The sequence below is a fragment of the Paraburkholderia sp. RL17-373-BIF-A genome, assembly GCF_046030175.1.
Taxonomy (GTDB): Bacteria; Pseudomonadota; Gammaproteobacteria; order Burkholderiales; family Burkholderiaceae; genus Paraburkholderia.
Genome location: NZ_JARESO010000038.1, coordinates 1 through 57104 on the forward strand (window position 1 = coordinate 1; position 57104 = coordinate 57104).

Below are 57104 nucleotides of genomic sequence, written 5' to 3' on the forward strand. Positions count from 1 at the left end.
AGACGGCAACGGTTGGCTCTTGCAGGAGATTACCGTGCGCTTGTCCGCAGACATCGAAGTGGCCGACATCCGCTTCACCGATGAGGTCGTCAAGGCGATTCATGCTACGACAGTGGGATAGCGATCGCGGCGTTAGAATGGAGGATGCAAGAACGGTTCGACTATGCGCCGACGCTGCGTATCGAGGTCCAATACGCTCGCAAGGGATCATCGTGCGCATCTTCACATCACCTCAGGAGCGTACCTTATGGCGACTTATATCGTCTTCACGAAAGAAAGCACGCAGGATCAGAGTGAGCTCGACATCTATCAAAGCAAGGTGGGCGAGACCTTCAAGGGTCATCCCGTCAAGCTTCTCGCCGCATACGGACCTCAGCAGGTTCTTGAGGGCGACGCGCCAGAGGGCGTCGTAATCGCTGAATTTCCGTCGACGGCGGCCGCGCGTGCGTGGTACGACAGCCCGGCCTATCAGGAGGTCGTGCAGCACCGGTTCAAGGGCGCGCGTTACCGCGCCGTCCTCGTCGAAGGCGTGTGACGGAAGGCGGCAACGATCGGGCGCGCGGAGTGTTTCCTTATTTTTTGCCTTGATTGGATTCAATTTGCTGGCGCAGGCGCTCTTCGTTTTCCTGAAGCTCGGGCGTGAACGCCTCGCCAAAGTCCGCGGCCTCGAAGAACGGGCGAATTTCGATTTCCGACTCGCTTGGCATCGGGTTCGGGCAGCGACGTACCCATTCGATCGCTTCGTCCATTGATTGCACCTGCCAGATCCAGTAGCCCGCGATCAGCTCCTTGGTTTCGGCAAACGGGCCGTCGACGACGGTCCGGTCCTTGCCGGAAAATCTCACGCGCACGCCCTTCGAACTCGGTTTGAGTCCGTCGCCGCCGAGCATGATCCCGGCCTTGACCAGTTCTTCGTTATATCGGCCCATCGCCGCGATGAGTTCCGTGCTGGGCATTTGACCTGCTTCGGATTCGGCGGTCGCTTTGACCATGACCATGACGCGCATTTCGTTTCTCCTGTCCAAACGATGAGTCCCGGTTTATGTCGGAAGGCATTCGGCGCCTTCAACACTACGACGAACGAGTGCGCGCAAAATCGACAGATGGCGTCGAAAGTTTTCCGTTTCAGCGGAGATCGGGCTGTATGACTCCTCAGCGCTCAACCACCTTGAACACCCGATTCTTGTCGAGCGTGGCTGGATCGAGCGTCTTCTCGCCGCCTTCCGCGGGCAGAGCGGGGCTGGCGTCTTCCAGTGCGCGCCCGGTATAGCGGCCGCGTGGCCGTATGACTTTGCCCACCCGGAGCTGCTCGATGCAATGCGCGAGCAAACCCACGCTTCGGGCCGTTGCGAACAGCGCGAACGACGCATCGCGTGGCAATTTCAGCTGCGCCGCCAAGGCGGCCAGCGCAATGTCGATATTCGGCTTGAGGCCGGTCAGCTCGACCACCTTGTTGATGAACGACGTGAGTTCTTGCGGCGGATTCAACACCTCGAGCAACGCGGCGGCCCGCGCATCACCGTCCGGATAGAGATGATGCCCGAACCCCGGAATGGGAGTGGCCGACTGCAAATGATGGACGACGACGTGCTCCGCACCCAGTCTTCCTACGTCGTCGAACACGGCCCTCACGCGTCCTGACGCATCGCCATGCAGCGGACCGGAGAGAGTCGCGAGCCCCGTGAGCAGGCATCCCGGCAGGGATGCGCCGGTGGAGGCGGTAATTCTGGCGGCAAACGCCGAACTCGTCGTCTCGTGGTCGGCCACGAGGACCATGGCGCGACGGATGAGTTCGGCGCCGTCGCGGTCCTGGCCCCAACCGAGGGCGAGCCGTTCATGCGTCGTTGGTGCATTCGCATCACAGCGCGCACCGAACGCTTGCGCGATGAGCGCCACGAGCCGGCCGGCCTCGACATGCAATGCGCTGTCGGTGCGTCCGAGAGTCGAGTGCCCGCAGGCCGCGAGTGCCGCCAGCGAAGTGAACGCGCATTGCCGGCCGCGCTCGCCGCCCTGCAGCGGCAGGCCGCCGGTTTCGAAGGAGACGGGCGCGCGCGCATTCCAGAGAATGGCCGCCACGTCTTCGAGCGTCGCCGTGTCCGAAAGCCGGATGCTATCCCGCCCCCGGTAATACGCTCGACCTTTTGAGAAGGTGGTGATGCCGCTGTAAATGCAAGGCTCGGCGCCGAATATGGTCCCGGCGGCGAGCGCCTCGCGTTTGCGTCCAACCTGTTTTTTGCGGCACAGGCCGGCCACGTCTTCCGCACGATAGAGGCTCTTGCGCGGGTCATGCGGGTCCGGCATGACCGCGATGTTGCCTCGACTGACGTACGCATAGATAGTCTGCGCTTGCACTCCGAGTTGTCGAGCCGCTTCAGTCAGAGTGATCCAGTTTCGCATGGGATGGCAGGCAAGGTGAGGCGGTGGAACGGGCAGCAGAGCCCTTGCGATGCGGATCGCGCCGTGCAGGCGAGCGCAACCGGTCGAGCGTCAATATTGACGTTTTTTCAGGTAAAAGTCATCTCGGCGGGGCGTCGCTCCAGGATCTCGACGAGAATGTCTCCCGGCGATCGCACGAAGCAGGCTCTGACGCCGGGGCGGACCTGCTTGATCGGCTCGACGATTTCCGCGTCGCAGCGCAACAGATGCTCGAACGCGGCATCGAGATCGTCCACGATCACGCCGAAATGATCGATGCCCTGTTTCCGCTCGCTGTGAGGGCGAGCGATCTGGGCGCTAGCCAGTGATGTGATGAAGAGGTTGATGCTGCCGATGCGCAAATCCACTCGCCCCGGGCGGCGCACGATTTCAGCGTTCAGGCAGCGCGCAAACCACGCGGCGGTGGCTTCGGCGTCGGCCGAGCACAGTTGCAGATGATCCCACTTGAATTCAATCATACGATTTCACCGGATAGTCAAAAGCGTCACAGTTCGATGCGGGAAAGCTTCCCCAGCAACACCGAGTAGGAGAGCGTGCCGAGCAGGCATATCGCGCCCATCAGGTTGAGGGCCCAATAGAAGTGGCCGGTGTGCTGGGTGATGTAGCCGATCATGAGCGGCGTGGTGACGGCCGCGATGTTGGCCGCCAGGCTGGTGATGCTGCTGGTCAGTCCCACGTACTGGCGAGGCGCGATTTCGGAAACGGCAGCCCACGACATCGAGCCGACACCCTGCGCGAAGAACGCGATAGTCAGGATGGCGATCACCAATTCGTTCGACTCGACGAAATTGACGAACACAATCGACGCGCCCAACAAGGTGCCGATGATGAGCGGCGCCTTGCGCGCAGTGGACAGCGACACTCCGCGGCGGATGAAGAAGTCCGAGAGGAAGCCGGCCACGAGAATGCCGAGCGTCGCGCCGATAAAAGGAAGCGCCTGGAAGATCCCGACTTTGATCATCGACATGTGACGCGCTTCGATCAGATAGGTCATGAACCACGTGGTGAAGAAGACCAGCAGGGTGTTGTTGCAGAACTTCCCGAGGCAAATGGCGAGAACTTGCCGATAGCTGAGCAGTTTGAGCGCCATGCGCCAATCGAACTTCTCGCGGGGCTTGCGCGCCGCCGTGGCGCCTTCATTGATGTATTTCAGTTCGGCCGCATTCACGCGCGAGTGTTGAAGCGGGTCGCGATAAACCCGGTACCAGAGAAGACTGAACAGAATGCCGAAGCCGCCCGTGACGTAAAAGACCGTACGCCAACCGTACGCGGCGGAGATCCACAGCAACAAGCCGGTAAACAAGGGCGTCCCAATGTATTGCCCCATGACATAGACGCTGGTTGCGAAGCCACGCTCCCCGGCGGGAAACCACAACGTCACGGCGCGCGCGTTCGAAGGGAAAGCCGGCGCCTCCAGCGCGCCGATTGCGAGCCGCGATCCGAGCAGCATGTGATAGCCGGTCGCGAGACCTTGCGTCAGCGTGGCGAATGACCAGCCGACGAGAGACAGGGCATAGGCAAGGCGCGAGCCGAGAATGTCGGTCAGCACGCCGCCGGGCACGAGCGCAATGGAATAGGCCAGGCCGAATGCCGCAAACAGCTCTCCCATCTGCATCTTGTTGAGCGCCAGGCCCTTCGAGAGGCCCGGTGCAACGATGCCCAGCGCCGACCGGTCCACGTAATTGAGGATGGTCGCCACGAGCAACATCGAGAGCACGACGTACCGGACCCTGGAGCGTTTGGCGGTATCCGCATAAGCCGCATTTCGCGCCGGCAATGTTTGTTCCTCTACGACTTTCATCGGTGTCTCCCTAGCATTGGCCGGTTGTTCTTTTTATGTTTGGCGTAAGGCCGATCTATCCGCGGCCGACGAACGGCATGGCGGTCGCCATGATGGTCATGTTAAGAACATTGGCTTCGAGCGGAAGACTGGCCATATGCACGACCGCATTCGCGACGTGCGTCACATCCATTCTTGCTTCGGGCGCCATGCGTCCGTCCGCTTGCAGTACGCCGCGGTTCATGCGTTCCGTGAGCGGTGTGGCTGCGTTGCCGATATCGATCTGGCCGCAGGCGATGTTGAATGCACGTCCGTCCAGCGCGATCGATTTGGTGATGCCGGTCACGGCATGTTTTGTTGCCGTATAGGCGATGGTATTCGGCCTCGGCGAGTGAGCGGAGATCGATCCGTTGTTGATGATTCGTCCGCCTTGAGGAGACTGCGCTTTCATCAAGCGATAAGCGGCACGAGCGCACAGAAAGACGCCGGTCAGATTGGTGGCCACGACATCGTTCCAGAAATCGGTCTCGTAGTCTTCCAACGGGACGGCACCCGCGTTGCGGCCTGCGTTGTTGAAGAGCACGTCGAGCCGGCCGAATGCCTCGGCAATGTGCGAAAACGCCTGCTCGACCGATGCTGCGTCGGCAACGTCGGCTTGGAATACCTGCGCTTCTCCGCCGGCAATGCCGATTGTCTCCTTCGTTTCCAGCAGCGGCTCGGCTCTGCGTCCGATCAGCGCGACGGCGAATCCCGCGTTGGCAAGCGCCACGGCGGCGGCGCGGCCGATGCCGGAGCCGGCGCCGGTCACGGCGGCAAATTTCTTCGATGCAGGCATTTCACTTCCTCTCGACAGTTCAGTTGAACACGGGAAGGAGATTTGCATTCGCGCCATGCGTCGAGCAATCTTGATTCACTGAATCAACATCTGGGCGCCTTGCCGATGGGGCGCGCACCAGGGTTTTCCTGATGCGCGCGTTGCCCGCAGCGCGACGGATCAGGCATGGAAGAAAGCGAATCGCAACGCGCGAGATGCGCCGGGACGAATAAAGGGGGCGATCGTTGCCGATGCGGTTGCCGATGAGTTGATTCATCCAATCAACATTGACGGTCCGGTCCGCGGTTTCGTAGTCTCTCGACGTCTGTCTACTCCAAGGAAAAACCATGCCGGAAAATAACCGCACCAGGCTGTTGATTGCGCGAAAGGTTCCCGCAGCCGTGGCGAATCGTGCGGAGGCCGAATTCCATGCCTTCGTGACCGATTCCGATATGGATGCGTGGTCTGTCGTCGACTTTTGCAAGAAACACGAAACGCCGGCTGTGCTGATCGGAAAGAAGTCCGGTTTGCAAGCAGAGCACATTGCCGCGCTGCCTTCGACAGTCAAGATCATTGCGAACGCCAGCGCGGGCTTCGATCACATGGACGTGGCTGCCGCGCGCGAGAGGGGCATCATCGTCACGAACGCACCCGACGCGTTGACCGAATGCACGGCCGATTTTTCCATGCTGCTCGTGCTGGCGGCCTGCCGCCGCGCGTCGGAATACGAACGAATCATGCGCAACGGATGGGGCAAATCATTCGGGATGACCGAGATGCTGGGTGCGCGTGTGAATGGCAAGACGCTCGGCATCGTCGGCTTCGGGCGTATCGGACGCGCGGTCGCGAAGCGTGCGCAGGGTTTCGGCATGCGCGTGATCTATACGGACATCAACCGTGCGGCTGCGTCGCTGGAAAACGGCGCGACGTTTTACACCAGCCTCGAGGAAATGTTGCCGCACTGCCAGGTGCTGACGCTGCACGTGCCGGGTGGCGGCGTCCCGTTGATGACGAAAAAAGAGTTTGGGCTTCTGCCCACCGGCGCGGTTTTTGTCAACGCGGCCCGTGGCGGACTGGTGGACGAAGACGCGCTCTACGAAGCGCTGACTTCGGGGCATCTGTTCGGTGCAGGGTTGGACGTGTACCGGAACGAGCCCAATATCGACAGGCGGTTCGCGGGACTCGACAACGTGTTCCTGACGCCCCATATGGCCAGCGCCACGATCGAGACCCGTGACCAGATGGGTTTCACGGCACTCGACAATGTCGCCGCTGTGCTGGATGAGCGGCCTGCGTTGAATCCGGTCTGACGTCGATGCTTATTCGATGCGCTTACGCGCACCGCAGTGAGACGCGGTGGCGTAAGCGCCAGCTAGAGCGACAGATTAGCCGTCTGCCTGGCACGGCTTACCCGTTGGTGTTGTTCAGTGCTCGCTCGGTCTGATGGCAGGATCGTTTTCCACCACTTCATGGGTCGCGGCCCAGTACGGCTGGCGATTGTAGTAGCTGTACGTCGACTCTCCCCACTTCGCGTCTGCCATCGACGGCCAGTGGTCCTTGTCGAAACCCGGCTCGTCCTTCAGGCGCTGTGCGGAGATGTCGACGACGAAGCACTTCTCGTCCGTATCGAGAGTCAATGCACTCCACGGGATGGCATGTAGGTTAGAGCCCATTCCGAGGAAGCCGCCCTCGGAAAGTACTGCGTAGGCAATGCGTCCGTTCCTGACGTCGAGCATGATGTCTGAAATTTTTCCAACGTGTTCGCCATCAGAGGACATGACCTTGTTCCCGTCGAGCGTCGCTGCGGCCATGATGTCCGGCCCCGGACCCTCGCCCATACCACTGCCGACGATGTCGGCGCCGCGCCGGGTGTCACCTTGCGGGTTGATTGAGCCCATGATTCACCTCCTTCAAAAAAAGGTACTCCAGATGCGCGCAAGCGGTGTTCCCGAGCCGTCGGCCGCAGAATGACCCCAACCTGTCCCTCAAGGCGCGAGCGCAATGGTCGCGCGGCTCGGTTATCAATATTGGCGACGAGCTTCAGGACCGGAGTTTTGGATGCGAAGAGGAGGACGATGCCATCGCGGGCATCCGAAGTGCTACGTGGGGCAGCCGAGCTTCGTAGCCAGGTCGTTCATATCCGCTGCTACGAAGTCCCAGGTCTGTTCGGCATGCAGGTCGCTCCGTTGGCCGGGACCGTGTTCGACTGGCCGCACGACGAAGGCCGTCTTCAAGCCACACTGACGTGCCGCCGCCAGGTCGCCGTTATGAGCTGCAACCATGCAAACTTCCGCAGGCTTCAAACCAAGGATTTCGACGGTGTCGACGTAGACCTGTGGCGACGGCTTGTACGCCCGAACGACTTCAGCTCCGAGAATGGCGTCCCACGGAAGCGCGGCCCGTTTCGCCATATCCATCATCAGCCTGATGTTTCCGTTCGAGAGCGGGGCGATCATGAAGCGGCGCTTGAGTCTCAGCAACCCTTCGACGGAATCAGGCCACGGGTCGAGGCGATGCCAGGCGTGATTCAGTTCATCGAGTTCTTCGGTGGAAATTGAACGGACGTCGACGCCATAGTCGGTCATGACTTTGACCAGGTTTTCCCTGTGCAATACGTCAAGCCGGACGAACTGACGCCGCCCGCTCCGTATCTCCTCCATTGCGGGCGCGTATTGGCGTCGCCACGCGTCCGCAAACTCAAATGCGTCAATCGGCACGGCATGGCGGCTGAGAAACTGACCGGCATCGCGAGCGACACCACTTCTCCAATCGACAACCGTCCCGAAGACGTCGAACAGAAGAGCCTTGATTTCCGAGCTATTCGGCATGTCGTGGACCTTTCGAGCGTTGAGGTGAAACAAGTCTAACCGGATAGACGCGCTCATGAATCGAGGAGCGAACATCGTTCGCCCAGCGTGGGTCCCGTCCGCCGCGACTACTGGTGAATCGCCGACCCTTCGCGACGGGGCCCACCGCCCCGGATCCGATGCGTGGTCTCCTTGAACCCTGAGGCGCAGAGGCATCCCGTATTCTGGAGTAAGCTGACTGTATTAAAGGCGTGACGCAGCGTGCTGCGTCGCGTCAGACCTTGGAGCACGTCATGAAAACGCTGGATGCAACGTCGCGCGCGGGCGGCGCCGTTGCGTTGGCGGTCCTGTCCGCAGCCTTGTCCGGTTGCTACTATTACGTGCCCTATGGCTACGTTCCGTACGGCACTGTGCCGGCGCCGGCCGACCAGCAGCAATATCCGTTCTCGGTGGCCGACGCAGCGGCAACTGGCGCGGTTACGTCGGATGCGATTGCATCGACGAATACCTATGCCGCACCAGCCGTGCCCGTCTTCGTCGCGCCTGCGTATTACCCGGTCGCGTACCCGTATCCGTATCCGTATCCGTACTACGGCTCGCCCGCGTGGTGGGGACCATCGGTGTCACTGAGCTTCGGCTATTGGGGCGGTTGCTGTTATGGAGGCGGCCGATATGGCTACTGGGGCCACCACGGCTACTGGGGGCACGGATATCGAGGCGGTTGGGGCGGTCATGGCAGCTGGGGTGGCCACGGATACCACGGGCAAGGTATGGGCGGCGGCCGCTACTGGGGCGGTGGCGGAGGCCACGGACATTCGCATTGAACGCCAGGAGCGACGCATCCGTGTTCGACACGTCTGCGACAGCTTGAACCGGTGGCTGAACTGGACGCACGTCGCCGGCGCCCGACGGCAGCCGACTAAAGGGAGAACTGCCCAACTGAACGATCGTCTGCTTTGTCGAAGCGGCATGAGTTAATACGCTTGGTAAGCTGACTCGGCCGCGACAGCCCTTTGACTACGAGGTCACGTGGTCGAACAGCGCGCGTGGCACAGCAACTAGATATCAGCTTACGACGGCCGAACTGTGGCCAGCCTCGTGCCGGCGAACGGGTCCCGACTCCAGTCAATGGCAGGACGTAAACGGCTAGCCGAAGTCGACGTTTTTTCAACGGCAAAGTGCGCCAATGACTGCCCAGCACTCGTGGCTTGCTTCAACCACTGCGGCATCTCGCCTTTGCCATCCCAGGTGTCGCCGAAAGCGCTACGGTATCGTGCCGACTTTTGCCGCGCCCTGTCTTCGGCAATTGCCGCCGCGAGGTCACCCACCTTGATACCAACCTTCGTCATCTTGCGACGCAGGTATGCAATCATGCTTTGGCGTTTTTGCTCATCCATGTCGGTTTCCCCTTCGATGTTCCAGCCTCGCATCGGTCTCGTGTCGTCTTGCCTCGCCGACGCGCCCCGCTACCAGACAATTCGGATGTGGCAAGTATCCCGTCGAGGAAATGTGGCGTCGATGTGCGATTTCTGAAAACACTGTTGCAGGCAGAGTGGCAAAACTTTCACGACCCTTGATGACAGGCACCGGTCTTATTTTGCGCAACCACAGTGCTGACATGTCGCGTGCGTCTGGCATCCTAACGACTGCAAGCAGGGATTGCCGCTGAAGCGCTTGCCGCTCTCCAACGAAGCGGTCTCCTTTCTTAATCCGCCACGAAAAGCCGTTTCCGCGTTGTGCGCGGGCATCGGTTTAAACATTCGCTTTCGTTTCGACTTTCTGCGCCCTATAACTTATTTGCAGGGGCGACTATTAGGTGTCGATGGGTCCATGAAATCCATTGACGTTGCCTGTTCGCACGCCTTCTTGCGCCCACAGACCTTCGCTCGGCGCACTGCGCTTCGTATCCTTTTCCCGATTACCCGAAACTTTTGCATCGGGCGATTGGCCCGCGGATTCGAAGATAGCTTCGCATCCGCACATCCTGGATGGATTTAAACCGCGGGACACGCGAATAACGAATCAATGGATGGAAAACTTAAACTGGATTAAGGAGCCAACATGAAATTACGATTGATGGTTGCTTCTGCTTTCGGGTTGCTTGCCATGGTCGGTTTTGCGCATGCGCAAAACACACCCGATGCGGCACAACCTGCACCACAGCAGAACGTCGCGACTCAGACTGATTCTTCGCCCGGTGCGGGGATGGAGGCCTATGGCGGCACGCCTGATACCAGAGTCCAAAGCGGTGCGAAACATGCCAGGCCGTGCAGGGTGGACCCCCAATGCAACGTCTTTTTCGGGGGCAGCTAAAAACTAACTGACGGCGCGCGAGTCACCACCTGACGGTACTGTTTGCTCGCGTCGGGAAAGGGACCGGCGGCCTTGGTCGGGCTGGCCGGGTCCCCTTCATCCTTCAAGGAACGGGCGTGTCCTGGTAGGCGAGATCTTTCTTTGGATGGACGATGCGTCGGCAGGCTTCAGGAGCGAGCCGAATGGACTTTGCAACCCGAGTTTGTATGCTCGGGAATCTTGATCTGAAAGTATTGGCCACGAACTGGCCGCGTCACGACGTCGATCTCGGTTCGGGCCAGGGCCAACCTCTCTTCTCGTTGGGCACCTCTGCTTCCGCGGCCGGCACGGCCATAACCGGAGCCTCGACCGAACCCACCGCATTGGCGGCATCGTGCGACGGTTCAGCCAGAGCATCTTTATTACTATTCGAAAGTCCGGTGCCGAACCACTTTACTTTCTTCTGGACGTAGCCGATATACGCGTTCCAGCCGTCGGGGTTGCCGTCAAAAAGGTTCTGCTGAACGGTTGACGCCAATGCGTCACGGTTCAGTTCTGCCTCGAGCAATTCCGTTGGCCACGGGAAAAACGAGCGGGCGGCGCGTGTGCTGAATTCGGCCACCGTCATTTTCGGCGCCAAGGCCGTAAGGAACGCGAAGTCCCGCAATGAAGCATGTTTCTGCACAAGATGCGCCACCGACGCGTCCGGTTCATTCGTGCCGGACAAACAGTTCAAAGCGGCGAGAATGTCGCCCAGGTGAAGCAGCAGTTCTCGTCGATCAAATCGGTCGTCCATTGCAGTGTGTCGGTTCATTTCGTCCTTGCTTGAAGTGCTTTGTCTCGGCGCGACGTCTTGGTTCGACGCTTCTCAATACATCCGGTTCCAGAAGAAGAAATGCGAACCGAAGTTCGCATTTGTAGACGCAAAAAGTCTCAGAGAGACGAGCAGTCTTACTGAACGGCAGACACCGTCGACACGAACTGCTTGGCTGCCTTGTTGGCCGATTCATAGGTCGCGTTCGCTGCCGAGAGAACCGAGTTCCACGCGGCAACGGCGGATTCGCTTCCTGCCGGCGCGTTCTTCTGGAGGCTCTCGACGAAACCTTGTGCGTCTCGTTGGACCTGTTGGCCATGCGCTGTCGCGGCGGCGGAGATTTCGCTCTGAACGCCGGACACGATTTCATGAACCTGGCGGCCGTATGCGACCACCTTTTCCGCCACCGGCTGCGAGAGGCTTGCTTGCAGTGCGAACAGCGCACCCGGATTGCCGGCCGAGAGGGCTTTGGCGACGATTTCCTGATTTTCGGCGAGCGTCGCTTTGCCAACTTGCAAATTCAACGCGACCAGCTTTTCGAAGCCTTCAAATGCCTTGTTCGTCAGGCCAAAAAGGGTTTCCAGGCTGGACTGCTGGGCGGCAACCAATTGTTGGGGAATAAGAGTGCTCATCACTGCTCCGTAAGGGTAAGGCGGCAAGAGTGCGAGGGGCTCTGAGTGAAAACAAAACCGCGCGCCGAAAGTGTCAAGGCAAATTGCTGCGCTGCAACAAAACCCATTGTACGGGGGAATGCCGGGAAGTCAATCAGTTTCGTCGCGCGATTCTGCGACGTGACTCTTTTGCCTATCCACCCTGCCGCACGCCGGTTCTGCTATCGGGCAGAAAACGTTTCGACAGATGAATGCGGATTGTCGCGGGGCGCCTCTTGCCGGGGTTCGCCGCGACCGCGTAGCGTGCGTGAAAGGCGGTTGTGGATTGCTTGTAGCTGTCTGGCCGCGCTCCCGTGTCAACGTTGCAGAGACAGGAAGCGCTATCGCCCGGAATCCTGTTCACTCAGCGCTCTCACGTTCGTGACCAGAGTCATTCTGAAAATCTCGACGAGCGGGCGCAAATTTATCCTGTGCCATGCCGCCCATAACGGAGTGCGATAGGTGAACCAGGGCACTTCTCGTAACACGACGCCCGCGGGGGCCTGATGACGAAGGCTCCGTTGAATCATCGCGGCCCCGAGACCGGCCGCCACCAGCCCTAATGCCGTCAAAGGCTCCGTTGCCTCCATCGAGATAGCCGGCGTAAATCCGGCGCGCGCGCAGGCCGCGACAAAGGTGTCGTGGTTGAGCACGTTCTCCTTATGCAGCACGGCAATCCAGTCGAGCTTCCCAAGTGCGGCAGGAGTGAGCTTCGGCGTTGTGGCCAGCGGATGCGAATCGGGTACCGCAAGCAGCATCGGGTCGCTCAGGAGTTGCGCGCAGTCGAGTTCCGGGTCGTCCTTGAGCGGCGGCTCGCAGACCAGCGCGACATCGAGACTGCGTTGGCGCAGCCCCTCCAACTGCTCGGATGACGGCAGGTTGTAGAGCGCGATATGCACTGCAGGCCGGTCTTTTCGCAAGGTGCGAAGGGCGTCGGACAACACACCCGAATGCATCGCGTTTTCCAGATAGCCGATGCACAGCCCTCCCTCATCACCGCGGCCCAATCGACGCGCAAGCGACTCCAGGCGGTTCGCATGCGTCAGCAGCGCACGTGTCTCCTGAAGAAACGTGCGGCCGTCGGATGTGAGCCGAATGCGCTGCTGGCTACGCTCGAAGAGCGTCAGGCCAAGGCGTTCCTCCAACTGAGCGATTTGACGGCTAAGCGGCGACTGCGAGATGTGCAGCCGCTCGGCCGCTCGGCCGACGTGTTCCTCCTCGGCGACCGCGACGAAATATTGAAGTTGACGGATATCCAGCACTTAAGACCTCATAGGACGCAAGATTGTCCAATTATGTCTTGGACGGACTCGCCGCCGCAACCTAAACTGGCTTCACTTTCATGAACAAGAGGTCCGAGATGAGCATCAGAGAGAAGCTGCAAGGCGTGCTGGGCTTCGGCACAGCTCCGTTAGGCAACATGTATCGCAACATCCCCGAGGCGCAAGCACAGGCGACCGTCGACGCGGCATGGGAACAGGGCGTGCGCTACTTCGACACGGCGCCGTTTTATGGCGCGGGGCTCGCCGAAATCCGTCTGGGCGCAGCTCTGCAGAAGCACAATCGTGACGACTATGTGCTGAGCACGAAGGTGGGGCGGCTTGTTCTCGATGAAATCGAAGAGCCCGCTGCGCGCGACCTCGGCGAGAAAGGAGGGCTTTTCGAGTTCGGCCGTCCGAACAAACTCGTCAACGACTATACGGCGGACGCTACGCTCCGTTCGATAGAAGATAGCCTCAAGCGCCTGAACACCGACCGTCTCGACATTGTCTGGATACACGATATTGCCCAGGATTTTTACGGCGACGAATGGCTCGCGCAGTTTGAAACCGCACGCAAGGGTGCGTTCCGCGTACTGAGCCGTCTGCGCGAAGAAGGTGTCATCAAGGCGTGGGGGCTGGGTGTGAACCGCGTGGAGCCGTGTGAACTGACGCTCGACCTCACTGAAGCGCAGCCCGACGGCTTCCTGCTCGCCGGCCGGTACACGCTGCTTGACCATGAACGCGCGCTGCAGCGCCTGATGCCGGCAGCCGCTCAAAAGAATGTGGATATTGTCGTCGGCGGCCCGTACAGCTCTGGGGTGCTCGCCGGCGGCACGCACTTCGAATACCAGAAGGCATCGCCGGAAATTCTCGCGAAGGTCGAGCGCATCAGGACCCTCGCGCAATGCCATCAAGTGAGCATCAAGGCTGCGGCACTGCAGTTTTCGCTGGCCAATCCTGCCGTCGCCGCGGTCATTCCTGGCGCCAGCAAGCCTGAGCGCATCGCCGAGGACTTTGCTGCCTTGTCGGAGAAAATCCCTGCCGCTTTCTGGCAGGAGATGCGCGAGCAGCAGCTCGTCGCCGCCGACGCTCCGTTGCCATCCACACGTACAGGAGCTTGAAATGGCACATACGTCGGCATCGCTCGAAGTACCGGCAACCGCCGCCCGCGTTTGGCAACTGATTGGCGGCTTCAACTCCCTGCCTGACTGGCTGCCGTTCATCCCTGGCAGCGAGTTGAGTGAAGGCGGGCGGGTTCGGCACCTGAAGACCGCTGACGGGCAGGTGATCATTGAACGCCTCGAAGCGTTCGACGAGAAGGCGCGCTCGTACAGCTATTCGATTGTGGAAGCACCGTTTCCGGCAAGCGACTACCTGGCCACTATCAGCGTGAAGGAAGTCGCGGGTAGCGCTTCATCACTGGTGACATGGTCCGGAAGTTTTTCGCCGGTTGGCGTCAGTGATGAAGAGGTCGCCCAGCTTTTTCACGGCATCTACGAGGACGGGCTGATGGCGCTGAAGGAATCGCTTGAGTCAGGCGACAAAGAACGCCTACGGTAACCACGACATCTTTTAGATGGCCTCTGCTCGCACGCCGTTTGAGTCGCATTGATGGTTGTGTGGGCTTGCGCGCAAGCCCACACAGATTCCCCACGGGCCAATAGGCGCGGTCAGATCAATTCTTGTCCGAAGAGTCACCAGCGTCGTTCAACACATCCAGGGCTGCGCGACAAGCGCCGTCAAGCTGTTCGCGCATCAGGTCCTGCACGTTCGGCAGTTGATTCACGATCGCGTCGCGAATTCTGACTGTCTGACTGTAAGACGCCTGCATACGGCCGCCGCGCGCCATGGCGATGCGCCGCAATCGGCGCACCGGACCGATCAGTCCTGCGTGGCTTTCCTGCAAGGTGCGGTTGTCGGCGATCGTCATGACAATCGCGTAGAAGCGGTCTAGCGCATCGACATAACCGGCGGGATCGTCGGCATCGACGCTCATACGCATCGCTTCGATCACGTCGTCAAGTTGCGCGGAGCCAAGCGCGGTGATGCGCTCCGACGCGAGTTGCACCGCGAGACATTCGAGCGCTGCGCGCACGGTGTAAATCTCCTCGACATCGCGCAGCGTGACCGCGCGCACATACGCGCCAACGCGCGGCAGCACCGTCACCAATCCCTCACGTTCGAGCTGCGCGAATGCCTCACGCATTGGCGTGCGGCTAACGTTCAACTGTTTCGCGACCTGCACTTCGGAGAGGCGGCTGCCCGGTGCCAGCACGCCCTCGACAATCGCCTCGCGCAACGCCGGCACGACTACGCCTTCGCTCAACGAATCGCTCGACGCATCGACCGTGCGCATCCGCGAGTGGTACTTGCTCGCAATTTTGTCGAGCGAATGCGCGCTTTTTGCAGGCTTTGAAACGGCGGCCGCAGCGGTCGTCTTGACCGCGGTTTTGCTGGAAGGCATTGACACCTCGTGATTCAGTGAATACGCTGTATACAGATTATACAACAGGAGATGCCATGGATCGCGGTCCACTATTGCAGCCCGTTTTGATCGAGCGCGCCGGCGACGTATTGAGCTTCACGCTGAATCGTCCGGACGCGGGTAACGAGATATCCGGTCCGATGTTCGACGCGATGACGGCCGCGTTGCGCAGCGAAGTCGCCGCTCCGAGCGCCCGCGTGCTGCGCATAAGCGCGAATGGTGACAGCTTTTGCACGGGGCGCGAGCGCGCAGGTCGCGACGCCGTATCGATCCGCGCGGAAGTCGCGCGGCTGATCGAGTTGAAGCGCCTCGTGCGTGCCACGTCGATGATCTCGATTGCGCAGGTACAGGGCGACGCGCTCGGCTTCGGCTTCGGTCTTGCGATCCTGTGCGATTTCACGCTGGTTTCGTCGCGCGCTTCGCTGGCGTTTCCCGAGATGCGCAAGGGGCTGCCGCCGGCCGCGATCATGGCCTATGTGGGCCGCTACGCATTGCCGAAGGCGCTGTTTCCGATGGTGCTGTTCGGCGATCCGTTGACGCCCGCCATCGCTTTGGAGGCCGGCTTGATCACGCGTGTCTGCGAACCCGATGCATTGCGCGCCGACGCCGACGCGTTGGCCGAACGCATTCTTGCACTCGACGACGCCGGCGCGCGTCAATGCAAGATGTTCTTTCAGGCAGCCGAGGAAAGTCCGATCGAACAGAACTTCCGCGGCGCGACCGACATGCTGACCGTCACCAGCCTGCGTCTGATGCAGGACCGCTGAGGGCAGCCTAGTAGTCACACGTCGGCGCGCGCGAAGTCATCGCGGTACGGCTCGCGATCCAGGGCTCGCCGGCAGTAAGCATCTTGCATGAAACCCGAGTAAGGCATGGAAACCGGAGTAAGCGCCAAAGCGCAACGCCGGTCGACACGCCAACTCGGGTCGACAGGAGGCAGACATGAATGTCAACGCAGGGCCGAGGCTGGATCGTTTGCCGATGTCAGCATTCCATCGGCGCATCATGTGGCTGATCGGCATCGGCATGTTCTTCGATGGCTTCGACATCTACGTCGCGTCGACCGTCCTCGGCGCGACGCTGAAGACCGGCTTCTCGACACTCGGCCAGAACGCGCTATTCGTGTCGATGACCTTTCTCGGCATGATGCTGGGTTCGCTCGGCACCGGTTTTCTCGGCGACCGCTTCGGCCGCCGCTTCACGTATCAGGCCAATCTCGCGGTGTTCGGACTCGCCTCGCTCGGTGCGGCGCTTGCGCCGAGCATGAGCATGCTGATCGCGTGCCGCTTCGTGATGGGTCTCGGGCTCGGCGCGGAAAACGTGGTCGGCTACTCGACGCTGGCCGAATTCGTGCCGCCGCAAAAGCGCGGCAAGCTGCAAGGGCTGATGGCCGTCTTCGTCGTGTCAGGGCTGCCTGTCGCGGGCTTGATTGGCTTGCTGCTGATTCCGGCGTTCGGATGGCGGGCGATGTTTGTGCTCGGTGGCTTCGGCGCGCTGGGTGTGTGGTACATGCGCAAGTCGCTGCCGGAATCGCCGCGCTGGCTCGATTCGGTTGGCCGGCATGAGGAAGCTGACGCGATCCTGAAACGCATCGAAGCCGAAGTTGTCGCGACGCGTGCAGGCGAGCCATTGCCGCCCGCCGTCATCGCCAAGCCATCGGCAGCGCCGGCCGTGGCGCTTTCATTCGGCTCACTGTTCAGCGGCACCATGCTGCAACGGATGATAGTCGGCTGCGTGACGCTCGTTGTCGTCAACACGCTGCTGTACGGCTTCGTGACCTGGCTGCCGACGTTCTTCGTGCGTCAGGGCTTCAGCATCGCGAGGTCGTTCAGCTTTGCGCTCGTGATGTCGCTTGGCGCGCCGATCGGCTCGGCCATCGGTGCGCTCACAGCGGACGCGTGGGGCCGCAAGCCGACCATCATCGGTGCGTCGCTCGTCGCAATCGTGTTCGGCGTGATCTATCCGTTCGTCAGTCATCCGCTACTGTTGCCCGTCGTCGGCCTCCTGCTGACGATTCCAATCTACGTGCTGGTCGCGCTGCTGTTCGCCATCTATGTGCCGGAGCTCTTTCCGACGGAAGTGCGTCTGCGCGCGTCGGGTATCTGCAACACGCTCGGGCGCGGTGCGACGATCGTTACACCGTTTATCGTCGTCGCATTGTTCGCGCAGCACGGCATTGTTGGTGTGCTGGCGCTGATGGTCGGGCTGCTCGCGATCCAGATCGTGGTAGTCGCGTGGCTTGGGGTCGAGCCAACCGGCCGGCGTCTCGAAGACCTTCAACCAACCGACACCCCTGGTAGCGAAGCGATGCGTACCGACCCGCACGCTTCGCCGCTCAAGTAATCACGGAGAATCCCTCTATGGATACAGTCAACTCACAATATCTGGACGCACAGCTTTTCATCGACGGTGAATGGACGGACGCCGAGCACGGCCACACGCTCGACATCGTCGACCCGGCGACGGGCGAAGTGATCGGCGCGCTGGCGGCGGCATCCGAACAGGATGTGGATCGCGCGGTGCGCGCGGGTCATCGCGCGTTCGAAGGCGGGGCATGGCGAGACCTGTCGATCCAGCAGCGCGCTCGAGTGCTGAACCGCTTCGCCGATCTTTTCGAAGCGGACCTTGAACAGTTCTACAAGCTCGAAACGCTGAACAACGGTCGACCGATCTCGGAAACGCGGGCACAGATTTCACGTTTGCCACAGTTTTACCGCTATTTCGCAGCGCTCGCGCTGACCCGGCGCAGTGATGTGATTCCAGTAGAAGGTCCTTACCTGTGCTACACGCAGCGTGTGCCGCTCGGTGTCGTCGCGCTGATGACGTCATTCAATCATCCGTTGATGATCCTGTCGAAAAGTCTCGCGCCGGCGCTCGCTACGGGCAACAGCGTCGTAATCAAGGCATCGGAACAGACGCCGCTCACCACGGTGCGGCTCGTGCGTCTGCTGAATGAAGCAGGCGTGCCGAAGGGCGTCATCAATGTCGTCAACGGCGAAGGACGTGAGGCGGGCGCTGCGTTGGCGAAACATCCGCTGGTCCGCAAGATCGTGTTCACGGGCGGCACAGATGTAGGGCGTTCCATCGGCGAAGCCGCTGCCCGCAACTTCGCGTTGACGACACTCGAACTCGGCGGCAAGGGCGCGGTGATGCTGTTCGACGACTTCGACATGGAACGCGCGGTGAATGGCGCGGCATTTGCCGCGTTCATCGGTGCAGGGCAGACCTGCGTATGCGGCGCGCGCATTCTCGTGCAGAAGTCGATTTATGCGCAGTTTCTCGAACGTTTCAATACGAAGGTGGCGGGGATTCGCGTCGGCGATCCGGCCGATGTGAAGACGCAGCTAGGTCCAGTCATCTCCGCTCGCTCGCGCCAGCGTATTCTCGCGATGCTCGAACGCGCGAAGGCCGCGGGCGCCAAAGTGCTGACCGGCGGTGGTGTGCCAGCCGGCTTGGAGGAGGGCTTCTTCATCGAGCCGACCGTACTGTACGACGTCGATCCGAAATCGGAAATCGGTCAGGACGAAGTGTTCGGCCCTGTGACCGTAGTCATGCCGTTCGACGACGAAGCGGACGCGATCCGCATCGCGAACGACACACAGTTCGGACTCGCCGCATCAGTTTGGACACAGGATGTCGCGCGTGCGCACCGCGTCGCGAGCAAGCTCGAATTCGGCATGGTGTGGGTCAACGATCACCACCGGCTCGACCCGGCTTCACCGTGGGGCGGTTTCAAGAACAGCGGCGTCGGGCGCGAGACGGGTATCGAATCGTTCGACCAGTTCACCGAGCCACGCGCGGTAACGGTCAATACGAGCGGCAGGACTGTCGACTGGTATGCGGACGACGGTGAGTTGAAGCGCCTGAACTGAGCATGTGTCCCTGCGGATCATAGCGTCGGTATTCCGCCGCACGTAGGGCACGTAGACGCAACTACCGGAAATCGTCGCTGGGGTTACGCGGGGCGAATGTGCCGCGCGTCCATCCGCACGGGACGATTTCTCCAAAATCGATTCTCTCGAGCAATCAGCGCCGCGAACGCAGCGACGCAATTCAGAAACCACCGTCATATTTTGTAGCGCCGAGCGTCCTCATAGCCTGGCGCGCCACTGCCTCGATGCATTCGCCGCAATGACGCTTGCACGAGAAGATGGAATAAGTTGCAGTGTCTGGCCGTTAAATCCAAATATCCCCATCAGGTGCGGGCGTCCACGAGCACGCGAGCGAGGCGCCTCTGGCGGCGCCGCAGCGCGCTGCCGCCGGCGCAGTTCCCAGTTCCGGTAGAAGTCGCGGTGCCAGGGCGGCAGCCGCCCTTTTCCGTTCTCCCTGCAACTTGCTGAACGAGACCTGACCATAAGCAGACAGGTACGTCCCACGCAAATAAGTATCACGTGACGGGAAGAGGGTTCAAACCCCGCATTTCGAGCGCTCATCGCGAAGTGAGGTCTCAGATGGAAACAGCTTTCGAAGTTTACTGGTCTGGAAGAAATAGTTAGTAATCCGTATGTAACGTCATACGAGTGAAATCGTACTACGTTCGACATCTGTCTCAAAGGAGTGCCTCCATGTCATCACCGCTCGCGTTCGCGATCAATTCGGTCCGTGATTTCGAACTGACGGAAGACGGTCAATATCTGACGCTGAAATGTAACGGGTCTGATCGCATCGACTTGCACTGTTCAGTCATGCACGAGCTGCTTGCGGCGCTTTCAAATGCCATCGGCTCGTCGGAGCGTATCCGCCACAAGAAGAAAAACGTGAAGTTCGCGATGCCTTGCGAAGCATGGGCACTAGGCAAGGATGCGGGCGGTGCACCTTATCTGATCTTTACGTTCCGCTTGCCTGGAGGAGCGGAATTGTCCTTTCAGTTGCATCGCTCCCAGGCAGCGCACTTGACGGAAGTCCTTGCGCTAGCCACCGGGTTCGCGAGGCCAGACGTCTCCGGCTTCAGGCTGCAGTAAGGCACGAGTCCTCTCTCATCCGCACATAGCGGGTTATCTATTCGTCAAAAGGAGGTTGCGGTGCGAGCCGACTTTTTACTCTCGTGTCCTGTATGAATGCAAAGATTCTATTGTCCCGCTGTACCAAGGTATTGGCCCTCGTTGGCCTGGGTGTGACGGCCATATCCGCGAACGCAGCAGACTCGTTTGTGGTTCGCGATATCCGGCTCGAAGGACTGCAACGCATCGAACCCGGTACTGTATTCTCGTATCTGCCGATCAAGCAAGGCGACACCTTTAGCGACGACAAGGCTTCGGAAGCAATCCGCGCGCTGTACGCGACGGGCTTCTTCAACGACGTAAAGATCACCACCGAAGGTGATGCCGTGATCGTGCAGTTGGTCGAGCGTCCCGCGATCGGCACGATCGATTTTGCGGGTATTCACGAGTTCGATAAGGACAATCTGATCAAGGCGCTGAATTCCGTCGGGCTGTCATTGGGTAGCTATTACGACAAGGCACTCGTCGACAAATCCGAACAGGAACTGAAGCGCCAGTACCTGACCCGTGGCTATTACGCGGCTGAAGTCACGACGACGGTCACGCCGATCGACCGCAACCGTGTGGGAATACTGTTCTCGGTTGTCGAAGGTCCGAGCGCGAAGATCCGCGAGATCAACTTCATTGGCAACAAGGTGTTCAGCGAAAGCACGCTGCACGACGAAATGCAGCTGTCCACGCCGAACTGGTTCTCGTGGTATACGAAGAACGATCTGTACTCGAAAGACAAGCTCACCGGCGACCTCGAAAACGTTCGCTCGTATTACCTGAATCGCGGCTATCTGGAGTTCAACATTGAGTCGACCCAGGTGTCGCTCACGCCCGATAAAAAGAACATGTATTTGACGGTCACGCTGCACGAAGGCGAACCGTACACGATCAAAAGCATCAAGCTTGCGGGAAATCTGCTCGACCGCGAGGCGGAACTGAGCAAGCTTGTCAAGATCAAACCGGGCGAGCGCTTCTCGGCTGAAAAGCTGCAAGCCGCCACCAAGGCGGTCGTCAACAAGCTCGGCGAATACGGTTATGCATTCGCCAGCGTCAACGCGCAGCCGCAGATCGATCAGGAACACCATACGGTCGACCTGACGCTGCAAGTAGACCCGAGCCGCCGTGTGTACGTGCGTCGCATCAACGTGGTCGGCAACACGCGTACCCGTGACGAAGTAGTGCGCCGCGAAATGCGGCAGCTCGAAAGCTCGTGGTTCGATTCGAACCGTCTCGCCTTGTCGAAAGACCGGATCAACCGTCTCGGCTACTTCACGGATGTCGACGTAACCACGGTGCCGGTGGAGGGAACGCCGGACCAGGTCGACGTGGACGTCAAGGTGACCGAGAAGCCGACCGGCGCGATCACGTTGGGCCTGGGTTATGGCTCGGGCGAAGGGCCGATCATTTCAGCGGGTGTTTCGCAGGACAACGTGTTCGGCTCAGGGACGAGCCTTGCGCTCAACGTCAACACGTCGTCGACGTTCCGTACGCTGACCGTCAGCCAGGTTGACCCGTACTTCACGGTCGACGGCATCAAGCGCATCACTGACGTCTATTACCGCACCAGCGAGCCGCTCACATTCTCGAGCACGACCGATTCGAGTTTTCGGATTATCACGCTAGGTGCCGATCTGAAGTTCGGTGTTCCATTCTCGGAAGCCGACATGGTGTATTTCGGTTTGGGTGTCGAACAAAACCGGCTCGACGTCGACTCCACCACGCCGCAGAGCTATATCGACTACGTGAAAGACTTCGGCCGTGTGTCGAACAACGTGCCCGTCACGATCGGCTGGTCGCGAGACGCCCGTGACAGCGCGCTCGTGCCGAGCCGCGGCTATTACGCGCAGGCGAATGCCGAGTACGGCACACCGATCGGCGGCACGCAGTACTACAAGACGGACGTGCAGGCGCAGTACTACTACTCGTTCTCACGCGGCTTTGTCCTCGGACTGAACTTCCAGGGTGGCTACGGCAATGGCATCGGCAACCCGTATCCGATCTTCAAGAACTATTACGCGGGCGGTATCGGTTCGGTGCGGGGTTATGAAACGAGTTCATTGGGTCCGCGCGACGCGACGACGGGCGACCCTATCGGCGGTTCGAAGATGATCGTCGGCAACGTCGAAGTGACGTTCCCGTTGCCGGGCACTGGATACGACCGGACGCTGCGCGTGTTCACGTTCCTTGACGGCGGCAACGTATGGGGTTCCGAAGGCAACAGCATCGGCGCCAACGGCTTGCGCTACGGCTACGGCGTTGGCCTTGCATGGATCTCGCCGATCGGACCGCTGAAGCTCAGCCTCGGCTTCCCAGTCGTCAAACACACCGGCGATCAATACCAGAAGTTCCAGTTCCAGATCGGGACGTCGTTCTAGCAGCGTCACCTTTTTTGCCGATGTCGCGAACGGATCAGTGCCTGATGCCGGCTAGCCGTCGAGTTTTTGCAGACAGTACGCGTCACCATGAATACGCTGTCTGACGGTCTTTCCGTCGTGACGGCTGACGCGTCAGGCTCGCGCAGCGGCACGGGAGTCGATGTTGCATGATCCGGCAGGAAACACGACGTAACACACCCATGCCGCAACTGGGGCCAGCAAGCGGAATAGCGTCAGCCGGCGACGCGTTCTACATGCAGCAGGTCCGCATCGTCGTGTACATCTTCACATGCGAATCCACATGCTCCGGCAATGCGCTCTGCGAGGCGAACCGATGGGGTCTTCACGGTGTCGACGCGGCGGTCCGCGTCGTGGCGCCGGACCGTCGAGCAGGACGGATTTATGCGCAAATTCATTGGAGTCGGAATGGTGCTTTGCAGCTGTGTCGCGTGTACGACGCCGGTGGCGTCGCAACTTGCCCCGGCTGCTCCGCTGGACGAGACGACGACTACATCGTCCGTGTCGCCCACGTGCCGCATGGTCAACGGCACAGCGGATATCGATGGCGCCACGCAGAACATATCAGGCCTTGCATGCAAGCAGCCCGACGGCACCTGGCAGATCCAGCAGCAGGGCACGGACGCTGAGATGGGCGACGTTTATCCGCCGCCCCTGTATGCATACTATCCCTATTACGATCCGTGGTTTTATGGGCCGCCGGTGGCGTTCGGCTTCGGCGCGTCGTTCCTCTTCATTAATCGTTTTCATCACTTCCATCATGGCCACTTCGGACCGCATGGCGGCTTCCACGGTGGCTTCCACGGCGGCTTTCACGGTGGCTTTCATGGAGGGGGCGACTTCCATGGAGGCGGCGGTTTTCACGGAGGTGGCGGAGGACGCCGTTAACGTATGGCCTGATCGATAAGGATGGAGTCGAATCACGCGCAGCCGCACTAGTCGACGATCGTACGCATGTTGCAACACGCGATCGTCGCTGACACACGAGATTGAGCGGCCGAGCGACTCGTGTATCGATTCCATTCGATCCTCGTTTATAGAATCTTTGCAAGAAGGAGCGAACTCTTTCGGTGAATCGCAATGGCAATCCCCATAGAATCGTCAAGCTGCGGGTGCGCGGTTGGAAAGTGGATCACATTCACCGGACAGCCTACCTAATGGTGCCGGGGGCTTTCGTTAAACCCCTGTTGCGTGAACGGCGCGTTATCCGTTTTTTTATTGAGCCGGGATCATGCACACATCATGATTCCTTCTTGGGCATTGCCTGGAGTGTAAGACAAGTGAAGAAGAAGATTATCGGCGCAGCAGCATTGTCCGTCTTTGCGGCGGCGGCTCATGCGCAAAGCAGCGTCACCCTTTATGGATTGATCGACACGGGTATCGTCTATACGAATAACCAGGGTGGCGGCAGCGCTTGGCAGGAACAAAGCAGCATGCTGTCGAACGAAGTATGGGGTCTGCGGGGAAGTGAAGATCTCGGTGGCGGTCTGCACGCGATCTTCCGTCTCGAGAACGGCTTTAATATACAAAACGGCAAGACCACGTACTCGGGTACGATGTTCGGCCGTCAGGCTTTCGTCGGTCTGCAAAGCGACCAATATGGAACGCTGACATTCGGCCGGCAGTACGATTCCGTAGTCGATGATCTGGGCCCCATCGCATTGGCGAACAACGGCGACGGAAACAACCTGGCCGCACATCCGTTCGACAACGACAACGTAGACGACTCGTTCTACATTAACAACTCGGTCAAGTATGCGAGCCCGACGTATCGGGGGCTGCAGGCAGAGGCGCTGTACGGCTTCAGTAATGCGGCCGGCGGCTTTTCGGACAATCGCGCCTATAGCTTCGGTGTGACGTACAACAATGGCCCGATTAATCTTGCGGCGGCTTACCTTCAGCTGAATAACGGTTCGCTTTCGGGTACCGGGGCAGTGTCGAACAACGACTTCGTCAATTTCCCCGCCGCGCGCCAGCGAGTGATGGGGGTTGGCGGCAACTACACGATCGGTCCGGCGACTATCGGCTTACTGTGGACACATACCCTGCTCGACAATACTCAGCCGGGTGCGAACTCCGTGATCGGGCAGTCGTTCGACACGCTGCATTTCGACAACTACGAAGCCAACGTGCACTATACGCTGACACCTTCGATTTCGTTCGCAGGTGCCTACACGTTTACTCAAGGCGCCTTTGCCGGAACCACCGGTTCGGCGGACCCGAAGTGGCATCAAGTCACGCTGATGGCAGACTACTCGTTCAGCAAACGCACTGACGTTTATGTCGAGGGTGTCTACCAACACGCATACGGTGCTGCTGGCTCTGCGTTCGAGGGTGCGTTTATCAATGGCCTCGCGCAGGCGTCAACAGGCAATCAGGTGGCGGCGACGGTAGGCTTGCGTACGCGCTTCTAACGGACGCAACGTCTGTTCAGCTTGGACACGCGCTGGAACGTCGGCACATCGCCCTAGGCCGGGATCGATGTGCCGACGTGTTGATTCAGCGTCAGCCAGCTTCTGCAGCGCGAAGAAATGCGCGTTGCCCTTTCTCAACAGCGTCGGGTGACCACCGCATCTCAGCCATTGCTTTGACCACGGGCAATCCGGTTCCGAAATCAGGCGGGGAACTTGCGGCCCACCAGGTAGGTTGCGCCGGTGGGACCGTATTGCTCCGAATGCTCATCGCCGGCTTCGATTTCGAAGATATCGCCGACGCGGTATTCGCGCGAAACCGTGCCACCCCACGAAATGGTCATTTCTCCGGCGGTGATCACCGCGCGCGCCCTGAACGGATGCTTGTGCGTTTCAATGAACTGGTTCGGTGCGTAGGTTTTTTCCAGCACTTCCTGGTAGCCGGTATTGGTCAAGTCAGCCTTGAAACTTTCGATATCCATGCTCTCACTTCCTTTTAAAGTCGCGCGGAACTTGAGCTCGCCGGTGGCTAGAAGCTCGCCGGATCGAGGCTGTTCAGCACGTGTCAAAAGTCGAAAAGATTGCGCCGCACGTTCACCAGGTGCGTGACCATGAAATCGCGTGCACTAGCCGCATCGCGTTCTTTGAGCGCTGCCAGCAATTGCCGGTGCTCGCGCTGATAAGCGAGTCGTCGCTCAGGCGTAAGGCTGCGCTTTTTCAACAAGCCCCATTCGCCATGTTCGCGGACTTTGAGAATCAGATTGAACACGCTGACCATGAAATTGTTGTGTGCGGCTTCCGCGATCTTGTGATGAAACTCGGCGTCCCAACGTTCAAATTCCTCGAGCGTCTTCGACTGCTCCGCGCTTACGCAACATGCTTCCATCGCTGCAAAATCGGCCGGCGTGCCATTGCGCACCACCAGGTCGATCAGGCCCGGCTCGAAAATCAGCCGCGCGTCCATCAGCTCGGCGGGACTCACTACAGCTTGGGGTTCCGCTGCCTTGGGTATTTTTTGCTCAACATCCTGGGCCACGTAAGTGCCGCTGCCCACGGTCTGGGTGATGAGGCCCATTTCTTTCATCTGCGCCAGTGCGCGTCGCACCGTCGAGCGGCCGACCGCGTAGGTCTCGCTCATCTGCCGCTCGGTGGGCAAGCGTTCGCCCGGATGCCAACGGCCATCGCGGAGGTTGGACAGCAGGGCTTCCTTGAGTGTGTAAACCGGGTCTGAAACGGGATGGTCGGGCATTGGGTAAAAAAGCTGTGACGGGTTCCACGAATCATAAGGCAATGGCCGCGAGGTTGGTACAAATTGGTTTCACTCGCGCGCGCCGTCACGTAGTCCGGTGTTCTCCGCCTCAGCAGCGCCGTTCCCAATGGAATGCAACCCAGATAGACGGAGACGTGTCAGCAAACAGCGCCAGTGTGATCATGGCAGCAGGTCATGGGCATTGCCTGGATTGACGAGAAAACAATCGATTGCTAGCATGGCTCCACTTGGGTTGATTGTAAACCAAATTGAACCAATAGGAAATCTCGTGCGCGTTGCTTCCCTGCTCATCGACCACCGTCACGTCTTTGTTTTTGTCGCCGCCCCCAGCGTCGTCGAGTTTCGCCGCCTGCTGCCTCACCTCAGGTCCCGTCATCCCTCGATGTATCCGATGTCATGCCCGACACCGGATGCCTGAGTCCCCCGTCAATACCCTCGCTTTAACCCGTTACATGGGCAAGCGGACAAACCACCTCGCGGCAACCCTAAAAAAATGAGGGTGAATCGCTACGCCGAAAAAGACAGCGTTTTATCAGTACCCACACTTCGGCAAGAACCGGCGCGAGGGCAAATTACAGGAGACAAGTCACGTGAGTACCAAGACGGCGCATGCATTCGGCTTTCTGCATCGCTATAACAAAGATCTCTATGCGGGCGCCCTGATGCTCGTTCTCGGTCTCGGCTCGATCTATGCCGGACTTGGCTATAACGTGGGCAGCCTGAGTCACATGGGCTCGGGATTCTTCCCTGTAGCAGTGGGGACCGTTCTCGTCTTGTGCGGCCTCGCGATCGCATTTTCTGCCAAAGCCCCGGACCCCCATGCCACTGCGCAACCAGCGCTTCGGCCCGAATGGCGCGCCTGGTGCTGCATCGTGATGGGCATCGCCGCCTTCGTCGTGCTGGGCCGATACGGCGGCCTGTTACCCGCCACCTTCGCGATCGTGTTCATCTCGGCACTCGGCGACCGGGACAACACCTGGGTGAGCGCGCTAATTCTCGCCGCCGCGATGTGTGCGATCTGCACCGTCGTGTTCTGGTGGGCTTTGAAACTGCAGTTTCCATTGCTGTCCTGGGGTTGAATCATGATGGGGCAATCTCTGTTGGACTTGATGCAGGGTTTCGGCGTGGCGCTTCAGCCCCACAATCTGATGTGGTCGTTCGTCGGCGTGTTGATCGGCAACCTGATCGGTGTGCTGCCGGGCATGGGCGCGTTGTCGGCCATTTCCATGTTGCTGCCGCTGACCTATACGATGCATCCGATCCCCGCAATCCTGATGCTGGCGGGCATCTTCTACGGTTCTCAATACGGCGGCGCGATCGGTGCAATCCTGCTCAATCTGCCATGTCATCCGCCGCACGCCGTGACCTGCCTGGACGGTTATCCCATGACCAGACAGAACAAAGGCGGCACGGCACTGGGCATCGCCATGCTGGCTTCGTTTTTCGCGGCGTCGTTCGGCATCGTTGTGATGGTTTTCGCCTCGCCGCTACTGGTCAGCGTGGCTTTCAAGTTCGGGCCGGCCGAACTGTTTTCGATCATGCTGCTGGGCTTGCTGGCCGGCGGCACCATGTCCCGGGGCTCGGCGCTCAAGGGAGTGGCGATGACGGCGGTGGGACTGTTGATCGGCATTGCCGGTACCGACGTGAACAGCGGCGTGATGCGCCTGACCTTCGGTCTGCCACAGCTTTCCGACAAGGTCGAGCTGGTGGCGCTGGCGCTCGGCCTGTTCGGGGTGGCGGAATTCTTGCGCAACGTCAATCGCATGGAGTCGGTGGGTAGCGGCACGAAGGTACGTTTGCGCGACATGCGACCCAGCATGGCCGAACTCAGGCAAGCGTTCTTGCCGATGGTGCGCGGCACGTTCATCGGTACGTTGTTTGGCGCGATGCCGGGCACCGGCCCTACCATCACCACGTTCCTCGCTTACGCGGCCGAGAAAAAGCTCTCCAGGTCACCTGAACGGTTCGGCCGCGGCGCTCTCGAGGGCGTCGCTGCGCCGGAGGCCGCATCGCATTCCAAGACCCAGGTGGACTTCATTCCAACCATGAGTCTGGGCATTCCGGGCGACGCCGTGATGGCGCTGATCCTCGGCGCGCTGTTGATCCAGGGTATCCAGCCAGGTCCGCAACTGATCACCGAGCACGCCGACCTGTTCTGGGGGCTCATCGCCAGCTTCTGGATCGGCAATGTCCTGCTGGTGATTCTGAACGTACCGCTGATCGGCGTCTGGGTGAAGCTGCTGCGGGTGCCTTATCGCTATCTGTATCCGTCGGCACTGTTTTTCATTGCGGTGGGCGTGTACAGCACCAACAACAGTCTGTTCGAGGTTGGCGAAGTACTGGTGTTCGGAGTAGTCGGCGCCATCTTCGCCGCGCTTGATTTTCAGGTCGCGCCGATCCTGCTCGGTTATGTGCTCGGACCTATGGTCGAAGAGTATTTCCGGCGCGCGATGCTGTTGTCGCGCGGAGACTTGGCTGTCTTCATCGACCGCCCGATCAGCGCTTTTTTTATCGCGTGCAGTGCTCTGCTCATACTGGTGCAACTGTATTTTTGGGTGCGCGGCATGAAAAAACGCGCGGCCCAACGCCGCTCATTGCACGCGACGAAACCAGCCACCGTCACCGACAGCAATCTGGTGTGAGGCTCGATATATTGGTTGCAATTGGTTCATAGAATTATTGATTTATGCCGTTTTTTTCCCTAAAAATGCAGAGTGAGTCAGCTAAACGAGGCCGGTAGCGCTTGTAACGTGGTTTCTTTTGGGATATATTAAAACCAAATGTAACCAATAGGAGATTTGATGCGCTTTGCTTCCCTGGTTATCGACCGGCGTCCCGCCCCGGTCGTCATCGCCGACGACCTGCAACGCTTCGTCGAGGTTCGTCACCTTCTGCCCGGCTTTGACGGCGACATGATCGATCTCATTGCCCAGGTTCCGCTGCCGGACCAGCAGTTCGCCGCCGCCGTGCAACGCACTGATCGCTGGCAAGCCGTCGGTACCCACGAACTGCTCGCCCCGCTCGAGGTGCGCCGTAACATCTTCTGCGTCGGCAAGAACTATCACGAACATGCAAGGGAGTTCAGCCAATCCGGGTTTGACACATCCGCCCAGCAAGGCGAGCTCGCTCCGCCCGCGCCCGTCGTGTTCACCAAGCCCGCTTCTACCGTGGTCGCGCATCGCGCCACCGTCAAAGCCTTCGAGCACCTCACGTCCCAACTCGACTACGAGGTCGAACTCGCTGTCGTCATCGGCAAGCCCGGCAGAGGCATTTCCAAGGCCGATGCCCTTCAGCACGTGTGGGGCTACACCATCGTCAACGACTTCACAGCGCGCGACCTCCAGCAAAAGCATCGTCAGTGGTTCATCGGCAAGTCATTGGACACGTTCTGTCCGATGGGCCCGTACCTGGTTTCCGCCCACGGTATCGATAGCGCCAACCTGAACGTGCGTTGCTGGATCAACGACGAACTGCGCCAGAACGCCAACACCAAAGACCTCATCTTCGATATCCCAACTATCATCGAAACCCTTTCGGCCGGCATGACTTTGCTGCCCGGCGACGTCATCGCCACCGGCACCCCCGCCGGCGTCGGCATCGGGTTCAAGCCCCCCAGGTTCCTCAAGAAGGGCGATGTCATGAAGCTTGAGATCGATCACCTCGGCTCCCTCGTCAATACCATTGGATAAATAGCACCCGGCATCTTTTTCAATGACCAAGGCGCTCGCGTGGACCACGTGGGGCGAGCGCCCCTGTACTGCGGCATGCAGTGCGGATGCGGACTATAAATACCAGGAGGCACGTAATGAACAATCGTTGGAGCACTCGCTCCTTTCGCCGGCGTATGGGCCATGCCCTGACGCTTGGCGTACTGGCGTCGACATCGATCGCGAGCTTTGCCGCCGACGACTATCCGAGCCGGCCGGTCACCATCATCGTGCCATTCGCGGCGGGCGGTTCCGCCGACGTATACGCACGCATCGTCGCGCAACAACTCAGCGCTCAATTGAAGCAGTCGTTCATCGTCGACGACCGGCCCGGCGCGGGAGCCATCATCGGCACCGAGTATGTGGCGCAGTCCAAGCCCGATGGTTATACGCTGCTGTTGATCTCCAACACGCACACCGTCAACGAAACGCTCTACACGAGGAAGCCGTTCAAGCTGATGAGCGATTTCGTGCCGGTGGCGCCGATCAATTCTTCCGACCTGGTGCTGGTGACACGGCCGGGGTTGGGGGTCAATAACGTCGCCGACCTGATCAAGCTGGCGAGGAGCGAACCAGGCAAACTGTCATATGCCTCGTCTGGTTACGGCACGCCTTATCACATGGCCGGCGAGCTGTTCAAACAAATGGCCGGCGTCTCGATCCTGCATGTGCCCTATAAGGGCAGCTCGAATGCGCGTACCGACGTAATCGGCGGCCAGGTCGACATGATGTTCGATGCCACCACCACCATGGCGGGCTTTATCAGCAGCGGCAAGGCCAAGGCGCTGGCCACCACCGGCACGGTGCGTTCGGACCTGCTGCCCAATCTGCCAACCGTCGATCAATCCGGGGTGCCGAAGTACAACGCCGTGATCTGGCTCGGCCTGATGGCGCCCAAAGGCACGCCGCCCGCAGTGGTCGACAAGCTCAACGCCACGCTGACCCGGATCGTCGCCACTCCGCAGATCAAGGCGTCGTGGCAGAAACAGGGCGCCGACACGATGTCGATGAATCCGGCCCAGTTCACGCAGTTCATGAACGACGACATAAAAAAATGGGCGCAGGTAGTCAAGGTTTCGGGTGCGAAGGTCGACCAGTGAACATGGCCACGACTACGCGCATTCCGATTACGGTCAATGGGACCGGGCACGGGTTCGAGCTGGACGGCGACACACGCCTGCTCGATGTGCTTCGCGATGAGCTGAAGCTCAAAGGCACGCGTTTCGGCTGCGGGGAAAACCAGTGTGGCGCGTGTCTTGTCCTAGTCGACGGTTTTGCTGTGGCGTCATGCGACACGCCGCTGTGGGCGCTGGCGGGCAAGCAGGTGACCACGGTCGAAGGTTTGGGCAGCCGGGCGGCACCGCATCGCCTGCAGCGGGCGTTCATCGCCGAGCAAGCCGGGCAATGCGGCTACTGCAGCTCGGGCATGCTGATCGCAGCGGCGGCCCTGCTCGAACGCTGTCCGCACCCGACCGATGCCCAGATTCGAGAGGCACTTGACCGCAATCTGTGCCGGTGCGGCAGCCACAATCGCATCGTGCGCGCAGTGCTGCGTGCCGCGTCGTCATCGTGAACCCTCTCACCGTCGTGTCCACCGAAGCGACAGGCGTACCGGTCAGCGAGCGGCCGCAGAGTCTGCGCGCCAATCCTTGCCTTGGCGCGTGGCTGCGATTCTCCAGTGAAGGATACGTCGAAGTGCTATCAGGCAAGGTCGAGATCGGCCAGGGTATCGTCACGGCGCTCGCGCAGATCGTTGCCGAAGAACTGGACGTCGGCATCGACCAGATTCGCATGCGCCCGGCCAACACAGCGGCGAGCCCTGACGAGGCTGTCACCTCCGGGAGTCTTTCGATACAACACTCCGGCACCGCGTTGCGACACGCCTGCGCGCACGCGCGCGCCGTGCTGCTCGAACGTGCTGCGCGCGTGCTGCAAGTGTCGACGGACCTGGTGCATCAATTAGCGGTGAAGCGCGGTGAAATCAAGGCGCCTCACGGCGGTCTCGCGAGTTATTGGGCCATCGCCGGCGAGGTTCAATTCGACGTTGATATCGATTGCACGATTGCCGTGAAAGCGGCCGCCGCCTATACCATCGTGGGCGCGCCGGTGCCGCGCGACGATCTCGCGGATAAATTCCTGGCGGTTCCGCGCTTCATCCAGGATATCGAACTGCCGGGCATGCTGCATGGACGCATGCTGCGTCCGGGCTCGCGCGCGACGACCCTGCTCTCGCTCGACGATGGCGCAGCACGCGCGGTGTCCGGCGTGGTGCAAGTGATACGCGACGGCTCGCTGGTGGGCGTGCTGGCCACATCGCAGCGCGCCGCTGTCGAAGCCATTGACAAGCTGCGCCGGCACGCCCGCTGGCAGCGTAGCGAGCCCCTTCCGGAACAACAGAAGCTGAGCGCCTGGTTGAAGCAGCAACCAGTGGAAACCACTGTAGTGGCCGACCGCCAAAGTGCCGCCGCCGATGTGGCACGCACTTTGAAGATGAGCTGCGAAAAGCCGTTCCTGGCGCATGCTTCGATCGGCCCCTCGTGCGCATTGGCTCGATTCGACGGCGAACGCCTGGAAGTGTGGAGTCATAGTCAGGGCATCTTCAATCTGCGCGCCGACCTGGCGTTGAGCTTCGGCATGGCGGTATCGGCCGTGGTGGTGCAGCACGCGGAAGGCGCCGGCTGTTATGGGCACAACGCGGCCGACGACGTCGCATACGATGCCGCGTGGCTGGCGCGCGCCGCACGCGGCCAGCCTGTCCGAGTCCAGTGGAGCAGGGCCGACGAGCTGGCATGGGCGCCGTACGGCCCGGCCATGGTGATCGAACTCGAAGCTGATCTCGATGCGAGCGACCGCGTGGTCGGTTGGCGTCATAGCGTCTGGAGCAACGGCCATGGCACGCGGCCGGGTCGCGGCAACACCCCCGCGCTGCTGGGCGCCTGGCATCTCGAGACGCCGTTCGAAGCGCCCGCGGCAGTCAATCCCCCGCTGCACGCGGGTGGGGGTGCCGAGCGTAATGCGGTGCAGCTCTACGACTTTCCCGCGTGGAACATCGTGAATCACCGGGTGCTGAGCATGCCGCTGCGAACCTCGTCGTTGCGTTCGTTAGGGGCATTTGCCAACGTGTTCGCGCTTGAGTCGTTTGTCGACGACCTGGCCGAAGCCACCGCCAGCGAACCGCTCGAATGGCGCCTGCGGCATTTGTCCGACCCCCGCGCCCGGGCCGTGCTGCAGCGCGCGGCGCTGCGAGCCGGCTGGCACGAACGGGATAAGCAGGAAGGCATCGGCTATGGCATTGCCGTGGCACGGTACAAAAATTCCGGTGCGTACTGCGCGGTGGTGGCACGCATCGAGGCAGGCGCGCAGATCGTGGTCACCAGACTGAACATCGCCGTGGACGTGGGCACCGTCATCAACCCCGACGGCGTCGCCAACCAGATCGAGGGCGGTGCACTACAGGCTGTGAGCTGGACCTTGAAAGAAGAAGTGCGATTCGACCGGCAACGCGTCACCAGCGATAGTTGGGAAACCTATCCGATCTTGCGGTTCACGGAAGTGCCCGCTGTCGAGGTCGATATCGTGCCGTCGAACGCACCTGCTTGTGGGGCGGGCGAGGCATCGTTGGGTCCGACCGCGGCGGCCATCGGTAATGCGGTACGCGATGCCCTTGGCGTAAGAGTAACCAGCCTGCCTTTGAGCGCCGAGCGAATCATCGCGGCATTCGACCAGTAATCCAATCAGACGGGAGTCACTATCACCATGGAATTGAAAATTTTGAGCGCCGGCGCGGCCAAAGGTATTGTCCAGGCCCTGGCGGAAGAATTCCGCTCGAGCACGGGTGCCAGTCTCAACGGCACCTTCGGCGCGGTCCACGCGATCCGGGAAAAACTGGACGCCGACGAGCCTTGCGACGTCATCATCCTGACCGGGAAAATGATCGCGGACCTGGACCAGACGGGACGCGTGGAATCCGCTTCGCGCGCCGAGTTAGGACGAGTCGAAACCGGCATTGCAGTGCGCACCGGCGAACCGCTTCCGGCCATCGCCGACGGTGAGCAATTGAGCGCCAGTTTGAAATGCTCGAAAGGGGTCTACTTTCCCGACCCGCTACGTGCCACCGCCGGCATTCATTTCGTTACTGTGTTGCGGAAGATGGGTATTTACGAGAATGTCGAGCCGTTCTTCCGGTCTTTTCCGAGCGGCGCGGTGGCCATGGCGAACCTTGCGCAAAGCGGCGAACCGGGACTGATCGGCTGTACGCAGGTGACCGAGATCATGTATACCCAGGGCGTTTCGCTGGTCGGGCTGTTGCCCAAGGAATTCGAACTGTCGACGGTCTATTCGGCAGCCGTCAGCAGCAAGGCCGCGAACCCGGAATTGGCACGCGCCTTCGTCCAGTTCCTCACCGGCAGCAAGACCCGGACGCTGCGCGCATCTAGCGGATTCAATGTTTAGTTTGCTGCGCATGAGCGTTCCAGGCACCCGGTAACGACGTGCCGCTCACCATGGCGTGCCGCTTCGACTGAGATTGATTCAAGCGGCAGTCGATACCGAGGAAAAATTCAGAAAAGAACTATATGTAATTCAACATATTAATTAGTAGTGCATATGCAGTAAATAAATTGACAACCACATACCAAAGAGAATGGAGGTGATAGTGAAAAAATCACTACTAGCATTGCCGATACTGGCTGTTTGTGCGACGCACGCGAACGCGCAGAGCAGTGTCACGCTGTACGGGCTTCTTGATGAAGGCTTGATGATCAACACCAACGCCAAGAACGTAGTCAACGGAAAGAATGTCGGCGGCCGTCAGTTTCAGTTAGATTCCAACTCGGGTCTGCAAGGCAGCCGGTGGGGTTTGAAAGGTTCCGAGGATCTGGGCGGCGGGCTGAAGGCGATCTTCACGCTGGAATCCGGTATCAACGTCAGCAACGGCGCGTTTGGCCAGGGCAACACGGCTTTCGGCCGCCAGGCGTTTGTGGGCATTTCCAGCGCGAGCTACGGCACGGTCACGTTGGGCCGGCAGTACGACAGCGTCAACGATTACATCGGCAGCTATGGCTTCGCGCTCTCGTATGGCGGGTCGAGCACCGAACATCCGGGCGACATCGACAACGTCAATCACTCCTCCCGCGCGAACAACACGATCAAATACGCGAGCCCGAACTTCCGCGGCTTGCAGTTCGGCGGCACGGTCTCGTTGGGCGGCATCGCCGGTGAAATATCGCAGTCGAGCGGCTATACATTGGGTGCGAACTATAACCACGGAGGCATGGGCTTAGGCGTGGCGTACGAGTACTTCAAGAACCCGTCCGCAGCGGGCGCCATTTTGAACGGCAACGTGAACGCGACGACTTTCAACTCGTTGAATTCCGGCTATCTCGGGGCGAGACCCGCGAATTCGTTGCAGATCATCGCCGCGGCCGGCAGCTATCAAATCGGACCGGCGCTGATCGGCGCGGTGTATTCGAACACGAAATACCAGAATATCGGTGCGTTCGGCGGCGCGACGGCGACCTTCAACGACTTCGAATTGAACGCGTCCTATCGGTTCACGCCGGCGCTGCTTCTGGCGGGTGAGTACAACTACACGAAGGGCAATGCAGTGCGCGGAGACATTGGCGACCAGAAGTACAATCAGTTCTCGCTGTTGCTGGACTACCTGCTGTCTAAGCGCACGGACGTCTACATGGAAGGCACGTTCCAGACGGCAAGCGGCACGAGTTCGACGGGCACGGCGGCGGTGGCGGACATCGGCTCCCTCGGCGATTCGTCGAACAACCATCAGCTCGTCGCCCGGGTCGGGATGCGCCACAGGTTCTGACGTCGTAGCGTGGCGGCGCGCAAGCCTCGGCAGCGACACCCGTGGGGCATCGCAGGGTGTGCGTCAAAGGCGCATGGCCGCCGCGATTGTGGCGGTCATTGTCATGAGTGTCGTTGCCACACGGACGCACAGCAGAATCGGGCTCTCCGATGCCGGGGCGACTCGCCGCATAAAATTAGTTATCCCGATACACTGTGTGCGTTCGAGCGTATGCCGTTCGACAACCTGACAATGCCGTACTCAGCGATGCTCACCGGAGCACTTTCTTATGAAGACGAAAGCAGGACTTCTGCTTGCGATTGTGTTGGTCACGATGCAGTCCGCTCACGCGGCGGATCTGGTGATTTTCTCCGCGGCTGCGATGAAAGGCGCACTGGAGAACCAGCCCGAAAACTATCTGGCTGCAACAGGCGATCGCGTGCGCCTCATCTACGGCACCGCGGGACAGGTGCGTGACCGGGCAATATCGGGGCAGGCGTTCGACCTCGTCATCGTCCCACCCGAGCCTCTCGCCAAACTGACCGAGCAAGATCTTGTCAGGAAGGGTTCGCAGGTCGATGTCGCGCGCGTGCGGCTCGGAGTCGCGGTCAAAGCCGGTGCCGCGTTGCCCGCGATCAACGACGACCCGGCGTTCACGAGGGCCTTGCTCGATGCCCCTTCGATCGGCATGGCCGACCCCGCCACCGGCGCTACCTCGGGCATCTATCTGGCCCGGTTGATTGACCGCCTCGGGATTGGCGGCACAGTGGCTCCCAAGGTCAAATATTATCCGGAAGGGCAAACCGCGATGGAAGCGATGGCACGAGGCGAGGTGTCCCTCGGATTGGGCCAGACCAGCGAAATCAAGCCCGTGCATGGAGTCACCCTCGTCGGGCCGATCCCGGAAGATTTGCAACTCGTGACGACCTACGCAGCGGGCATAGGTACAAAGAGCGAGCATCCGGATGCAGCGCAAAAGCTGCTTTCCTATCTCACCGGACCGGCAGTGCAAACGTCTTTGAAGGCGAACGGATTCGACCTCGTCTCACCTACTAATTGACTCATTCCTTACCACGGCACACGCCCAAGGAGTCGAGACAAACGGGAGTGTTGCCCAGGCTCGACGGTACGAGCACAAGGACTAGTAACGTCTCAATTCTCATAATCGGGAAAAAACAATGAGCAACACGAAAGACACGCAGCAGAGGGTCCAGCGACGCCGTTTGCTGCAAGGCGCGGCGCTAACATTGATGGCCACGGCAGTGCCGCTCTCTGCTAACGCGGCGGCGCCGCGGATCATTGCCGAAGATCACTGGGCGCAGAAAGGTGCGGTGAAACTGTATCTGTATCGCAAGCGACTCGCGGACGACCGCAACGCAAGTTCCGGCCCGAAGCCTGTGTTATTCCTCGTGCACGGGTCGTCGTTTTCGGGCCGCGGGGGCTTCGATCTGCAAGTGCCGGGCACGGAGAACTACTCGTTCATGGACGAGTTTGCTCGCTACGGCTTCGACGTCTGGACCATGGACCATGAAAACTACGGCCGCTCGTCGCAGACGGATTCGAACTCCGATGTCCGCTCCGGTGTCGAGGACCTGAAAGCGGCGATGCCGGTGATCGAAAAGGTGACTGGCCAAAAGACATTCATGTTCTATGGCCAGTCGTCCGGCGCCCTCCGGCTGGGCGTCTTTGCGATGGAAGAGCCGGACCGCGTGGAGCGCATGGTCCTGGATGCAATCACCTATACGGGCGAGGGCGCGCCGGAAATCATGAGGCGGCGCGCGAACATCGCGGCACTCGAGGCCAGCAATTCCCGTCCAACCTCGCAAGCGAGCTTCGATGCCATCTTCGCCCGCGACGACCCGTCGACGGTCGATCCCAAAGTACCGAAGGCATTGGGCGACTATGAACTCAAGCTCACCAACCGGACACCGAACGGCACCTACATCGATATGGCGATTCATATGCCGATGGTCGATCCGAAACGGCTGCAGTGTCCCGTCTGCATGACGAGAGCCGAGCACGACGGCAATGCGACCGATGCGGAACTGCTCGAATTCTTTTCGCAGTTGCCGAACAAGGACAAGCAGTTCTGCGAGATCAAGGGAGTGGCTCACATCGCGGTGCTGGGCATCAATCGGCATCGTATCTGGCATGCGATGCATGCCTTCTACACGATGCCTCCGCAGCGTTCAGCCTGACGTAAACGAGAGCGTGCAAAAGTTGGGGAGGACCGCTCGACGATCTGGATGCCGCACCACTTCGTGTGCGGTACGCAGATCAGTCGGGCCACGTTCTCGTGTGCGCCGACTGTCGTCGCGGGCGGTGGCTGCCCGTCAGAACTTGTGCCGCATGCCCACACGAAGCACGACCTGATGATTGTCGCTCGATGGCGTCACGCCGTTGATCGCTGCAACCGCCGCACTTCCCGTCGAGTCCGTACCGGAAGCCTTTTGGTAGATTCCGACGAAATAGACATCCGTGCGCCTCGAAAGGAAATAGTCAGCGCCGAGTTGGGCCTGATGATAGGTCGCGCCATCCCGGCCGTTTACCGAGCTGCCCTTCGTGTAATCGTAGGCGGCACCCACGAGGAATGCAGGCGTGATCTGATATTTGAAGTTCGCTTCGACGTTGTTGAAGATCGCCGTGCCGCGATTGCCGAATGGATTCGGTCCCGAGCCGCCGCCATCGAGATTGTCGAAACGCGTATTCGAATAGGTGCCGCCGAACGTGGCCGCGCCAAACGTGTACGCACCGCCCGCCGCATAGACTTCCTGCGTGCGCGCATCGGCAAAGCCGGAGAACACGGGCGATGCAATGTTGTTCAACGTCGCGAGCGGCGCCGAGCCGGTCGTGTTCGCGAGCACGCTGGTGCCGTAGAACGAGGTGTTCGGATTGCGGATGTTCAGATAACCGACGCCAAGCCCGAGCGGCCCGTTGTAATAAGAGCCGCCGAGCGACCAGATCTGATTCTGACTGAAATTACCCGCTACGCCGCCAGGACTGTAGACGCCGCCGAACGTGAAGCCGCCGTAGTTGTTGCTCGTATATTTGATCGCGTTGTTGACCCGGTTCGAGTTGTTGATGTTATCCAGGTCGCCTGGGTGCGCGGTGTAAAAGCCGCCCCATTGATCGCCCACTTCGAACAGGCCAACGTAGTCCACCACGGAATCGTATTGACGCCCGAGCGTCACCGTCCCATAACGCGTGGCCAGTCCGACGTATAACTGACGGCCGAATTCAAGCCCGCCCTGGCCGAGTTTGCCGCTGCTCAGATCCATGCCGCCTTCAAGCAGGAAAACCGCTTTCATGCCGCCGCCCAGATCTTCGCTACCGCGCAATCCCCAGCGGCTCGCCTGAATCTCGCCGCTCACCATGCTGTACTGGCGCGCGCCGTGTGAGTTGTTATTGAAGGTCAGCCCTTCGTCGACGATCCCGTAAAGCGTAACGCTGCTCTGCGCCTGTGCGATAGCCGCGTGCGTTCCAAGCGCACCAATTACTCCCGCAATGCAAAGTGACTTTTTCATCCTGTTTCCAGACTGTATCGTTGACGTCGAGTCCCTCGGTGCGAAACCAGGGGTGGATTTCACGGTCATGATTTGCCGGCCGCGAGGCATGCTACAAAGCAGGCATCCTAAAGAAACGAAATCGAGCGCATAGCGACATGAATCCGCTTCGCTCTCTTTACACCGGCCTTCGATAGCGCCTTCGCGTCCAGATCGATTTCCGGTTGCGACGAAAATTAAGCAGCCTATTTTGTCTTGTCAATGGAACATTTGACGCGGGAAATGTCCTATTGGCGCGTAAAGCGTTGAAGCTTCTGCGAAGTTCGTCAGTTGAGTGTTTTCCCCATGGAACAAGCCACCGCACAACTTGTTCTATCGTTCATCCAGTCTCGTCCAGCAAACTGTCCGCTCTGATGGAGGGAGCGGATCATCGAGCTTGCACGTTCCTTACTGCAAGCCAGTTGCTTCCGTCGGTGTTTACGAGGTAGAACAATCTTTATTTTCCAATTTGTTCTATTGACCCGACATTACGACACTTCTAGAGTGAGCCTCATGGAAACCACCTTACCCCTGCCGAAATATCACCAGATCTACTTGGTGTTGCGCGAGCAACTCCAGGAAGGACGCTTCGACGAAGAAGGCGTGCCCGGCGAACATCTGCTCGCTGAACAGTTCGCGGTCGCGCGCATTACGATTCGCAAGGCAATGGAGATGCTGGTGGCGGACGGGCTGGTCACGCGCCGGCCGGGCGTGGGGACGTGGCCGCAGCGTATCGATACGGGGAAAAAGCAGGGCAATGCGAAAGCCGCACCGGTTTCGCGCGAGAAAGCGCACCTCACCGGCCTGCTCGAGAACATCGTGAATATGGGGTTGCGCACCACGGTCGAAGTGATAGACAGCACGGAAGTGCTCGCTTCGGACGCCATCGCGGAGGCGCTGCATCTGTCTGTCGGCGATGCCGTCTACAAGAGTATCCGGGTTCGCAGCACGTCGGCGGGACCGGTGTCGTTCATCACGACACACGTGCCCAAAGCTGTCGCCGAAATCAACCGCCGCGACCTCAAGCGCAAGCCCTTGCTGATGCTGCTGGAGGAAGCGGGCGTGCAGCTCGGCGGCGCGACGCAAACCATTTCGGCGCGCCTCGCCGACGCCGTGGTTGCGCGCCATCTCGACGTCGCGGTCGGCTCGGCGTTGCTCGCCGTGACGCGTCTCGTGCGCGACACCGACGAACGGCCGGTGCAATTGCTCCAGGGTCTGTACCGGCCCGATCGCTATCAGTATCAGTTGCAGCTCTCTCGGATTGGCGATATCGACGCCAAGGTCTGGGTCAGCGAGGAACTGTCCGCTACCTTCAACTAACGCAATCCTACGGAGATCGCATGAGTTCGCGTCGCACTTTCCTGCGTCGGTCCACCGCCGCCGCGGCACTGGTTGCAGCACCTTGGGTCGCTCGTGCCGCGAGCGCGAAGAGCATCAAGATCGGCGTGCTGCATCCCGTCACCGGAGCGTTGGCCTATTCGGGGCAGCAATGCCGGCTGGGCGCTTTGCTGGCCATCGAGGACATCAACAACGCCGGCGGCATCAAGTCGCAAGGCGGCGCGCTCATCGAGGCGGTGCTGGGCGACGCGCAATCGCGGCCCGAGGCGGGCGCCGCCGAGGTCGAGAGAATGAACGAGGCGGGCGTGACGGCGATCGTCGGCGCCTATGCATCGGCGATCTGTCTCACCACGACCCAGACGGCCGCGAAGTACGGCTTGCCGCATGTGGTCGATGTCGGCGTCGCCGATCAGATCGTCGAGCGCGGACTCACGAATACGTTTCGCTTCGGCCCCGGCTATCGGATGTGCAGCCAGCGCGCGGTCGACAACCTCAATACGTTGAATACCGACGCGGGCAAACCGGCCAGAACGGTGATGATCGTGCACGAAGAATCGCTGTTCGGCGCCGGCACGGCTGCGCTGCTCAGCAGCGAGTTGCCCAAGTACGGTTTCGAAATCAAGGAAGTCATCAAGCATCCGAATCCGACGCGCGACTTCAACAACATCGTGCTACGCATGCGCGCGGTCAATCCGGACATCGTGATTCCCGCCAACTATTACAACGAATACGCGCTGTTGCTGCGCGCGATGAAACAGCAGAACGTGCGCCCCAAAGCGATCTATTCGGTGTTGGGCGGGGCCGCATCGAGCTATAAGTTTCTGAAGGAGTTTCCGGATATCGCGGACGGCATCATCGATTGCAATCACTGGTTCAATCCGAAGGATGTGCGTGTTGCGCCGTTGCGCAAACGGGTCGAAGCGAAGGGCGCGTACTTCTCATATGAAGTGTTCATGACCTACACCGCGACGATGCTGCTCGCCGACGCACTGGAGCGCGCGAAATCCGCCGACCGCGCCGCCGTCAATGCGGCGCTTGCCTCGAGCGCTTTCAAGGATCACATGATGCCGTATGGTCCGACGCATTTCGTCAACGGTCAGAACACCGGCGCGCAACCGCTTCTCACTCAGGTAGTCGGCAACGATATCAAGGTCGTGCTGCCGCCGGCCTATCGCGAAGTGGCGCCGCAGTTTCCGCTCAAGAGCTGAGGCAGCGCATGTTCGATCCGGTGATTCTCTTCTCCGCACTGCTTAACGGACTGACAACGGGTGCGGTCTATGCGCTCATCGCGCTCGGTCTCACACTGATTTACGGCGTGCTGCACATCATCAACTTCGCGCACGGCGCGGCGTTGATGGTCGCGCTGTATGCGGTCTATCTGCTGAAGGAACGGCTCGGCATCGATCCGTATCTGGCGCTGCCGGTGGTGACACTCGGCATGTTCGCGTTCGGCTACGCACTGCAGCGCTGCGTGATCAATCGCGCGAGTCACGGCAAGGACGAAAACATTCTGCTGGTCACGCTCGGTCTGTCGATCGTGTTGGAGAATCTGGCGCTCGTGTGGTTCCACTCCGATACGCGCAACATCGAGACGTCCTATACGCTCGCAACGGTCGCTATCGGTCCCGCAATGATCGCGTTGCCAAAGGTCATCGGTTTTTTCGGCGCGCTGGTGGTGGCGGCCGCGCTCTTTCTCGTGATCCGCATGACCGATCTGGGCCGCGCGATTCGCGCCGTGTCGCGCGAGAAGCATGGTGCGAAGCTGATGGGTATCGACGTCGACAAGGTTTATGCGCTGTCGTTCGGTATCGGCATGGCATGTGTCGGCGCGGCGGCCTGTTTTCTGTTGCCAAGCTATTACGTCAATCCGCAGGTCGGCGGCGGCTTCGTGCTGGTCGCGTTCACGATCGTCGTGCTGGGCGGGATGGGCAGCTTCGCGGGCGCATTGATCGGCGGTCTGCTCATCGGCGTGGTCGAGTCGCTTGGCGGCCTGTGGTTCGGTGATTCGCTGGGTCAGATGGGCATCTTCGCGATTTTCATTGTCGTGCTGCTGATGCGTCCGCAAGGGCTGTTCGGAGTGAGGACCTAAGTGATGCGCGACGTTCGTTCGATCCTTGTTTTCGGTGTCCTGGTGGCCGGGCTTGCGAGCTTGCTGCAGTCGGGCGTGTGGCTCACCTTCCTGATGATGTCGCTGTACGCCGTGTTGCTGGCGCAATCATGGAACATCCTCGGCGGCTACGGCGGTCAATTGTCATTCGGACATGCGTTGTTCTTCGGCGTCGGCGCATACACGCAGGCGATCGCGCAATTGAGTTGGGGCTGGAATCCGTGGCTCGCGTTGCCGCTCGCCATCGCCTTCGGCGTGATCGCCGGGCTGGTGGTCGGCGCGCTCGCGTTTCGCGGCGGCCTCAAGGGTTCGTACTTCGCGCTCGTGACGCTGGCCTTCGCCGAGGTCGCGCGCATTGTCGCGGTGTCGGTGCCGTTCACGGGCGGCGGCGTCGGACTGATGGTGCCGCTGCATGCGAGCGCCGCGAACCTGCAGTTCGGCACGCGGCGCGGCTATGTGTTCCTGCTGCTGGCATTCGTCATGATGGCGCTGGCCGTCACCGCATGGTTGCGGCATTCGCGCTTCGGCGCCTATCTGCAGGCGGTGCGCGACAACGAGAGCGCCGCGCGGGCAATCGGGGTCAATCCCGTGCGCGTGAAGCTGGGCGCCATTGCGCTGTCCGCGGCATTCATGAGCGCAGCGGGCGTGTGCTACGTGCAGATGTTCCAGTATATCGACGCCGATATCGCGTTCGGCCCGGCGAGATCGATCGAAGCGCTGGTCGGCGTGATCGTCGGCGGCGTGGGCACATTGTGGGGACCGGTGCTCGGCGCGGCGCTGCTCTATGTGTTGGGCGAGTTGACCCGCAACCTGTTCGGCGAGTTGCCCGGCATCAGCATGGTGATCTATGGCGTGGTGCTGGTCGTGATCGTGATGTTCCTCCCGCGCGGAATCACGGGCGCGGGCGCGTCGGTGCGGCGCATGACCGGCCTGCCCGCGACGTCGAAGCGCAGCGGCAAGCGCAAGGAGGAAGCCCATGTCTGAAGCGCTGTTACAAGCCCGTGGTCTGTCGATCACGTTTGGCGGTCTGAAGGCCGTGCAGGACGTCAGCCTCGATGTCCTGCCGAATACGCTCACGGCGCTCGTCGGACCGAACGGCGCGGGCAAGACCACGCTGTTCGCGTTGCTGTCGGGCTTTCTGCGACCCGGCGCGGGCCGCGTGCAGTACCTGGGCCGCGACATTACCGGCATGGCACCGCACGAGTCCGCGCGGCTCGGTTTGACGCGCACGTTCCAGATCGTGCAGCCGTTCGGCGCGCAGACGGTCCGCGAGAATATCGCGGTCGGCGCGCATCTGCATCTGCCTGGGCGGCGCGAGGCCCTGGCGGCGGCAGAGGAAGTCGCCGCGCGCGTGAACCTGCACGACCGGCTCGACCAGCCCGCGGCGGACCTGACCGTCGGTGGCCGCAAGCGCCTCGAACTGGCGCGCGCGCTCGCCACCAAACCGCGTTTGCTGTTGCTGGACGAAGTGCTCGCGGGCCTGAATCCAAGCGAAATCGACGAAATGATTCCGGTGATTCGCGGTCTCGTCGATAGCGGCGTGACGGTGCTGATGATCGAACACGTCATGCGCGCCGTCATGAGCCTTGCCGAACATGTGTGGGTGCTCGCGCAAGGCCGCCTGATCGCTGGAGGCACGCCGCGCGAGGTGACATCCGATAGCGCCGTGATCGAGGCGTATCTCGGTCACGGCACAGCCGAACGGCTGGCGCGCGAAGGAGGGCATTCATGAGCGCATTGCTCGAAGTGGATGGGCTTCATACTGGATACGGCCGAACCGAAGTGTTGCGCGGCATCGATCTTCGTGTCGGCGAAGGCGAGATCGTCGTGCTGCTCGGCAGCAATGGCGTCGGCAAGACGACGCTGAACAATACGGTGTGCGGAATCAATGCCGTCTGGCAAGGCGCCGTGCGCTTCGACGGGCACGAGCTGACGGGCCGGCACTATCGCGCCGTCGTGAAAGCCGGCCTGATTCAGGTGCCCGAAGGCCGGCGGATTTTCCCGAATCTGAGCGTGCGCGAAAACCTGGAGCTTGGCGCGTTTTTACGCGGCAAGCCGAATCGCGCCCGCAACCTTGCGCGCATGCTGGAGACCTTTCCGCGTCTCGGCGAACGTATCGATCAGCCGGCGGGCACGATGTCGGGCGGCGAGCAGCAGATGCTGGCGATCGGGCGCGGCCTGATGGCCGAGCCGCGCCTGCTGATTCTGGACGAACCGTCGCTCGGTCTGTCGCCGTTGATGGTCGAAGAGATGTTCGCGCTGATCGCGCGCTTACAGGGCGAAGGGCTCGCGATCCTGCTGGTCGAGCAGAACGTCGTGCAGTCGCTCGAAACCGGGCAGCGCGGGTATGTGCTGGAGAACGGGCTCGTCCGTTACTCGGGCACGTGTGCGGAATTGATGGCCAGCGACGAGTTGCGTCGCGCGTATCTGGGGATGTAGTCAATGCCAGTAGCACAAACGCTTGCACAAAAACTGCTTGCGGCGGCCTGCGGGCGGCCGGAAGTGGAAGTCGGGGAAATCGTCACCTGCAACGTGGATCTCGCCATGTTTCATGATTCGAGCGGTCCGCGGCGCCTGAAGCCCATGCTCGAACAACTCGGCGCGTCGTTGTGGGACAAGTCGAAGGTCGTGCTCGTGATCGACCACTATGTACCCGAGACCGACGACGAATCGCGCCGCATCGTGCACATTGCGCGCGACTGGGCGGTGGCGCAGCAGTTGCCGAACGTGTATGACGGTGTCGGCATCTGCCACGTCGTCTTGCCGGAACGCGGCCATCTGCGGCCGGGCATGTTCTGCGTCGGCGGCGACTCGCATTCGCCGACGGGCGGCGCATTCGGCGCGTACATGTTCGGCATCGGCAGCACCGAGATGCTCGGCGTCGCGGTGTCGGGGCAAATCTGGGTCAAGGTGCCGCGCACGTTGCGGATGAACTGGCGGCAGCGCCTCGCGCAGGGCGTCACGGCGAAAGACATGATGCTGCATATGATCGGCCGCTTCGGCATGAATGGCGGCCGCTACCAGGCCGTCGAATTTTGCGGCGAGGCCGTGACGGCGCTGTCGATGCAGGAGCGCATGACATTGTCGAACATGAGCGCGGAACTCGGTGCGCAAGTCGGCTTGATCGCGCCGGATTCGGTGACGGCCGACTATTTGCGCGCTGCCGGCGTGCAGGACGACATCGAGCTCTGCCGCTGGCAAGGCGATCCGCAAGCGGAGGCCGAGACGCACGATTTCGACGCCGCACGGCTCGCGCCTCAGGTGGCCGCGCCGCACAGCCCGGCGAATACGCGTGACGTTGGCGCATACGGCGATGTGGCTATCGACGTCGCCTATATCGGCGCTTGCACGGGCGCGAAGCTGGAGGACTTGCGGGCGGCGGCGAGCGTGCTGCGCGGTCATCGCATCGCGAGCGGCGTGCAACTCGTCGTCGCTCCCGCGAGCGTGCGCGATCGGGAGCAGGCCGCGCGCGAAGGCGTGATGGCCGTGCTGGAACAGGCGGGCGCCCAACTGCTGGCGACCACGTGCGGCGCGTGCGCCGGTTACGGCGGCTCGATCCCCGAAAACAGCACGGTGATTTCGAGTACCGCGCGCAACTTCAAGGGACGCATGGGCGCGGCGTCGGCACGGGTTTATCTGGGCTCGCCTTATACCGTCGCGGCGTCTGCGTTGCGCGGGCGCATTACCGATCCGCGCGAGGTGCTGGCATGAGCGAACGTCCGACCAACCCGCCGCAAGCCGTGCATGGAGAGACCTCCGCTGCGCATCGCGTCTGGCGCGTCGGCGCGGATATCGATACCGATGCGCTCGCGCCCGGCGCGTACATGAAATTCGGCATCGACGAAATCGCGCGACACTGTCTGGAGATTGCGCGCCCCGACTTCGCGGCGGGCGTGCAGCCGGGCGACGTGCTCGTGGCCGGGCCGAACTTCGGCATCGGCTCGTCGCGCGAACAGGCGGCGGCCGCGCTGGCGCGCCTCGGCGTGCGGGCCGTGATCGCGCCGGCATTCAACGGCCTCTATTTCCGCAACGCGTTCAACGTCGGCCTGTTGCTGCTCACATGTGCTGACGCCGGATCCATCGACGAAGGCGAGCACATCGCAATCGACCCGCGCGCGGGCCGCATCCGCCGTGCCGATGGCGTCGAACTGACGTGCGAGCCGGTGCCCGCGTTTCTGCTCGACATGGTGGAGGCGGGCGGTCTGCTCAACCTGCTCAAGCAGCGTTACCCCACATCCAACGGAGTCACCTCATGCTAGATCCCGTCACGCTGGCGGTCCTCAAAGGGCGGCTGGAACAGATCGCCGACGAAATGGACGCGACGCTCTACCGCAGCGCGTTCAATCCGATCATCGCGGAAGCGCACGACGCCTGTCACGGCATCTACGACGCGCTGTCGGGCGCGACGCTGGTGCAGGGCAAGTCCGGCCTGCCCGTGTTCGTCGGCGCGATGGCGTTCGCGGTGCGGGCGGCGATCCGCGTCGCGGGCGAGCGCGGCGGCATGGTCGATGGCGATGTCTGGCTGTTCAACGACCCGTATGAAGGCGGCACGCACGCGAACGACTTCAAGCTGGTGCGGCCCGTGTTTCGCGACGGCAAGCTGTTTTGCTTCCTGGCGTCGGCCGCGCACTGGCACGATGTCGGCGGCGCGGTGCCCGGCAATTACAATCCCGCCGCCACCGAATGCTGGCAGGAAGCCGTGCAGATTCCGCCCGTGCGTATCGTGCGGCGCGGCGAACTCGATGCCGACGTGCTCGCCATCCTGCAGGCCAACACGCGCCTGCCCGATAGTCTGTGGGGCGACCTCAACGGCCAGCTCGCGGCGCTCGAACTGGGCGCGCGTCGCCTGGGCAGCTTGCTCGACGACTACAGCGACGCTACCGTGCTCGAAGCGCTCGCACTGCTGCGCGAGCGTGCCGTCAAGCTGATGCGCTCGCACGTGGCGGCGCTGCCGGACGGCGACTACGCGTTCGACGACATGCTCGACAACGACGGCGTGCGCGACGAGCCGCTGAAGATCGCGTTGCGCATGCGCGTGGCGGGCGACACGTTGACGCTCGACTTCACCGGCACGTCGCCTGCCTGCGCCGGGCCGGTGAACATTTCGCGCGCCACGGCGATTGCCGCATGCTATGTCGCGCTCAAGCATCTCTTTCCCGACGTGCCCGCCAATGCCGGCGTACTGGACGCCGTGTCGTTCGTGCTGCCGGACGGACTGCTGATCTCGGCGGACCGGCCGCGCCCCGTCGGCGGCTACACCGAAACGATCCTGCGCATGATCGACGTGATCTTCTGCGCGATGGCGCAGGCCGCGCCGGAACTGGCGATGGCCCAGGCGTACGGCACCATCAACGCGCTGTCGATCGCCGGGCATCGCAGCGAGGGCGCGCGCAAGGGCCAGCGGTGGGTGATGTTCAGTTTCTTCGGCGGCGGGCATGGCGGCCATTCGCAAGGTGACGGTCTGAGTCACGGCAATGCGCCGATTTCGACGGCGACCATTCCGCCGCTCGAGATTCTCGAAGCCGCGTATCCGGTGCGTTTCACGCAGTGGGCGTTGCGTCCTGACTCGGGCGGCGACGGCACCTATCGCGGCGGTCTCGGCGCGATCTACGAAATCGAACTGCTCGAACATGAGGCCGAAGCGTTCATTTTCGGCGAACGCGGACGCTCGGCTCCGCAAGGTATCGCGGGCGGCGAGGCGTCCGTGCCCAACGTGTTCCGCTATCAGCAGGACGGTGCATGGCACACGCCGCCGATGGCGTCGAAGATGCTCGGCATTCGCCTGAAGCGCGGCGAACGGGTGCGGCTCGAAACGCCAGGCGGCGGCGGTTACGGCGCGCCGTCCGGGCGTGACGATGCCGCCCGCAAGCGCGATTCGGCAATGGGTTATGTGACGAAAGCTCGGAAGGAGCAACAGGTATGAAGGCGGCTGCACACGGTTCAATCGTCGTCGGTGTCGACGTGGGGGGCACGTTTACCGATCTGTTCGTGCTCGACGAAAAAGCGGGCACGGCGCGCGTCGTCAAGGTGCCGTCCACGCGGGGCGAGGAAGCGCGCGGCTTCATGAACGGCATCGAACGCATCGGTGCGCCCGGCGACGACGCAGGCGAGCGCGGCGCCGGCGCGATCGCGACGATCGTGCACGGCACCACGGTCGGCACGAACGCCTTGCTCGAACGCAAGGTGGCGCGCACGGGCATCATTACGACGGCAGGCTTTCGCGACGTGCTCGAAATGCGCCGCCGCGACCGACCGCGCACCTGGGGCTTGCGCGGCAGCTTCGAGCCTGTGGTGCCGCGCGATCTTCGCCTCGAAGTGAACGAACGCGTGCTGGCCGACGGCACCTTGCACACGCCGGTGGATCTCGCGCAGGTGCGGGCGGCGGCGCGCGATCTGCTCGAACGCGGCTGCGAAGCGGTGTGCGTCTTCTTCATCAATGCCTATGCGAATCCGCTCAACGAAGCGCAAGCCGTCGAGGCGGTGCGCGCGATCTGGCCGAACGCGAACGTGACGGCGGCAACCGAGGTGCTGCCCGAAATCCGCGAATTCGAACGATGCTCGACAGCCACGTTGAACGCCGCGTTGCAGCCGGTGGTGGGCGGCTATCTGACGCGCCTCGAAGGCGATCTGAAGGCGCATGGTTTTCGCGGCGAACTGCTGGTCGTGCAGAGCAACGGCGGCATCATGTCGCGCCAGACCGCGTGCGACGTGCCGGTGCGCACGGCGCTGTCGGGTCCGGCTGCGGGTGTGATCGCGTGCGCCGCAATCGGGCGTGCGGCGGGCTATCCGAACCTCGTGACGGGCGACATGGGCGGCACGTCGTTCGATGTGTCGCTGGTGGCGAACGGCGAAGCATCGTTGTCCGCGCAGACGTCGATCGATTTCGGCATGGTGGTGCGCGCGCCGATGATCCAGATCGAGACGATCGGCGCGGGCGGCGGCTCGATCGCGTCGGTCGATGCGGGCGGCCTGCTGCAGGTCGGTCCCGAATCGGCGGGTAGCGTGCCGGGGCCGGCGTGCTACGGACGCGGCAATCTGCGCCCAACGGTGACCGATGCCAACGTGCTGCTAGGACGCATCGCGGCGGATCGTCCTTTGGGCGGCGGCCTGCTGGCACAGATGGACGTCGGCAAGGCGCACGAGGCGATCAGCGAGCACGTCGGCGCGCCGCTCGGGCTGAATGCCCACGCGGCGGCCGAGGCGATCCTGACGGTCGCCAACGCGAAGATGGCGGGCGCGATCCGGCTGGTGTCGATCGAGCGTGGCCACGATCCACGCGAGTTCGCGTACATGCCGTTCGGCGGCGGTGGCGCGTTGCATGTGTGCGCGATGATGCGCGAAGTCGGCACCACGACGGGCATCGTGCCGCGCTTCCCCGGCGTGACGTCGGCCATCGGCTGCGTGATCGCCGACATGCGGCACGACGCCGTGCAGACGCTCAATCGCGCGCTCGCCGATCTCGATGCCGAAGACTTGCGCGCGCGCGTCGCCGGCATGGCCGACGCGTGCCAGGCGCGGCTCGACTCCGCCGGTGTCGCGTTCGAAGCGGTGCGCGAAAGCATTGAACTCGACATGCTCTACGTCGGGCAAAGCCATACGGTGCGCGTGGAAGTGCCGCGCGATGCGCTGGAACGCGCCGACATCGGCGCGGCTTTCGAAGCGGCCTATCGCGCGGCCTATGGGCGCGCGCTGGGCGGCATCGCGGTGCGCATCCTGAACCTGCGTTATGCGCGTATCGGTGTGCGGCCCAAGTTCGATCTGGCGGTGCTCGCGCCGAAAGCCACGGCGATGCCGCCATCGCTCGGTACGCAAGCCGTTTTCCACGCCGGGAAATGGTGGGACGCAACGCGCTTTGCACGCCTCGATCTGCCGGTGGATGCAACGGTCGACGGTCCCGCGATTCTCGAGCAGGGGGATACGACGATCTGGCTCGAACCCGGATTCAGCGGGCGCGTCGATGCGCTCGGCAATCTGTTGATCACACGCAAGTCGGACTAAGGAGCCGCATATGTCGACCGACACGACCCTGGACGCGCGTCGTACCGCGCTCATCATCGTCGATCTACAGAACGACTTTCTGAGCGAAGGTGGTGCCTACGATCGCGGCGGCGCGGCTTCGGATGCTGCGCGCGCGTTACCGCCGCGCATTGCGCCCGTGGCGCGCACGTTGAAGCAGCGAGGCGGTTTTATCGCGGCCAGCCAGTTTACGCTGTGGCCGGATGCCGACGGCGAGCCGATGATTTCGCCGCATCTGAAGCAACTGCGTCCATTTTTGCGCCGCGGGGATTTTGTCGCCGGCTCGCGCGGTCATGCGACGGTCTCCGCACTTGAGCCTTTCATCGACGTGTCGGTCTGGAAGGTCGCCTATTCGGCCTTCTTCAACACGCAGCTCGACTGGGTGCTGCGCCGCGCGCGTATCGACACCGTGGCGATTTGCGGCATCGTCACTAATGGCGGCGTGGCGAGCACCGCGCGCGACGCGCACATGCGCGACTATCGCGTGCTGGTGCTGGGCGATGGCTGCGCGGCATCGACGCCGGCCGCGCACGACACGGCGCTCGCCGATCTGCGCACGATCGGCGAATTGACGACCTGCGAGGCCTTCGCGGATCGCCTCGCAACGTAAGCGCGCCACGTTGCGCGTGCGTGGTCGCGCGCAATCGGCCTTTTTGCCTTTTTGAACTGCAGGAATAAAAATCATGGCGACCGAAATCAAACCACTGAAGACACTTCTCGCCCAAGGCGCTTTGCTCGCGCCTGGCGTCTTCGATGCGTTGAGCGCGCTGGTCGCGCAACAGGCTGGTTTCGAAGGGTTGTATCTGTCTGGGGCGTCGATTGCGTACACGCGGTTAGGGCGTTCCGATGTCGGCTTGACGACGTTTCCCGAAGTCGAAGATACGCTCGCGCGCATCACCGAGCGTGTCGCGTTGCCGGTGATCGTCGATGCCGATACTGGCTTCGGCAACGCGCTGAACGTCAAGCGTACGGTGCGCGGCTTCGAGCGCGCCGGCGCTGCGATGATCCAGCTCGAAGATCAGACATTCCCGAAGCGCTGCGGGCATCTCGATGGCAAATCGGTGATTCCCGCAGGCGAAATGTGCGGCAAACTGCGGGCGGCCGTGGATGCAAGAGTGAGCGCCAATACGCTGATTCTCGCGCGCACCGACGCGGCGGCTGTCGAAGGGCTGGACGCTGCGCTCGAGCGTGCCGAGCGTTATCTGGAAGCGGGCGCGGACGCATTGTTCATTGAAGCGTTGCGCTCGCTCGAGCAGATGGAGACCGTGTGCGAGCGCTTCGCTGGCCGCGTGCCGCTGCTTGCGAATATGGTCGAGGGCGGCAAGACGCCGATACAGAACGCACAGACGCTCACGCAACTGGGCTTTCGTATCGTGATCTTTCCTGGCGGCACGGCGCGCGCGGTGACGCATACGTTACAGGGCTATTATGGTTGCCTGCATGCCCACGGGACGACCGCGCCGTGGCGAGACCGGATGCTCGATTTCGATGGCATCAATGAGGTTATTGGTACGCCGGCCCTGATGGCGGAGTCGGAGTTGTACAAGTAGCCGCTTTTGCGCAACGCCGAAAACCATTGCGATTGTTTTAACGAGCCCGGCAAGTTTGGCGTCGGCGGCCGGGGCGCGGCGAGCCGCATCAGACCGCGCTTTCGCGCTCCATGCGCTGGTCGTCAGCGCCGCGGTGCAGCGTCTGCTGTGCTTTCAGGTAGCGTGCGACCTCGGGGTTGGTCACGAAGCTCGCGGCGGAGGAGGCTGCGAGAATGTCCCGGGCCTCTTGCGGCTTCGCGATCGCGAAGCCCTGCACATAGTCGACGCCCAATTCCTTCAGCGCGCGCAAGGTCTCGAGGTCTTCGACCCATTCGGCGATGCTGCGCATGCCGAGATTGCGTGCGAGGGTAATGATCGCCTCGACGATCGCGATGTCGGCCGGATGGTTGCACATCGTGCGCACAAACTCGCCGTCGATCTTCAGTGCATCGGCCGACAGCTTCTTCAGGTAACGCAACGACGTCTGACCCGCGCCGAAATCGTCGATCGCGATCTTTGCGCCCATGTCGTGCACGCGCGCGATAAAGCGATCCGTATGTTCGAGATCGTGCAGCGCGACGCTTTCGGTGATTTCGATGCACAGGTAATGAACGACGTCCTCGTGACGCGAGAACAGCGTGAACAGTTCGTCGAGGAAGTGTTCGTCGTTGAGCGAACCGCCGCTCAGGTTCACGCACACGAAGCAAGTGTTGGGGAGCGACGCGCGGTTCTCTCTGAGCCATGCGAGCGTCGTCGAGAGCACCCAGCGGTCGATCGCGATGATGGTGCCGGAGTCCTCGGCGGCGGCGATCAGCTTCGCGGCGGTCGCCACCGATCCGTCCGGCATGCGCAGACGCAGCAGCACTTCGAAGTCGAGTGCTTCTGTGGGCGCGCGCATCGACATGATCGGTTGCATCACGAGGAACAACCCCTCGGGCAGCCGGCTCTGTCCGAGCGCCTCGATCAGACTGATTTCGGCGGCGCGCTCCTCGAACGCCGGCGCGCCCTTGCGTAGTGCGACGAGCCGCGCAGTGCCGCCGCGTTTCGCCGCGCGACACGCGCGGTCGGCATAGGCGAGGGCGTCCAGCACCCGTTCACCTTGCGAGCACTCGACTACGCCGATCGATCCCCTGACCTGGAACGCTCGCGTGTCGACGTGAAATGGTGCGGAGTTCAACGCCAGAACGAGTTCGCGGCAGCGCGCGATTGCATCGTCGATAGCCGTGTTCGCGAGCACGCACACGAATTCGTCGCCACCGATGCGCCCGATCGGCACGTGGGAGCCGAGACGCTCGACGAGGCGCGCGGCGACGTGCCGTAATATTTCGTCGCCGGTTCCGTGGCCGAACAGGTCGTTGAACAGCTTGAAGCGGTCGAGATCGAGATACGCGAGTGCCCACGGACCGGTTTCGCCGCGTTGCCGGCCGATTGCATGCTCGATGCCGCGACGGTTCAGGAGACCGGTGAGGGGGTCGTGCTCGGCTAGAAAGTGCAGCCGCTCCACGGCTTTCGAGCGGTCCGTCACGTCCTCGAGCGAGCCTTCGATGAAGCCTTTCGCGCGAATCGCCCGCAGCGAGTAACGCCGCGCGTCTGTCTTCGTGCCGGCTGCGCCTTCGATTTCGATCGACGCGGAGTCGTCGCGCGCGAGAAGCTCAGCAAGAACGCGCTCGGCGCCCGGGGCGAAATAGTCGCCCCAGCGATGCGTGCCGTCGTGCTGTTGAGGTAGGCCCAGCATCGAGTGCAGCGCAGGATTGGCGCGCACGAAGGCGCTTTCCCCATTCAGCGTGAAGAGGCCGATCGGCGTGACGTCATAGGTGTTGCGCAGCTCGACCTGCATTTGCCGGCGGCGCTCGCGCTCTTCGCGCATACGTTCCGCAATCGCGAACGCACACAGCATGCTCGACGACAACGCCGTCACCACGGGGCTAAGCGCGCCCGCCAGCGCTTTCACACCGAGCGCGGCGGCGAGCACTTGCGACAGCGTCGCGAACAGCACGATCGCCATTGACGCGACATACCAGAGCACCGTGCGCGAACGTGCCTTGATGACCAACTGTACGAGGAAGTAGGTCAGCACCAGTATGCAGAAGCTGGCGCATGCCCACAGCACCGGAATGAAGTGCGCGTAATTCAGCGTGAAGGCAGCGATCATCAGCAGGCAGCCACCATATCGCACGGCGTGCAGGCTCCAGCGCAGGCCGATGGCTTTCAGCTCGCGGCGAAACAGTTCCACGAAGAGTGTCGTGGTCAGCACGTAGTAGGCCGCGAACGTGAATTGCCGCAAGAGCGCGATATGGTCGGGCGGGATGAGCCGGCCCATCCATTCGGTATCGAAGCCCATTGCGTTGGCGCTCAGCCGGAGGTTGCCGACGAGCCAGGCGGCAAAGATCACGTAAGTCCATTCGCGATTGATGATTGCCGTAACAAACACGAAGATCGCGAGCGTCACCAGGCCGCCGGTGATGAGCGATGCGGCCTGTTGGAAGTCGAGGGTCGATATCTCGAGCTTCTCCGGGCTCGATGCGGAAGCGGTGATATACGCGGGTCCGGAGAAGGTGCCTCGGCACAGGATTTGCGCATTGGCGGCGTGCTCGCCGAGCCCGAGCGCGAAGCCGGCTTTGTTGAAGTTCATCTCGCCGCTCGTGCCGTGGCGGTCGCCCGCGCCGAGCAGCGTCAGGACGGGGGCCGTGCGCCAGCAGGATAGCGTCTGCGCGTGCCGCGACGGCAGGTCGATGAACGTGGTGGCGCCACTGGCGAGCTCAGGTGCCGTGAGCATGAACCAGAATGGCGTTTCCGCGAGATGAGTGCTGAAACGTGCGGTGGGCGCGGTATCGCGCAGGCGGGCGATGGCGTTGTCGGGTGACAGTGACGCCGACGGATCCGCAACCACGGGAAAGCTGAGCGTGACCGTTCCTGTCGTATCGAATTGGCGCGGCGCCCAGAGCATGACTGCGACGCTGCCCAGCACGATCACAAATGGCGCTACGTATACGGAGAACCGCTGGAAAGCCCAGCCCGTCAGTCGGTCCCGAAACGTCCACTTAACGCTTGTCATTTGCTGCCCTTTCCCAATGACTTCATTCTCGATTTCATTGCGATGCTGCGATGGTCAGCGGCGAAAGCACGACTGTGCTAGCGCCACCGATCTCTCGTCCGCCCGGATTTCGCCAGGCGGACACCTTGCTTTACGCTTCGCTCAGCGACCGCAGACGGTCTGAGCCTTCGCTCGGCGGGCCGCCGCACTCAGTCCCTTGGCCGTCTTCCCCCTGCTTTGATGCGACGCTGACGTCGATATCGAAGTGATCCGTTTCAAAAAAGAATCCGAAGAACGGATGGTTGACCTTCGCCCAGCGCTGACGGACCAACGCAACCGGTTTCGCCATCACCCGATGCGGCAACCCGCCAACGTGCGCCATCGGCAGGAATTCGTTCTGGCCGTATACATCGCCGAACAGCATCGCTTCGTATTCCCGATCGAGCGGTGAACGTGCCGTAATTAACATCCAGTCGACCCCGTTTTGCGCGCAATACATGAAATATGCCTTGCACAGCGCCACCTTCACCATCCGACCGATCGCACCGCGCGCGACGCCGAGCCGGGTCGCCTCGGCGAGACGCGCCTCGCCCAACCAGTCCGGCAGGCGGACCGATTGTTCGACGGCGAGCGGACCGAATGCGTTCGTCTGGACCCGCATGGTGCCGAGCGGGCCGCCATCCAGCCGCGACTGCGCGAGCAGCACGACCGTGCCGGGCGCTCCATCCAACGCCTCGACGCCCATGGTCTCGGCGAATTCCGGCAAATGGCGCCGATAGGCGGTGCGGCGCATCTCGACGGCCTTGTCGAGGTCCGCCAGGTTACTTACCACCTTTATCGTAAACGGCAACCTTTCCGTTTTCTTTACGGTGCTCTGATTAAAGCGTTCTCCGAGCGACGTATAACCCGTATTTTGCGACAAAACGACTGAATCGATGCGGTCCATTTCAAACCCCGTAGTTAAATGAGAAAAAAGTCTGTCGCTGTTGAAGCGGCAGAGTCGCCGCTGAGCGACAAACTAGATTCTCATGAACGCAAACGCGGTGATATGCATAGCCGGGAAAATCCGGAGAGCGGGGTTTGAAAAGAGAGGTTTGGGAATCCGAAAAAATTTCGTGCCAGAAATCCGGAATCGACTTTCCGATTCTGGCTGCGAGTGTAAATCTGCGTTTGAGGGAGGTTTTGGATCGTTATTCCGCGGACACCCGGCGGAAATGCGAGAGTTGTGGCTTTCCGCGCGCCGACAACTGCGGCTGGTGCCGAACTTCTGGGTTCGACCGAATCACCCGTCAACTGAGACGGGCACAGGAATGACGTTGAGCTTTGGAAGCGGCCCTTGGGGTGAATCCGGGCCGAACCGCAGAAGTGGGGCGACTCCGGCCCGTGGTTTTAGTGCGAGCGTCCAGTTAGCTGCTGTAGCGACTGACCGCAAAATCGTCGGATTTGATGGCCGGCGTTGTGCCCGACATCAAATCCGCCAGCAGTTGTCCCGAACCGCAGGACATGGTCCAGCCCAGCGTGCCGTGGCCGGTATTGAGCCATAAGCCCTTGATCGCGGTCGGGCCGATAATCGGCGTGCCGTCTGGCGTCATCGGCCGCAGGCCAGTCCAGAAACTGGCTTGC

The 57104-nt window shown here is 61.4% G+C and carries 54 protein-coding genes (1 of these 54 running past the window's edge); 35 read left to right on the top strand and 19 right to left on the bottom strand.

Annotated features, from left to right (window positions below):
* Positions 1-247: 247 nt before the first annotated feature.
* Positions 248-535 carry a DUF1330 domain-containing protein gene (locus tag P0D80_RS33590; RefSeq protein WP_132378446.1) on the top strand — a complete coding sequence of 96 codons (288 nt, stop codon included), beginning with the start codon at positions 248-250 and terminating at the stop codon, positions 533-535.
* A 37-nt stretch (positions 536-572) separates the two neighbouring features.
* On the opposite strand, the gene P0D80_RS33595 is transcribed toward P0D80_RS33590, so the two are convergent.
* The 6 genes from P0D80_RS33595 to P0D80_RS33620 all read right to left on the bottom strand — a co-directional run bounded on the left by P0D80_RS33595 (position 573) and on the right by P0D80_RS33620 (position 5307).
* The gene (locus tag P0D80_RS33595) at positions 573-1007 is read right to left on the bottom strand and encodes a YciI family protein (protein WP_132378444.1); all 435 of its coding nucleotides are present in this window, start codon (positions 1005-1007) and stop codon (positions 573-575) included.
* 145 nt (positions 1008-1152) lie between these two features.
* Positions 1153-2397, bottom strand: coding sequence for a citrate/2-methylcitrate synthase (locus tag P0D80_RS33600; protein ID WP_408290326.1), 1245 nt, complete (start codon positions 2395-2397; stop codon positions 1153-1155).
* A 107-nt stretch (positions 2398-2504) separates the two neighbouring features.
* Positions 2505-2894, bottom strand: a complete 390-nt coding sequence (locus tag P0D80_RS33605; RefSeq protein ID WP_408175359.1) for a VOC family protein — start codon at positions 2892-2894, stop codon at positions 2505-2507.
* 26 nt (positions 2895-2920) lie between these two features.
* Entirely contained in the window at positions 2921-4237 is a 1317-nt protein-coding gene (locus P0D80_RS33610) for an MFS transporter (protein WP_408175358.1), read from the bottom strand.
* 55 nt (positions 4238-4292) lie between these two features.
* On the bottom strand, positions 4293-5051 hold the full coding sequence (locus P0D80_RS33615) for an SDR family oxidoreductase (protein ID WP_408175357.1): 759 nt from the start codon (positions 5049-5051) through the stop codon (positions 4293-4295).
* Positions 5052-5070: 19 nt separating this feature from the next.
* Entirely contained in the window at positions 5071-5307 is a 237-nt protein-coding gene (locus tag P0D80_RS33620) for a hypothetical protein (protein ID WP_408290330.1), read from the bottom strand.
* Between the two features lie 70 nt (positions 5308-5377).
* Here P0D80_RS33620 and P0D80_RS33625 point away from each other — a divergent pair, with 70 nt between their 5' ends.
* Positions 5378-6340 carry a 2-hydroxyacid dehydrogenase gene (locus P0D80_RS33625; protein WP_408290332.1) on the top strand — a complete coding sequence of 321 codons (963 nt, stop codon included), beginning with the start codon at positions 5378-5380 and terminating at the stop codon, positions 6338-6340.
* A 114-nt stretch (positions 6341-6454) separates the two neighbouring features.
* Here the strand turns inward: P0D80_RS33625 and P0D80_RS33630 are convergent, their stop codons facing one another.
* The gene (locus P0D80_RS33630) at positions 6455-6928 is read right to left on the bottom strand and encodes a PRC-barrel domain-containing protein (RefSeq protein ID WP_132378442.1); all 474 of its coding nucleotides are present in this window, start codon (positions 6926-6928) and stop codon (positions 6455-6457) included.
* 201 nt (positions 6929-7129) lie between these two features.
* Complete coding sequence (locus P0D80_RS33635) at positions 7130-7858, bottom strand: haloacid dehalogenase type II (protein ID WP_408290413.1); 729 nt, start codon at positions 7856-7858, stop codon at positions 7130-7132.
* 272 nt (positions 7859-8130) lie between these two features.
* Here P0D80_RS33635 and P0D80_RS33640 point away from each other — a divergent pair, with 272 nt between their 5' ends.
* Entirely contained in the window at positions 8131-8661 is a 531-nt protein-coding gene (locus tag P0D80_RS33640; RefSeq protein WP_408290334.1) for a hypothetical protein, read from the top strand.
* Between the two features lie 246 nt (positions 8662-8907).
* Here P0D80_RS33640 and P0D80_RS33645 read toward each other — a convergent pair whose 3' ends face one another.
* Positions 8908-9234 (bottom strand): H-NS family nucleoid-associated regulatory protein, encoded by a 327-nt coding sequence (locus P0D80_RS33645; RefSeq protein ID WP_132378436.1) that lies wholly within the window; start codon positions 9232-9234, stop codon positions 8908-8910.
* Positions 9235-9898: 664 nt separating this feature from the next.
* Between P0D80_RS33645 and P0D80_RS33650 the strand changes: the two genes are divergently transcribed.
* Entirely contained in the window at positions 9899-10150 is a 252-nt protein-coding gene (locus P0D80_RS33650; RefSeq protein ID WP_132378434.1) for a hypothetical protein, read from the top strand.
* A gap of 253 nt (positions 10151-10403) precedes the next feature.
* Here the strand turns inward: P0D80_RS33650 and P0D80_RS33655 are convergent, their stop codons facing one another.
* The 3 genes from P0D80_RS33655 to P0D80_RS33665 all read right to left on the bottom strand — a co-directional run bounded on the left by P0D80_RS33655 (position 10404) and on the right by P0D80_RS33665 (position 12855).
* Positions 10404-10925: a hypothetical protein gene (locus P0D80_RS33655; RefSeq protein WP_408290337.1), complete on the bottom strand. Its 522-nt coding sequence runs from the start codon at positions 10923-10925 to the stop codon at positions 10404-10406.
* A gap of 155 nt (positions 10926-11080) precedes the next feature.
* A complete protein-coding gene (locus P0D80_RS33660) occupies positions 11081-11575 on the bottom strand; it encodes a phasin family protein (RefSeq protein WP_132379438.1) in 495 nt (164 codons plus the stop codon).
* A 359-nt stretch (positions 11576-11934) separates the two neighbouring features.
* On the bottom strand, positions 11935-12855 hold the full coding sequence (locus P0D80_RS33665) for a LysR family transcriptional regulator (protein ID WP_408290339.1): 921 nt from the start codon (positions 12853-12855) through the stop codon (positions 11935-11937).
* A 98-nt stretch (positions 12856-12953) separates the two neighbouring features.
* Between P0D80_RS33665 and P0D80_RS33670 the strand changes: the two genes are divergently transcribed.
* Both P0D80_RS33670 and P0D80_RS33675 read left to right on the top strand, forming a co-directional pair.
* The gene (locus P0D80_RS33670; protein ID WP_408290341.1) at positions 12954-13976 is read left to right on the top strand and encodes an aldo/keto reductase; all 1023 of its coding nucleotides are present in this window, start codon (positions 12954-12956) and stop codon (positions 13974-13976) included.
* A gap of 1 nt (position 13977) precedes the next feature.
* Entirely contained in the window at positions 13978-14415 is a 438-nt protein-coding gene (locus P0D80_RS33675; protein WP_408290343.1) for an SRPBCC family protein, read from the top strand.
* 115 nt (positions 14416-14530) lie between these two features.
* Here the strand turns inward: P0D80_RS33675 and P0D80_RS33680 are convergent, their stop codons facing one another.
* Positions 14531-15319, bottom strand: a complete 789-nt coding sequence (locus P0D80_RS33680) for a GntR family transcriptional regulator (protein ID WP_408290345.1) — start codon at positions 15317-15319, stop codon at positions 14531-14533.
* Between the two features lie 56 nt (positions 15320-15375).
* On the opposite strand from P0D80_RS33680, the gene P0D80_RS33685 reads away from it, so the two are divergent.
* The 7 genes from P0D80_RS33685 to P0D80_RS33715 all read left to right on the top strand — a co-directional run bounded on the left by P0D80_RS33685 (position 15376) and on the right by P0D80_RS33715 (position 25138).
* Entirely contained in the window at positions 15376-16107 is a 732-nt protein-coding gene (locus tag P0D80_RS33685) for an enoyl-CoA hydratase/isomerase family protein (RefSeq protein WP_132378422.1), read from the top strand.
* A gap of 175 nt (positions 16108-16282) precedes the next feature.
* Positions 16283-17683, top strand: coding sequence for an MFS transporter (locus tag P0D80_RS33690; protein ID WP_408290347.1), 1401 nt, complete (start codon positions 16283-16285; stop codon positions 17681-17683).
* A gap of 17 nt (positions 17684-17700) precedes the next feature.
* Positions 17701-19212 (top strand): aldehyde dehydrogenase, encoded by a 1512-nt coding sequence (locus tag P0D80_RS33695; protein ID WP_408290349.1) that lies wholly within the window; start codon positions 17701-17703, stop codon positions 19210-19212.
* A 693-nt stretch (positions 19213-19905) separates the two neighbouring features.
* Positions 19906-20301 carry a hypothetical protein gene (locus P0D80_RS33700; RefSeq protein WP_132378416.1) on the top strand — a complete coding sequence of 132 codons (396 nt, stop codon included), beginning with the start codon at positions 19906-19908 and terminating at the stop codon, positions 20299-20301.
* A gap of 92 nt (positions 20302-20393) precedes the next feature.
* Positions 20394-22706: an outer membrane protein assembly factor BamA gene (gene bamA, locus P0D80_RS33705; protein WP_408290352.1), complete on the top strand. Its 2313-nt coding sequence runs from the start codon at positions 20394-20396 to the stop codon at positions 22704-22706.
* 402 nt (positions 22707-23108) lie between these two features.
* Positions 23109-23612, top strand: a complete 504-nt coding sequence (locus P0D80_RS33710) for a hypothetical protein (protein ID WP_408290354.1) — start codon at positions 23109-23111, stop codon at positions 23610-23612.
* A 392-nt stretch (positions 23613-24004) separates the two neighbouring features.
* A complete protein-coding gene (locus P0D80_RS33715) occupies positions 24005-25138 on the top strand; it encodes a porin (RefSeq protein ID WP_408175385.1) in 1134 nt (377 codons plus the stop codon).
* 200 nt (positions 25139-25338) lie between these two features.
* Here P0D80_RS33715 and P0D80_RS33720 read toward each other — a convergent pair whose 3' ends face one another.
* A complete protein-coding gene (locus tag P0D80_RS33720; protein WP_408175340.1) occupies positions 25339-25617 on the bottom strand; it encodes a cupin domain-containing protein in 279 nt (92 codons plus the stop codon).
* Between the two features lie 83 nt (positions 25618-25700).
* Positions 25701-26426 carry a FadR/GntR family transcriptional regulator gene (locus tag P0D80_RS33725; protein WP_243658321.1) on the bottom strand — a complete coding sequence of 242 codons (726 nt, stop codon included), beginning with the start codon at positions 26424-26426 and terminating at the stop codon, positions 25701-25703.
* Positions 26427-27067: 641 nt separating this feature from the next.
* On the opposite strand from P0D80_RS33725, the gene P0D80_RS33730 reads away from it, so the two are divergent.
* The 10 genes from P0D80_RS33730 (at position 27068) to P0D80_RS33775 (ending at position 38113) form a co-directional block, all read left to right on the top strand.
* On the top strand, positions 27068-27484 hold the full coding sequence (locus P0D80_RS33730) for a tripartite tricarboxylate transporter TctB family protein (RefSeq protein ID WP_408175384.1): 417 nt from the start codon (positions 27068-27070) through the stop codon (positions 27482-27484).
* A 3-nt stretch (positions 27485-27487) separates the two neighbouring features.
* A complete protein-coding gene (locus P0D80_RS33735) occupies positions 27488-29047 on the top strand; it encodes a tripartite tricarboxylate transporter permease (protein WP_132378408.1) in 1560 nt (519 codons plus the stop codon).
* 159 nt (positions 29048-29206) lie between these two features.
* Positions 29207-30094, top strand: coding sequence for a fumarylacetoacetate hydrolase family protein (locus P0D80_RS33740; protein ID WP_408290357.1), 888 nt, complete (start codon positions 29207-29209; stop codon positions 30092-30094).
* Positions 30095-30210: 116 nt separating this feature from the next.
* Entirely contained in the window at positions 30211-31212 is a 1002-nt protein-coding gene (locus tag P0D80_RS33745; RefSeq protein WP_408175336.1) for a tripartite tricarboxylate transporter substrate binding protein, read from the top strand.
* Positions 31213-31214: 2 nt separating this feature from the next.
* Positions 31215-31685 (top strand): (2Fe-2S)-binding protein, encoded by a 471-nt coding sequence (locus tag P0D80_RS33750; protein ID WP_132378404.1) that lies wholly within the window; start codon positions 31215-31217, stop codon positions 31683-31685.
* Positions 31682-33841: a xanthine dehydrogenase family protein molybdopterin-binding subunit gene (locus P0D80_RS33755; protein ID WP_408290360.1), complete on the top strand. Its 2160-nt coding sequence runs from the start codon at positions 31682-31684 to the stop codon at positions 33839-33841. Before P0D80_RS33750 ends, P0D80_RS33755 begins: the two co-directional genes overlap by 4 nt.
* Positions 33842-33868: 27 nt before the next feature.
* The gene (locus tag P0D80_RS33760) at positions 33869-34564 is read left to right on the top strand and encodes a molybdate ABC transporter substrate-binding protein (RefSeq protein ID WP_408175332.1); all 696 of its coding nucleotides are present in this window, start codon (positions 33869-33871) and stop codon (positions 34562-34564) included.
* Positions 34565-34766: 202 nt separating this feature from the next.
* On the top strand, positions 34767-35936 hold the full coding sequence (locus P0D80_RS33765; RefSeq protein WP_408290363.1) for a porin: 1170 nt from the start codon (positions 34767-34769) through the stop codon (positions 35934-35936).
* A gap of 268 nt (positions 35937-36204) precedes the next feature.
* Positions 36205-36975, top strand: coding sequence for a molybdate ABC transporter substrate-binding protein (locus P0D80_RS33770; RefSeq protein WP_408290365.1), 771 nt, complete (start codon positions 36205-36207; stop codon positions 36973-36975).
* A gap of 118 nt (positions 36976-37093) precedes the next feature.
* Entirely contained in the window at positions 37094-38113 is a 1020-nt protein-coding gene (locus P0D80_RS33775; RefSeq protein WP_408290367.1) for an alpha/beta hydrolase, read from the top strand.
* Between the two features lie 135 nt (positions 38114-38248).
* Here P0D80_RS33775 and P0D80_RS33780 read toward each other — a convergent pair whose 3' ends face one another.
* The gene (locus tag P0D80_RS33780; RefSeq protein WP_132378394.1) at positions 38249-39439 is read right to left on the bottom strand and encodes a porin; all 1191 of its coding nucleotides are present in this window, start codon (positions 39437-39439) and stop codon (positions 38249-38251) included.
* 531 nt (positions 39440-39970) lie between these two features.
* Here P0D80_RS33780 and P0D80_RS33785 point away from each other — a divergent pair.
* From P0D80_RS33785 to P0D80_RS33840, 12 genes are all read left to right on the top strand, one after another.
* Positions 39971-40777: a GntR family transcriptional regulator gene (locus tag P0D80_RS33785; protein ID WP_132378392.1), complete on the top strand. Its 807-nt coding sequence runs from the start codon at positions 39971-39973 to the stop codon at positions 40775-40777.
* 20 nt (positions 40778-40797) lie between these two features.
* Positions 40798-42003 carry an ABC transporter substrate-binding protein gene (locus P0D80_RS33790; protein ID WP_408290369.1) on the top strand — a complete coding sequence of 402 codons (1206 nt, stop codon included), beginning with the start codon at positions 40798-40800 and terminating at the stop codon, positions 42001-42003.
* Positions 42004-42011: 8 nt separating this feature from the next.
* On the top strand, positions 42012-42884 hold the full coding sequence (locus P0D80_RS33795; protein ID WP_408290371.1) for a branched-chain amino acid ABC transporter permease: 873 nt from the start codon (positions 42012-42014) through the stop codon (positions 42882-42884).
* A 3-nt stretch (positions 42885-42887) separates the two neighbouring features.
* Positions 42888-43886: a branched-chain amino acid ABC transporter permease gene (locus P0D80_RS33800; RefSeq protein WP_408290373.1), complete on the top strand. Its 999-nt coding sequence runs from the start codon at positions 42888-42890 to the stop codon at positions 43884-43886.
* Positions 43879-44634, top strand: coding sequence for an ABC transporter ATP-binding protein (locus P0D80_RS33805; protein ID WP_408175322.1), 756 nt, complete (start codon positions 43879-43881; stop codon positions 44632-44634). The genes P0D80_RS33800 and P0D80_RS33805 overlap by 8 nt, the downstream gene beginning before the upstream one ends.
* Positions 44631-45341 (top strand): ABC transporter ATP-binding protein, encoded by a 711-nt coding sequence (locus P0D80_RS33810; protein WP_408175321.1) that lies wholly within the window; start codon positions 44631-44633, stop codon positions 45339-45341. The genes P0D80_RS33805 and P0D80_RS33810 overlap by 4 nt, the downstream gene beginning before the upstream one ends.
* A 3-nt stretch (positions 45342-45344) precedes the next feature.
* Entirely contained in the window at positions 45345-46613 is a 1269-nt protein-coding gene (locus tag P0D80_RS33815; RefSeq protein WP_408290376.1) for a 3-isopropylmalate dehydratase large subunit, read from the top strand.
* Entirely contained in the window at positions 46610-47161 is a 552-nt protein-coding gene (locus P0D80_RS33820; protein ID WP_408290378.1) for a LeuD/DmdB family oxidoreductase small subunit, read from the top strand. The genes P0D80_RS33815 and P0D80_RS33820 overlap by 4 nt, the downstream gene beginning before the upstream one ends.
* A complete protein-coding gene (locus P0D80_RS33825) occupies positions 47155-48825 on the top strand; it encodes a hydantoinase B/oxoprolinase family protein (protein WP_408175317.1) in 1671 nt (556 codons plus the stop codon). The genes P0D80_RS33820 and P0D80_RS33825 overlap by 7 nt, the downstream gene beginning before the upstream one ends.
* Positions 48822-50900: a hydantoinase/oxoprolinase family protein gene (locus P0D80_RS33830; RefSeq protein ID WP_408290380.1), complete on the top strand. Its 2079-nt coding sequence runs from the start codon at positions 48822-48824 to the stop codon at positions 50898-50900. The genes P0D80_RS33825 and P0D80_RS33830 overlap by 4 nt, the downstream gene beginning before the upstream one ends.
* Positions 50901-50910: 10 nt before the next feature.
* Complete coding sequence (locus P0D80_RS33835; protein ID WP_408175314.1) at positions 50911-51528, top strand: cysteine hydrolase family protein; 618 nt, start codon at positions 50911-50913, stop codon at positions 51526-51528.
* A 73-nt stretch (positions 51529-51601) separates the two neighbouring features.
* The gene (locus P0D80_RS33840) at positions 51602-52468 is read left to right on the top strand and encodes an isocitrate lyase/PEP mutase family protein (protein ID WP_408175313.1); all 867 of its coding nucleotides are present in this window, start codon (positions 51602-51604) and stop codon (positions 52466-52468) included.
* Positions 52469-52556: 88 nt separating this feature from the next.
* Here the strand turns inward: P0D80_RS33840 and P0D80_RS33845 are convergent, their stop codons facing one another.
* From P0D80_RS33845 to P0D80_RS33855, 3 genes are all read right to left on the bottom strand, one after another.
* A complete protein-coding gene (locus tag P0D80_RS33845; protein WP_408290383.1) occupies positions 52557-55502 on the bottom strand; it encodes a putative bifunctional diguanylate cyclase/phosphodiesterase in 2946 nt (981 codons plus the stop codon).
* A 130-nt stretch (positions 55503-55632) separates the two neighbouring features.
* Complete coding sequence (locus P0D80_RS33850) at positions 55633-56313, bottom strand: N-acyl amino acid synthase FeeM domain-containing protein (protein WP_408290385.1); 681 nt, start codon at positions 56311-56313, stop codon at positions 55633-55635.
* 574 nt (positions 56314-56887) lie between these two features.
* On the bottom strand, positions 56888-57104 hold the end of the coding sequence (locus P0D80_RS33855) for a D-amino acid dehydrogenase (protein WP_408290387.1). Its footprint extends 1037 nt past the window's final position; 217 of the gene's 1254 nt are visible here — the last part of the coding sequence; its start codon lies off the right edge, out of view; the stop codon is at positions 56888-56890.

Excerpts from the sequence above, each read along its gene's own strand:
- P0D80_RS33590 (WP_132378446.1), top strand. The coding sequence starts at position 248 with ATGGCGACTTATATCGTCTTCACGAAAGAAAGCACGCAGGATCAGAGT.
- P0D80_RS33595 (WP_132378444.1), bottom strand. The coding sequence starts at position 1,007 with ATGCGCGTCATGGTCATGGTCAAAGCGACCGCCGAATCCGAAGCAGGT.
- P0D80_RS33600 (WP_408290326.1), bottom strand. The coding sequence starts at position 2,397 with ATGCGAAACTGGATCACTCTGACTGAAGCGGCTCGACAACTCGGAGTG.
- P0D80_RS33605 (WP_408175359.1), bottom strand. The coding sequence starts at position 2,894 with ATGATTGAATTCAAGTGGGATCATCTGCAACTGTGCTCGGCCGACGCC.
- P0D80_RS33610 (WP_408175358.1), bottom strand. The coding sequence starts at position 4,237 with ATGAAAGTCGTAGAGGAACAAACATTGCCGGCGCGAAATGCGGCTTAT.
- P0D80_RS33615 (WP_408175357.1), bottom strand. The coding sequence starts at position 5,051 with ATGCCTGCATCGAAGAAATTTGCCGCCGTGACCGGCGCCGGCTCCGGC.
- P0D80_RS33620 (WP_408290330.1), bottom strand. The coding sequence starts at position 5,307 with ATGAATCAACTCATCGGCAACCGCATCGGCAACGATCGCCCCCTTTAT.
- P0D80_RS33625 (WP_408290332.1), top strand. The coding sequence starts at position 5,378 with ATGCCGGAAAATAACCGCACCAGGCTGTTGATTGCGCGAAAGGTTCCC.
- P0D80_RS33630 (WP_132378442.1), bottom strand. The coding sequence starts at position 6,928 with ATGGGCTCAATCAACCCGCAAGGTGACACCCGGCGCGGCGCCGACATC.
- P0D80_RS33635 (WP_408290413.1), bottom strand. The coding sequence starts at position 7,858 with ATGCCGAATAGCTCGGAAATCAAGGCTCTTCTGTTCGACGTCTTCGGG.
- P0D80_RS33640 (WP_408290334.1), top strand. The coding sequence starts at position 8,131 with ATGAAAACGCTGGATGCAACGTCGCGCGCGGGCGGCGCCGTTGCGTTG.
- P0D80_RS33645 (WP_132378436.1), bottom strand. The coding sequence starts at position 9,234 with ATGGATGAGCAAAAACGCCAAAGCATGATTGCATACCTGCGTCGCAAG.
- P0D80_RS33650 (WP_132378434.1), top strand. The coding sequence starts at position 9,899 with ATGAAATTACGATTGATGGTTGCTTCTGCTTTCGGGTTGCTTGCCATG.
- P0D80_RS33655 (WP_408290337.1), bottom strand. The coding sequence starts at position 10,925 with ATGGACGACCGATTTGATCGACGAGAACTGCTGCTTCACCTGGGCGAC.
- P0D80_RS33660 (WP_132379438.1), bottom strand. The coding sequence starts at position 11,575 with ATGAGCACTCTTATTCCCCAACAATTGGTTGCCGCCCAGCAGTCCAGC.
- P0D80_RS33670 (WP_408290341.1), top strand. The coding sequence starts at position 12,954 with ATGAGCATCAGAGAGAAGCTGCAAGGCGTGCTGGGCTTCGGCACAGCT.
- P0D80_RS33675 (WP_408290343.1), top strand. The coding sequence starts at position 13,978 with ATGGCACATACGTCGGCATCGCTCGAAGTACCGGCAACCGCCGCCCGC.
- P0D80_RS33680 (WP_408290345.1), bottom strand. The coding sequence starts at position 15,319 with ATGCCTTCCAGCAAAACCGCGGTCAAGACGACCGCTGCGGCCGCCGTT.
- P0D80_RS33685 (WP_132378422.1), top strand. The coding sequence starts at position 15,376 with ATGGATCGCGGTCCACTATTGCAGCCCGTTTTGATCGAGCGCGCCGGC.
- P0D80_RS33690 (WP_408290347.1), top strand. The coding sequence starts at position 16,283 with ATGAATGTCAACGCAGGGCCGAGGCTGGATCGTTTGCCGATGTCAGCA.
- P0D80_RS33695 (WP_408290349.1), top strand. The coding sequence starts at position 17,701 with ATGGATACAGTCAACTCACAATATCTGGACGCACAGCTTTTCATCGAC.
- P0D80_RS33700 (WP_132378416.1), top strand. The coding sequence starts at position 19,906 with ATGTCATCACCGCTCGCGTTCGCGATCAATTCGGTCCGTGATTTCGAA.
- bamA (WP_408290352.1), top strand. The coding sequence starts at position 20,394 with ATGAATGCAAAGATTCTATTGTCCCGCTGTACCAAGGTATTGGCCCTC.
- P0D80_RS33710 (WP_408290354.1), top strand. The coding sequence starts at position 23,109 with ATGCGCAAATTCATTGGAGTCGGAATGGTGCTTTGCAGCTGTGTCGCG.
- P0D80_RS33720 (WP_408175340.1), bottom strand. The coding sequence starts at position 25,617 with ATGGATATCGAAAGTTTCAAGGCTGACTTGACCAATACCGGCTACCAG.
- P0D80_RS33730 (WP_408175384.1), top strand. The coding sequence starts at position 27,068 with ATGCTCGTTCTCGGTCTCGGCTCGATCTATGCCGGACTTGGCTATAAC.
- P0D80_RS33735 (WP_132378408.1), top strand. The coding sequence starts at position 27,488 with ATGATGGGGCAATCTCTGTTGGACTTGATGCAGGGTTTCGGCGTGGCG.
- P0D80_RS33740 (WP_408290357.1), top strand. The coding sequence starts at position 29,207 with ATGCGCTTTGCTTCCCTGGTTATCGACCGGCGTCCCGCCCCGGTCGTC.
- P0D80_RS33745 (WP_408175336.1), top strand. The coding sequence starts at position 30,211 with ATGAACAATCGTTGGAGCACTCGCTCCTTTCGCCGGCGTATGGGCCAT.
- P0D80_RS33750 (WP_132378404.1), top strand. The coding sequence starts at position 31,215 with ATGGCCACGACTACGCGCATTCCGATTACGGTCAATGGGACCGGGCAC.
- P0D80_RS33760 (WP_408175332.1), top strand. The coding sequence starts at position 33,869 with ATGGAATTGAAAATTTTGAGCGCCGGCGCGGCCAAAGGTATTGTCCAG.
- P0D80_RS33770 (WP_408290365.1), top strand. The coding sequence starts at position 36,205 with ATGAAGACGAAAGCAGGACTTCTGCTTGCGATTGTGTTGGTCACGATG.
- P0D80_RS33775 (WP_408290367.1), top strand. The coding sequence starts at position 37,094 with ATGAGCAACACGAAAGACACGCAGCAGAGGGTCCAGCGACGCCGTTTG.
- P0D80_RS33780 (WP_132378394.1), bottom strand. The coding sequence starts at position 39,439 with ATGAAAAAGTCACTTTGCATTGCGGGAGTAATTGGTGCGCTTGGAACG.
- P0D80_RS33785 (WP_132378392.1), top strand. The coding sequence starts at position 39,971 with ATGGAAACCACCTTACCCCTGCCGAAATATCACCAGATCTACTTGGTG.
- P0D80_RS33790 (WP_408290369.1), top strand. The coding sequence starts at position 40,798 with ATGAGTTCGCGTCGCACTTTCCTGCGTCGGTCCACCGCCGCCGCGGCA.
- P0D80_RS33795 (WP_408290371.1), top strand. The coding sequence starts at position 42,012 with ATGTTCGATCCGGTGATTCTCTTCTCCGCACTGCTTAACGGACTGACA.
- P0D80_RS33800 (WP_408290373.1), top strand. The coding sequence starts at position 42,888 with ATGCGCGACGTTCGTTCGATCCTTGTTTTCGGTGTCCTGGTGGCCGGG.
- P0D80_RS33805 (WP_408175322.1), top strand. The coding sequence starts at position 43,879 with ATGTCTGAAGCGCTGTTACAAGCCCGTGGTCTGTCGATCACGTTTGGC.
- P0D80_RS33810 (WP_408175321.1), top strand. The coding sequence starts at position 44,631 with ATGAGCGCATTGCTCGAAGTGGATGGGCTTCATACTGGATACGGCCGA.
- P0D80_RS33815 (WP_408290376.1), top strand. The coding sequence starts at position 45,345 with ATGCCAGTAGCACAAACGCTTGCACAAAAACTGCTTGCGGCGGCCTGC.
- P0D80_RS33820 (WP_408290378.1), top strand. The coding sequence starts at position 46,610 with ATGAGCGAACGTCCGACCAACCCGCCGCAAGCCGTGCATGGAGAGACC.
- P0D80_RS33825 (WP_408175317.1), top strand. The coding sequence starts at position 47,155 with ATGCTAGATCCCGTCACGCTGGCGGTCCTCAAAGGGCGGCTGGAACAG.
- P0D80_RS33830 (WP_408290380.1), top strand. The coding sequence starts at position 48,822 with ATGAAGGCGGCTGCACACGGTTCAATCGTCGTCGGTGTCGACGTGGGG.
- P0D80_RS33835 (WP_408175314.1), top strand. The coding sequence starts at position 50,911 with ATGTCGACCGACACGACCCTGGACGCGCGTCGTACCGCGCTCATCATC.
- P0D80_RS33840 (WP_408175313.1), top strand. The coding sequence starts at position 51,602 with ATGGCGACCGAAATCAAACCACTGAAGACACTTCTCGCCCAAGGCGCT.
- P0D80_RS33845 (WP_408290383.1), bottom strand. The coding sequence starts at position 55,502 with ATGACAAGCGTTAAGTGGACGTTTCGGGACCGACTGACGGGCTGGGCT.